At 57.9% G+C, this 57671-nt stretch carries 52 protein-coding genes and 1 riboswitch (1 of these 53 running past the window's edge); of the genes, 22 read left to right on the top strand and 30 right to left on the bottom strand.

The genetic code is table 11. From position 1 onward, the window contains the following. Positions 1-115 carry the 3' end of an MFS transporter gene (locus CW267_RS07075; protein WP_008807889.1) on the top strand. 1151 nt of this gene lie to the left of the window's left edge, so only the last 115 of its 1266 coding nucleotides appear in the window; its start codon lies off the left edge, out of view; it ends in the stop codon at positions 113-115. 37 nt (positions 116-152) lie between these two features. On the opposite strand, the gene rhaM is transcribed toward CW267_RS07075, so the two are convergent. The 9 genes from rhaM to rhaB form a co-directional block, all read right to left on the bottom strand. Then, on the bottom strand, positions 153-467 hold the full coding sequence (rhaM, locus tag CW267_RS07070) for an L-rhamnose mutarotase (RefSeq protein WP_002882870.1): 315 nt from the start codon (positions 465-467) through the stop codon (positions 153-155). Then, on the bottom strand, positions 464-1612 hold the full coding sequence (gene fucO, locus CW267_RS07065; protein WP_022064610.1) for a lactaldehyde reductase: 1149 nt from the start codon (positions 1610-1612) through the stop codon (positions 464-466). The genes rhaM and fucO overlap by 4 nt, the downstream gene beginning before the upstream one ends. A gap of 157 nt (positions 1613-1769) precedes the next feature. Then, the gene (locus tag CW267_RS07060; protein WP_046622715.1) at positions 1770-2774 is read right to left on the bottom strand and encodes an ABC transporter permease; all 1005 of its coding nucleotides are present in this window, start codon (positions 2772-2774) and stop codon (positions 1770-1772) included. Further along, the gene (locus CW267_RS07055; RefSeq protein ID WP_165454530.1) at positions 2771-3778 is read right to left on the bottom strand and encodes an ABC transporter permease; all 1008 of its coding nucleotides are present in this window, start codon (positions 3776-3778) and stop codon (positions 2771-2773) included. Before CW267_RS07055 ends, CW267_RS07060 begins: the two co-directional genes overlap by 4 nt. Then, positions 3775-5286, bottom strand: coding sequence for a sugar ABC transporter ATP-binding protein (locus tag CW267_RS07050; RefSeq protein ID WP_016162048.1), 1512 nt, complete (start codon positions 5284-5286; stop codon positions 3775-3777). The genes CW267_RS07055 and CW267_RS07050 overlap by 4 nt, the downstream gene beginning before the upstream one ends. A gap of 146 nt (positions 5287-5432) precedes the next feature. Beyond that, entirely contained in the window at positions 5433-6419 is a 987-nt protein-coding gene (gene rhaS / locus CW267_RS07045) for a rhamnose ABC transporter substrate-binding protein (RefSeq protein WP_008807884.1), read from the bottom strand. Positions 6420-6500: 81 nt separating this feature from the next. Then, positions 6501-7331, bottom strand: a complete 831-nt coding sequence (gene rhaD, locus CW267_RS07040; protein WP_008807883.1) for a rhamnulose-1-phosphate aldolase — start codon at positions 7329-7331, stop codon at positions 6501-6503. A gap of 151 nt (positions 7332-7482) precedes the next feature. After that, on the bottom strand, positions 7483-8742 hold the full coding sequence (rhaA, locus tag CW267_RS07035) for an L-rhamnose isomerase (protein WP_012543272.1): 1260 nt from the start codon (positions 8740-8742) through the stop codon (positions 7483-7485). Further along, positions 8739-10205: a rhamnulokinase gene (rhaB, locus tag CW267_RS07030; RefSeq protein ID WP_032756526.1), complete on the bottom strand. Its 1467-nt coding sequence runs from the start codon at positions 10203-10205 to the stop codon at positions 8739-8741. Before rhaB ends, rhaA begins: the two co-directional genes overlap by 4 nt. A gap of 310 nt (positions 10206-10515) precedes the next feature. On the opposite strand from rhaB, the gene rhaS (CW267_RS07020) reads away from it, so the two are divergent. Together rhaS (CW267_RS07020) and rhaR are read left to right on the top strand one after the other, a co-directional pair. Continuing rightward, on the top strand, positions 10516-11352 hold the full coding sequence (gene rhaS / locus CW267_RS07020) for an HTH-type transcriptional activator RhaS (protein WP_008807880.1): 837 nt from the start codon (positions 10516-10518) through the stop codon (positions 11350-11352). A 73-nt stretch (positions 11353-11425) separates the two neighbouring features. Next, a complete protein-coding gene (gene rhaR / locus CW267_RS07015; RefSeq protein WP_008807878.1) occupies positions 11426-12271 on the top strand; it encodes an HTH-type transcriptional activator RhaR in 846 nt (281 codons plus the stop codon). Between the two features lie 32 nt (positions 12272-12303). Here rhaR and rhaT read toward each other — a convergent pair whose 3' ends face one another. After that, entirely contained in the window at positions 12304-13338 is a 1035-nt protein-coding gene (gene rhaT / locus CW267_RS07010) for an L-rhamnose/proton symporter RhaT (RefSeq protein ID WP_012969219.1), read from the bottom strand. A gap of 289 nt (positions 13339-13627) precedes the next feature. Here rhaT and sodA point away from each other — a divergent pair, with 289 nt between their 5' ends. Both sodA and yiiM read left to right on the top strand, forming a co-directional pair. Then, positions 13628-14248 (top strand): superoxide dismutase [Mn], encoded by a 621-nt coding sequence (sodA, locus tag CW267_RS07005; protein ID WP_004203668.1) that lies wholly within the window; start codon positions 13628-13630, stop codon positions 14246-14248. A 72-nt stretch (positions 14249-14320) separates the two neighbouring features. Beyond that, positions 14321-14995, top strand: a complete 675-nt coding sequence (yiiM, locus tag CW267_RS07000; protein ID WP_008807875.1) for a 6-hydroxyaminopurine reductase — start codon at positions 14321-14323, stop codon at positions 14993-14995. A 63-nt stretch (positions 14996-15058) separates the two neighbouring features. Here the strand turns inward: yiiM and cpxA are convergent, their stop codons facing one another. Both cpxA and cpxR read right to left on the bottom strand, forming a co-directional pair. Continuing rightward, the gene (cpxA, locus tag CW267_RS06995) at positions 15059-16432 is read right to left on the bottom strand and encodes an envelope stress sensor histidine kinase CpxA (protein ID WP_008807874.1); all 1374 of its coding nucleotides are present in this window, start codon (positions 16430-16432) and stop codon (positions 15059-15061) included. Beyond that, entirely contained in the window at positions 16429-17127 is a 699-nt protein-coding gene (gene cpxR, locus CW267_RS06990; protein ID WP_002882901.1) for an envelope stress response regulator transcription factor CpxR, read from the bottom strand. Before cpxR ends, cpxA begins: the two co-directional genes overlap by 4 nt. 149 nt (positions 17128-17276) lie before the next feature. Between cpxR and cpxP the strand changes: the two genes are divergently transcribed. The 3 genes from cpxP to pfkA all read left to right on the top strand — a co-directional run bounded on the left by cpxP (position 17277) and on the right by pfkA (position 20000). Next, positions 17277-17780 carry a cell-envelope stress modulator CpxP gene (gene cpxP / locus CW267_RS06985; RefSeq protein ID WP_004178004.1) on the top strand — a complete coding sequence of 168 codons (504 nt, stop codon included), beginning with the start codon at positions 17277-17279 and terminating at the stop codon, positions 17778-17780. Between the two features lie 158 nt (positions 17781-17938). After that, entirely contained in the window at positions 17939-18841 is a 903-nt protein-coding gene (gene fieF / locus CW267_RS06980; RefSeq protein ID WP_008807873.1) for a CDF family cation-efflux transporter FieF, read from the top strand. Between the two features lie 196 nt (positions 18842-19037). After that, positions 19038-20000, top strand: a complete 963-nt coding sequence (gene pfkA / locus CW267_RS06975) for a 6-phosphofructokinase (protein ID WP_002882911.1) — start codon at positions 19038-19040, stop codon at positions 19998-20000. A gap of 61 nt (positions 20001-20061) precedes the next feature. On the opposite strand, the gene rraA is transcribed toward pfkA, so the two are convergent. The 7 genes from rraA to priA form a co-directional block, all read right to left on the bottom strand. Next, the gene (gene rraA, locus CW267_RS06970; RefSeq protein ID WP_002882913.1) at positions 20062-20547 is read right to left on the bottom strand and encodes a ribonuclease E activity regulator RraA; all 486 of its coding nucleotides are present in this window, start codon (positions 20545-20547) and stop codon (positions 20062-20064) included. A gap of 92 nt (positions 20548-20639) precedes the next feature. Continuing rightward, positions 20640-21560: a 1,4-dihydroxy-2-naphthoate polyprenyltransferase gene (gene menA / locus CW267_RS06965; RefSeq protein ID WP_012543268.1), complete on the bottom strand. Its 921-nt coding sequence runs from the start codon at positions 21558-21560 to the stop codon at positions 20640-20642. Positions 21561-21629: 69 nt separating this feature from the next. Beyond that, a complete protein-coding gene (hslU, locus tag CW267_RS06960) occupies positions 21630-22964 on the bottom strand; it encodes an HslU--HslV peptidase ATPase subunit (protein WP_008807871.1) in 1335 nt (444 codons plus the stop codon). A 9-nt stretch (positions 22965-22973) separates the two neighbouring features. Continuing rightward, positions 22974-23504: an ATP-dependent protease subunit HslV gene (gene hslV, locus CW267_RS06955; protein WP_002882918.1), complete on the bottom strand. Its 531-nt coding sequence runs from the start codon at positions 23502-23504 to the stop codon at positions 22974-22976. Between the two features lie 91 nt (positions 23505-23595). Next, a complete protein-coding gene (gene ftsN / locus CW267_RS06950) occupies positions 23596-24558 on the bottom strand; it encodes a cell division protein FtsN (protein ID WP_071599441.1) in 963 nt (320 codons plus the stop codon). Between the two features lie 93 nt (positions 24559-24651). After that, entirely contained in the window at positions 24652-25680 is a 1029-nt protein-coding gene (gene cytR, locus CW267_RS06945) for a DNA-binding transcriptional regulator CytR (RefSeq protein ID WP_002882921.1), read from the bottom strand. A 150-nt stretch (positions 25681-25830) separates the two neighbouring features. Next, entirely contained in the window at positions 25831-28026 is a 2196-nt protein-coding gene (priA, locus tag CW267_RS06940; protein ID WP_016162052.1) for a primosomal protein N', read from the bottom strand. Between the two features lie 252 nt (positions 28027-28278). On the opposite strand from priA, the gene rpmE reads away from it, so the two are divergent. Continuing rightward, positions 28279-28491 (top strand): 50S ribosomal protein L31, encoded by a 213-nt coding sequence (gene rpmE, locus CW267_RS06935; RefSeq protein ID WP_008807868.1) that lies wholly within the window; start codon positions 28279-28281, stop codon positions 28489-28491. 102 nt (positions 28492-28593) lie between these two features. Here the strand turns inward: rpmE and metJ are convergent, their stop codons facing one another. Continuing rightward, complete coding sequence (gene metJ / locus CW267_RS06930; RefSeq protein WP_004107547.1) at positions 28594-28911, bottom strand: met regulon transcriptional regulator MetJ; 318 nt, start codon at positions 28909-28911, stop codon at positions 28594-28596. A gap of 267 nt (positions 28912-29178) precedes the next feature. On the opposite strand from metJ, the gene metB reads away from it, so the two are divergent. Then, positions 29179-30339 (top strand): cystathionine gamma-synthase, encoded by a 1161-nt coding sequence (gene metB, locus CW267_RS06925; protein WP_008807867.1) that lies wholly within the window; start codon positions 29179-29181, stop codon positions 30337-30339. Positions 30340-30341: 2 nt separating this feature from the next. Continuing rightward, the gene (locus CW267_RS06920; protein ID WP_008807866.1) at positions 30342-32774 is read left to right on the top strand and encodes a bifunctional aspartate kinase/homoserine dehydrogenase II; all 2433 of its coding nucleotides are present in this window, start codon (positions 30342-30344) and stop codon (positions 32772-32774) included. Positions 32775-32812: 38 nt separating this feature from the next. Here the strand turns inward: CW267_RS06920 and CW267_RS06915 are convergent, their stop codons facing one another. Beyond that, positions 32813-33184 carry a carboxymuconolactone decarboxylase family protein gene (locus CW267_RS06915; protein ID WP_032439077.1) on the bottom strand — a complete coding sequence of 124 codons (372 nt, stop codon included), beginning with the start codon at positions 33182-33184 and terminating at the stop codon, positions 32813-32815. Between the two features lie 91 nt (positions 33185-33275). Between CW267_RS06915 and CW267_RS06910 the strand changes: the two genes are divergently transcribed. Beyond that, the gene (locus tag CW267_RS06910) at positions 33276-34184 is read left to right on the top strand and encodes a LysR family transcriptional regulator (RefSeq protein WP_100781509.1); all 909 of its coding nucleotides are present in this window, start codon (positions 33276-33278) and stop codon (positions 34182-34184) included. Between the two features lie 2 nt (positions 34185-34186). Here the strand turns inward: CW267_RS06910 and CW267_RS06905 are convergent, their stop codons facing one another. Both CW267_RS06905 and CW267_RS06900 read right to left on the bottom strand, forming a co-directional pair. Further along, entirely contained in the window at positions 34187-35203 is a 1017-nt protein-coding gene (locus tag CW267_RS06905) for a substrate-binding domain-containing protein (protein ID WP_032731553.1), read from the bottom strand. Positions 35204-35294: 91 nt separating this feature from the next. Then, a complete protein-coding gene (locus CW267_RS06900) occupies positions 35295-36794 on the bottom strand; it encodes a PTS transporter subunit EIIC (RefSeq protein ID WP_047667236.1) in 1500 nt (499 codons plus the stop codon). 356 nt (positions 36795-37150) lie between these two features. On the opposite strand from CW267_RS06900, the gene metF reads away from it, so the two are divergent. Then, positions 37151-38038, top strand: a complete 888-nt coding sequence (gene metF / locus CW267_RS06895) for a methylenetetrahydrofolate reductase (RefSeq protein WP_002882952.1) — start codon at positions 37151-37153, stop codon at positions 38036-38038. Positions 38039-38128: 90 nt separating this feature from the next. Here metF and gldA read toward each other — a convergent pair whose 3' ends face one another. The 3 genes from gldA to CW267_RS06880 form a co-directional block, all read right to left on the bottom strand. Continuing rightward, complete coding sequence (gene gldA / locus CW267_RS06890) at positions 38129-39232, bottom strand: bifunctional L-1,2-propanediol dehydrogenase/glycerol dehydrogenase (protein ID WP_012969213.1); 1104 nt, start codon at positions 39230-39232, stop codon at positions 38129-38131. A 54-nt stretch (positions 39233-39286) separates the two neighbouring features. Next, a complete protein-coding gene (gene fsa / locus CW267_RS06885) occupies positions 39287-39949 on the bottom strand; it encodes a fructose-6-phosphate aldolase (RefSeq protein WP_100781508.1) in 663 nt (220 codons plus the stop codon). A gap of 204 nt (positions 39950-40153) precedes the next feature. Continuing rightward, positions 40154-41140 carry an AraC family transcriptional regulator gene (locus CW267_RS06880; protein ID WP_022064623.1) on the bottom strand — a complete coding sequence of 329 codons (987 nt, stop codon included), beginning with the start codon at positions 41138-41140 and terminating at the stop codon, positions 40154-40156. Positions 41141-41164: 24 nt separating this feature from the next. Between CW267_RS06880 and zinT the strand changes: the two genes are divergently transcribed. Continuing rightward, positions 41165-41815: a metal-binding protein ZinT gene (gene zinT / locus CW267_RS06875; RefSeq protein ID WP_044643258.1), complete on the top strand. Its 651-nt coding sequence runs from the start codon at positions 41165-41167 to the stop codon at positions 41813-41815. A 48-nt stretch (positions 41816-41863) separates the two neighbouring features. Here the strand turns inward: zinT and ppc are convergent, their stop codons facing one another. Both ppc and argE read right to left on the bottom strand, forming a co-directional pair. Then, on the bottom strand, positions 41864-44515 hold the full coding sequence (gene ppc / locus CW267_RS06870; protein WP_008807858.1) for a phosphoenolpyruvate carboxylase: 2652 nt from the start codon (positions 44513-44515) through the stop codon (positions 41864-41866). A gap of 258 nt (positions 44516-44773) precedes the next feature. After that, positions 44774-45925 (bottom strand): acetylornithine deacetylase, encoded by a 1152-nt coding sequence (gene argE, locus CW267_RS06865; RefSeq protein WP_012969211.1) that lies wholly within the window; start codon positions 45923-45925, stop codon positions 44774-44776. 113 nt (positions 45926-46038) lie between these two features. Between argE and argC the strand changes: the two genes are divergently transcribed. The 4 genes from argC (at position 46039) to oxyR (ending at position 50474) form a co-directional block, all read left to right on the top strand. Continuing rightward, complete coding sequence (gene argC, locus CW267_RS06860) at positions 46039-47043, top strand: N-acetyl-gamma-glutamyl-phosphate reductase (protein WP_022064625.1); 1005 nt, start codon at positions 46039-46041, stop codon at positions 47041-47043. Between the two features lie 6 nt (positions 47044-47049). After that, positions 47050-47826: an acetylglutamate kinase gene (gene argB, locus CW267_RS06855; protein WP_086070891.1), complete on the top strand. Its 777-nt coding sequence runs from the start codon at positions 47050-47052 to the stop codon at positions 47824-47826. Between the two features lie 98 nt (positions 47827-47924). Further along, on the top strand, positions 47925-49298 hold the full coding sequence (gene argH / locus CW267_RS06845) for an argininosuccinate lyase (RefSeq protein WP_023340882.1): 1374 nt from the start codon (positions 47925-47927) through the stop codon (positions 49296-49298). Between the two features lie 258 nt (positions 49299-49556). Next, the gene (oxyR, locus tag CW267_RS06835) at positions 49557-50474 is read left to right on the top strand and encodes a DNA-binding transcriptional regulator OxyR (protein WP_008807853.1); all 918 of its coding nucleotides are present in this window, start codon (positions 49557-49559) and stop codon (positions 50472-50474) included. Here oxyR and sthA read toward each other — a convergent pair. Beyond that, positions 50457-51857 carry a Si-specific NAD(P)(+) transhydrogenase gene (sthA, locus tag CW267_RS06830; RefSeq protein WP_008807852.1) on the bottom strand — a complete coding sequence of 467 codons (1401 nt, stop codon included), beginning with the start codon at positions 51855-51857 and terminating at the stop codon, positions 50457-50459. The genes oxyR and sthA overlap by 18 nt on opposite strands. A gap of 196 nt (positions 51858-52053) precedes the next feature. On the opposite strand from sthA, the gene fabR reads away from it, so the two are divergent. Beyond that, the gene (gene fabR / locus CW267_RS06825) at positions 52054-52689 is read left to right on the top strand and encodes an HTH-type transcriptional repressor FabR (protein ID WP_004151856.1); all 636 of its coding nucleotides are present in this window, start codon (positions 52054-52056) and stop codon (positions 52687-52689) included. Positions 52690-52704: 15 nt separating this feature from the next. Next, positions 52705-53064, top strand: a complete 360-nt coding sequence (locus tag CW267_RS06820) for a YijD family membrane protein (RefSeq protein WP_008807851.1) — start codon at positions 52705-52707, stop codon at positions 53062-53064. 54 nt (positions 53065-53118) lie between these two features. Here CW267_RS06820 and trmA read toward each other — a convergent pair whose 3' ends face one another. Further along, on the bottom strand, positions 53119-54219 hold the full coding sequence (trmA, locus tag CW267_RS06815) for a tRNA (uridine(54)-C5)-methyltransferase TrmA (protein ID WP_004203692.1): 1101 nt from the start codon (positions 54217-54219) through the stop codon (positions 53119-53121). Positions 54220-54333: 114 nt separating this feature from the next. Then, a riboswitch (cobalamin riboswitch) is annotated at positions 54334-54521 on the top strand. Between the two features lie 64 nt (positions 54522-54585). Here trmA and btuB point away from each other — a divergent pair. Together btuB and murI are read left to right on the top strand one after the other, a co-directional pair. Further along, on the top strand, positions 54586-56424 hold the full coding sequence (btuB, locus tag CW267_RS06810; RefSeq protein ID WP_012969208.1) for a TonB-dependent vitamin B12 receptor BtuB: 1839 nt from the start codon (positions 54586-54588) through the stop codon (positions 56422-56424). Continuing rightward, on the top strand, positions 56369-57220 hold the full coding sequence (gene murI / locus CW267_RS06805) for a glutamate racemase (protein ID WP_008807849.1): 852 nt from the start codon (positions 56369-56371) through the stop codon (positions 57218-57220). Before btuB ends, murI begins: the two co-directional genes overlap by 56 nt. Positions 57221-57671: the final 451 nt, after the last annotated feature.

Genomic DNA, 57671 nt, shown 5'->3' with positions numbered 1-57671 from the left:
GGATACCTATATGATCCTCGGCGGTATTGCCCTGACGGTTACCTTAATCTCAGCGTTTACGTTAGCGGGTAAGGCGAAAACCGAGCCGCTTCGGGATAATGCGATGACCGTTTAATCGACCGGCCTCCCGTCTGGAGGGAGGCCGGTTATTTTCACGCCAGATAAAACACTTCTTTGAGCTCCGCGCTCAGCGGGCTGTTGTCCGGGTTGCTGGGCATCACCTCGCGCATGTATTTCCACCAGCGCTGGCACACTTCCGTGCTGGCGACCGCCTCCCAGCGGGCTTCCGACTCAATCTCCACCGTCGCGAACAGCAGATGGCGTTCTTTATCGAGATAAATGGCGTAATGGTGCGCGCCGTGGTCCTTCAGCACTGCCTCCAGTTCTGGCCAGATGGGGTTATGGCGGCGCTGGTACTCCTCGTGCGCGTCGGGGTTCACCTGCATGACGAAGGCTTTACGGATCATAAGGCCTCCAGATAGAGCTCGCGAACCTCATCGCGGCTGGCGGAGCGCGGGTTACACGGCGCGCACGGGTCGGCCAGCGCTTTATCCAGCCAGCCTTCGATATCGGCTTTGCTGACGCCAAGCTGGCTGAAACCCTGGGGGATCCCTACGCGTTTGCTCAGCGCGCGGATGGCGTTGATGGCCTCCATGCTGGCAGCCTCATCGTTCATGCCGCGGGTATCGACGCCCATCGCCTGCGCCACGCGGGCGAAGCGCGCCACCGCGTTCGGGCGGTTAAAGTTTTCGATGATCGGCAGCAGGATGGCGTTGCACACCCCGTGCGGCAGGTTGTGGGTGGCGCCAGGCTGATGGGCCAGGGCGTGTACCAGCCCGAGACCGGCGCTATTGAACGCCATGCCCGCCAGGTATTGGCCAAACGCCATCTGCTCGCGGGCCTGCAGATCGTGACCATCGTCTACCGCTTTCGGCAGCCACAGGTTGATCAGGCGAATGGCCTCGAGGGCGTTGGCGTCGGTCAGGGGATGGGCGCCAACGGAGACAAAGGCCTCGATGGCGTGGGTCAGGGCATCCATGCCGGTGGCGGCGGTAACGGCTGGCGGGATGTCGAGCATCACGCTGGCGTCGTCGACGGCGATATCCGGGATCAGGTTCGGGTCGATAATCACCTCTTTTACCTGCCGCTCGCTATCGATAATCACGGCGTTGCTGGTCATCTCCGCCGCCGTGCCGGCGGTGGTGTTGATGGCCACCAGCGGCACGCCAGCGTTTTTCACTTTGCCGACGCCGGAGTAGGCTGTGGAGGGACCAGGGTTGGCGGTGAGGATTTTTATCGCCTTGGCGGTATCAATCGGGCTACCGCCGCCGAAGGCGATCAGGTAATCGCAGCGGGCCGCCTGGTAAGCCGCGTAGCCTTGCTGCACCAGCGCTTCGGTGGGGTTGGGGAACACCTCGTCAAATAGCTGATAAGCCATCTGCTGTTCATCCAGCGCGGAAAACAGACTGTCCAGCAGGCCCAGCTTCACCAGTTGACCGTCGGTGACGATCAGCGCCTTGCCCCACTGCTTACCGGCCACCAGTTTAACCATATCACCGATAGCGCCTGCGCCGTGGAGGCTGATTTTAGGTAGTGCCAACATAAAACTCATGATAATTCTCCTTAATGTTGATTTTGGAAAATCCGTTTCCCCTCACCCCAGCCCTCTCCCGCAGGGAGAGGGGGAAAACCGGTCCCGGACTACAGGCTGCCTGCGTGCGCCGGGCAGTCCCCTCTCCCTTGGGGAGAGGGCCAGGGTGAGGGGGAAATTAACATCGTCTTCGCTGCATCATCCGCCGGGTCATAATCGGCAGGGAGATCACCACGATCAGCATGGCGCCGATAATCACCGACATCACGATGCCGGGGACGTTCAGCAGGCTCAGGCCGAAGGTCACCAGCCCCATCAGAAAGGCGGCAATGATCACCCCGGGCATGCTGCCGGAGCCGCCGAGAATATTGACGCCGCCGAGCACCGCCATGGTGACAACCGCCAGCTCCCAGCCCATCGCCAGGGTAGGGCGGGTACTGCCGAGCCGTGAGGTCAGCAGGACCGCCGCCAGCCCGGCCATCAGCCCGACCAGCGCGAACAGCACCAGGTTATGACGCTTAACATTGATCCCCGAAAACCAGGCGCCGGTCGGGTTATTGCCGATGGCGTAGGTCCGGCGACCAAAGTTGGTTTTATGCAGCAGGAAGGTGAAGGCGGCCGCGAGGAGGATAAACAGCGCAAACTCAAAAGAGAGCGCCCCCCACACGTAGCCCTGGCCGAACCAGGCGAAGCTCTCCGGATAGTGATTGAGCGCCTGATCGCCCAGCAGGATATAGGTGATGCCGCGATACAGGCTCATGGTGCCGATGGTGATCACAATGGACGACAGGTTAAAGCGAGTCACCAGCAAGCCGTTGAACAGGCCGCACAGCAGACCTACGCCCAGGCCGATGACTACCAGCAGCGGCGTGTCCACCCCCGCTGCCGCGCAGAAGCCCATCACCGTTGAGCTGAGCGCCATCGTCGAGGCCACCGACAGATCGATTTCCCGGGCGATAATCAGCATCGCCATCGGCAGGACGACGATCGCCTTCTCGGTAAAGGTAAAGGTCGCGTCCGAGAGGTTCCAGATATTGAGGAAGTACGGGGAAGCCACCGCGTTGCCGATAAATACCGCCAGGGTGACCGCCAGTAAAAACCCTTCCCAGCACAGCATGCGGCGCAGCGGCGACGGCGCGGCCGGGGCGTTTTTCATCTCTTCAGATACCATCATCTTGCTCATGATTTCACCGCCTGTTTCTGTCGGGCTAACGCCGCGTTGCGCAGGATTAACCGCCCGTGACCGCGATTGCCGCGCTCGTTGAGCAGCACCGCCATGACGATCACCGCCCCGGAGATCGCCATTTGCCAGAAGGGCGAGATGCCGATCACCGGCAGGGCATTATTGATGACCCCGAGGAACAGCGCGCCGCACAGGCAGCCCAGCACCCGTCCGCTTCCGCCCATGGTGCTGATACCGCCGATCACGCAGGCCGCTATCACCTGCAGTTCAAAGCCGTTCGCCACGTCGACATAGGCGACAGCGAAACGCGAGATCCACAGATAGCCGCAGAAGCCGGCCAGCGCGCCGGAGAGACAGAAGCTGACGAACTGCATTTTTCCGGCGTTAATGCCGGTGTAGTACGCCGCCGTCGCGTTGCCACCCGCGGTGTACAAGGCCCGGCCGGTGCGGCTGTAGCGCAGGAAATACCCTACCAGCAGCAGCGCGGCGATGGCGCACCAGCTCAGCAGCGGCAGCCCCAGGAGCGTGCTGCGCGGCAGACTGAGAAAATCAGCGCTCATCTGATGTGAGTTAACCCAGCCGCCGTCAGTCAGCAGGAAGATAATGCCGCGATAAATGCTCATGGTGCCCAGGGTCACCACGATGGCGGGAATGCCGAGGCGCCAGACCAGCAGGCCGTTAATCATCCCCATCAGCAGGCCCAGCAGGGTTGCCAGCGCCAGCAGCGCCACCACCGGAATACCCGGATAGTGGGCGTTAAGCAGGGCAACGATCATCCCGGTCAGCGCCAGGTTGGCGGCCATCGACAGGTCGATGCCTTTGGTGAGCAACACCATCATCTGGCCGAGGGCGAGGATGATAAGGATGGCGGTATCGTTAAACATCTCCACCAGATTGCCCGGTGAAACGAACGACGGCGCCCGGCTGCCGATGGCGCCGATCATCAAAATGATGACCACCGCCAGCAGCGCTTCGCGATGTTTAAGCCATGCGTGTCCCATCATGCCGCCTCCTGGCCGATGCCGCTGGCGGCGCTAACGATGGTTTCCGCTGTCGCTTCCCCGGCCTGGTATTCGGCGACCATCAGCCCTTCGTGCATCACGATAATCCGGTCGGCCATGCCCATCACTTCCGGCAGCTCTGACGACACCATAATCACCGCCAGTCCCTGGCTGACCAGCTCGGACATAAACTGATGCACGGCGGCTTTTGAGCCGATATCGATGCCTTTGGTCGGCTCGTCGAGGATAATCACCTCGGGGTGGGTCGCCAGCCATTTGCCGATCACCACTTTCTGCTGATTGCCGCCAGAGAGGGTCTCCACCGGCTGCCGCCAGCTGAAGGCTTTAACCTGCAGGCGCGAGGCGTACTCGTCCGCCAGCCGCCATTCCCGGGCGTCGTTCAGGACGCCGTTAGGATTGAGCTTGCTGAGCTGCGGCAGACTGATGTTCTGGGCGATGGGCAGGGCGATGATCGCCCCCTGTTTCTGCCGCTCTTCCGGCACGCAGACGATGCCCGCGCGGATGGCGTCGGCGGGCTGGCGAAAGCGCATGGGGCTGCCGTTCAGGCGGATCTCGCCGGAGGAGGGACGCGAGACACCGGAGAGCGCCTGCATCAGCTCGGTGCGTCCGGCGCCCACCAGGCCGTAAAAGCCGAGAATTTCGCCCTTGCGCAGGCGGAAGCTGATATGGGCAAACTCGGTAGGATGACAGAGATCGGTCACCTCCAGCACCGTTTCTCCGGGCGTGCAGTCGATTTTCGGGTAGGTTTGGGTGATCGCCCGGCCCACCATCATCGACACCATTCGCTCTTCGGTGATGTCGCTTATCGCCCCGGAGCTGACGTACACCCCATCGCGCAGGATGGTGTAATAATCGGCCAGCTCGAAAATTTCATCGAACTTATGCGAGATAAACAGGATCGCTTTGCCGTCCTGCTTCAGACGCTCAACGATGTGATAAAACTCCAGGATTTCATGCTGGGAGAGGGCGGCGGTCGGCTCATCGAGGATCACCACCTGGGCGTCGAAAGCCAGCGCCCGGGCAATCGCCACCATGTGCCGCTGGGCGATGCTGAGGGTTTTCAGCGTGGCCCGCGGGTCGATCTGGACTTCCAGCCGGGTGAGGATCTCGCTGGCTCTGCGGTGCATCGCCGGCCAGTCGAGCGTTTTTAACAGTCCCTTATACAGATACTGGCCGACGAAAATATTTTCACTGACCGAGAGTTCGTCAAACAGCACGGTTTCCTGGTGAATGGCGGTGATCCCTACCTTATGCGCCGATTCCGGCGTTGGCAGATGAATAGGGATCGCTTTATAGAGGATCTCGCCCTCTTCGGGCTGATAAATACCGGTCATCACTTTGACCAGCGTGGATTTCCCCGCGCCGTTTTCGCCGATTAAGGCGGTCACTTTGCCGGGCCAGAGATCAAGCTGCACGTTCTCAAGGGCGCGCACACCGGGAAAAATCTTGGTGATCCCCTTCAGCGACAGCAGTGGCGTTGATGCTGACATGATAGTTCTCCACAAAAATCACCCCTCACCCTAACCCTCTCCCCAAAGGGGCGTGGGAACGGTCCGGCGTCCGCTGGCCACATCGTGCAGAGGACCAGCCTTTCCCCCTCTCCCTCCGGGAGAGGGCCGGGGTGAGGGAACAAGGGTTAGAAAATTTTCGAGAACTTATCGATGTTGCTCGCATCGTAGACGAACGGCTCGGCCATCGCGCCATTCCCCTCAGCATCCAGCTTCACTTTGCCCAGCTTGCCCATACTGGCTTCGGTTTTGGTCGCCGTGCCTTTGACTAAATCGTCGGCCAGATAGGTGGCGGCGTAGCCCAGGTCAATCGGGTTCCAGATGGCGAAGCTTTTGCTGGCGCCGGACTTGATCGCGCCGGCCATTTCCGACGGCAGCCCCAGCCCGGTGACATAGACTTTGCCGATTTTGCCCTGATCCTTCACCGCCTGCGCGGCGGCAACAATGCCCACCGACGACGGCGAAACAATGACTTTCAGGTCCGGATATGATTTCAGCAGGCCCACCGCTTCGCGGTAGCTTTTATCCGACAGATCGTCCCCGTAGGCGACGGTGACCAGCTGTACGGACGGATACTGCGGCAGCACCTTTTTCATCTCCTCAATCCAGATGTTCTGGTTAGTGGAGGTTGGGGTGGCGCTTAACACGGCCACCTCGCCTTTCTCAACGTTCAGCGCCTTCAGCGCATCGGCGGCGAGCTTGACGTTGGTTTCGCCAATTAAGGCGTTATTCGAGGGGTTAAGATGGATCTGGCGGCCTGCCGGCGCCACGCCGGAGTCCCACGAGACCACCTTGATGCCGCGCTGCATCGCTTTTTTCAGCACCGGCACCACCGCGTCCGGATCGTTGGCGGAAATGGCGATCGCATCCACCCCCTGGGCGATCAACCCGTTCAGCACGTCGATCTGCGCTTCGGCGGTGGTAGTGGTCGGGCCGGTGTAGATCACTTTGACATCACCTAACTCTTTGGCTGCCTGTTGGGCGCCAACGTTGGCGGCTTCGAAGAAGCCATTTCCCAGCGATTTCGCCACAAGGGCGATTTTAACTTCGGCTAAGGCGGAACCGGACAACGCCAGGGCGGCAACGGTGAGGATCAAGCTTGTCTTTGTTTTCATTGCTTTTACTCCACATGAGTTAGTTTTGTAGGGTTTGCAGGTGATATTTCGCCCCGTCTCGGTGAGCGGGGCGCGATGTTGTTATGGATAAAGATCTAAAGCGGACTGCAGCGGCTGCACGTTGAAGCGTTTGCCAAGGGCGATAAGCTCTTCGCGGGTGATGGTCTGCTTCATCCCGCCCATGGACAAGACTTTCACCAGCACTTCGGCGGACTTCTCGGCGGTGTCGATCAGGCCGAAGGTCTCATCCAGCGTGGGGCCGCTGCCGAAGACGCCGTGGAATGGCCACAGCACCAGCGAGTGTTTTTGCATGGTTTCGGCGGTCGCCTGGCCGATTTCATCGGTGCCCGGCACCATCCACGGCAGAATGCCGACGCCGTCCGGGAAGACCACCAGACATTCGGTGCTACCTTCCCACAGCTTGCGGGTGAACAGATCGCTGTGGTTCTCCAGAACATAGGTCAGGGCGATCAGGTTGGTGGCATGGCAGTGCATGATCACCCGGTCTTTGCCGCCGGTCAGTTTGATGCGCTCGCTATGCGACAGGAAGTGTGCCGGCAGCTCGGAGGTCGGTACGGCATCCTCGGTGAGGCCCCACAGGATATGGTATCCCGCGCCATCGCTGTCGACCTTTACCACGCCGAGGTTAGCGGCCGGGTCGAGCTGGACGTTACGGAAGAATTTGCCGGAGCCGGTGACGATAAATGGCTGGTTGGCCAGGATTGGCATCGGCTGGCTGAGGGCGATGTAGCGCGGTTTGGCGTGGAAATCCGCCGCGTAAGGTTCGATATCCGCTTCATCCAGACGCAGCGTCAGGTTGCCGCCGTTGCGTTCGTCCCAGCCTTTCAGCCAGGCGTCGGAGGTGGCTTTGATCATGCCCTGGACGAACCAGGCGTCGATAATGGTCTGCATAGTCTTGTCTTTCCTGTTGATTCGGTGGGGGTAGCCCCTCACCCTAACCCTCTCCCCACAGGGGAGAGGGAACTGTTCGGTGCGCTCTGGCAACATCGCGCAGTTCGTAGCCCGGGTAAGGCATCAGCCGCGACCCGGGGAAGCCCGTGCATTACCCGCGCTGGCTCAGAACCGCATTCTCATAAGCCCGTACGTTGTCCAGCCACTGACTGCCCGCCGGCGTGTCGTGACGCTGACAGTACATCTCCCAGATAGCCTGCCACGGCAGCGATTTTTGCTCTTCGAGCAGCGCCAGGCGGGCGGTGTAATCGCCGTCGTTCTCCAACTGACGAAGCTGAGCAGTTGGTTCCAGCAGGGCGCGCAGCAGCGCTTTTTTCATATTCCGGGTACCAATCACCCAGGCTGCGATGCGGTTGATGGAGGCATCGAAGAAGTCGAGGCCGATGTGCACGCGGTCAAACAGGTTGTGGCGAATGATTTCGCTGGCGATGGCCTGGGTCTCATCATCCAGCAGCACCACGTGGTCGCTGTCCCAACGTACCGGGCGGCTGACGTGCAGCAGCAGGCGCGGGATGTAGAGCATGGCGGCAGAGATTTTGTCGGAGATCACTTCCGTCGGGTGGAAGTGGCCGGCATCCAGGCACAGCGCGGTCTGGCGGCTGGTGGCGTAGCCCATATAGAACTCGTTGGAGCCGACGGTGTAGCTTTCGGCGCCGATGCCGAACAGCTTGCTCTCCACGGCGTCAATATGGTGCGCCGGGTCGAGCTTCTCGCTGATCACTTCATCAAGGGCATTCAGCAACCGCTGGCGCGGCGCGAAGCGGTCAACGGTAATATCTTTCATGCCGTCCGGCACCCAGATATTCATCACCGATGGGGTACCCAGCTGTTCGCCAAAATAAGCGGATACGCGACGGCTGGCTTTGCAGTGGTCGATCCAGAACTGGCGGATCTCATCGTTGGCGTGCGACAGGGTAAAGCCGTCGGCGCTCAGCGGATGCGAGAAGCAGGAGGGGTTGAAATCCAGCCCCAGTTTGTTGGCTTTCGCCCACGTAACCCAGTTTTTAAAGTGCTCCGGCTTAATCTCATTGCGCGCTACCGGTGCGTCGGATTCCAGGTAAATAGCATGCAGGTTGAGACGCTTTGGTCCCGGGATCAGGCTCAGCGCCTGCTCAAGGTCGGCGCGTAGCTCTTCAGCATTGCGCGCTTTGCCCGGGTAGTTGCCGGTCGCCTGGATGCCGCCGGTCAGGCTTCCCGCCGGGTTTTCGAAACCGGCGACGTCGTCACCCTGCCAGCAGTGCATGGAGACGGGCAGACGGTCCAGCTGGCGCAGGGCCTCCTCGACATCCACGCCGACGGCGGCGTAGCGCTGCTTAGCAATTTCCCAGGCTTGTTCAAGTTGAGTGGTCATGCGCAAAGCTCCTTGGTCTGTTGTGGCTGAAACTGCGCCACGAAACGGGCAATTTCACTATCAGGATTGGGGGTAAAAGCGGTGAGCGCCGCGTTGTCGCGCACCACTTGACGAAACTCATCGACATTGGCCAGCTCGTCGAGGGTCATTAACTGGATGCCGATATTGCCGAGGGTGGAGGCTTCTATCGGGCCGGCCACGACGGCGATCCCGCAGGCGTCAGCGCACAGCTGGTTAAGCAGCGCGTTCTGGCAGCCGCCGCCGACGATATGCAGCTGGCTGAAGGGCTGGCCGCGCAGCGCCGCCAGCTCGTTAAGCACCCGGGCGTAGAGCAGCGCCAGGCTGTCGAAAATGCAGCGCGCCAGCTCGGCATCGCTTTCAGGAACCGGCTGCCCGGCATCGCGACAGGCGGCCTGGATCTCGGCGCTCATACTGGCCGGGTTGATAAAGCGGTCATCGTTGCAGTCAATCATGAAGCGGCACGCCGGTAGCGCGGCGGTGCGGGCGATCAGCCCCTGCAGGTCGCTGACGTTTTGCTCTTTCAGCACCCGCTGCAGCAGCCACAGGCCCATGATATTTTTCAGCACCCGATAGCGGCCTTCCGCTCCGCCTTCGTTGGTGATATTGGCCTGCAGCGCCGCGTCGCAGTTGTATGGGGTCAGGCTTTCAAACCCCATCAGCGACCAGGTGCCGGAGGAGAGATAGGCGGCATCACGGTCGGCCAGCGGAGAGGCGATCACCGCGCTGGCGGTGTCGTGGCTGGCGACAGCGACCACCGGAATACGGTTGCCCTGCGGGCAGATCCAGTGACCAATCACATTGCCGGGGTGGGTCGGCGTTCCGAACCACGCCAACGGCGCGCCGGTCCAGTTCAGCAGCGTCTCATCCCAGCTATCGCTATTGATGTTAACCAGCTGGGTGGTGGTGGCGTTGGTATATTCCCAGTTCAGATTGCCGGTCAGGCGGAAGCTGAAATAGTCGGGGATCAGCAGGGCATGCGCGGCCTGACTGACCAGCTCCGGCTGCTGCTCCACCAGGGCGCGCAGCTGGTAAAGGGTGTTAAACGGCAGAAACTGAATACCACTGCGGCGATAGATCTCCGCCCGGCCCAGTTGTTCTTCAGCGTGACGTAGCAGGCCCTGGGTGCGGTCGTCGCGATAGGAGATCGGCAGTCCGACGCGCTGGCCCTGCTTATCCAGCAGGACATAATCCACCCCCCAGGTATCGATGCCGATACTGTCGATCAGGATGCCCTGCTCACACACTTTCTCCAGCCCGCGACGGATCTCGCCTTCAAGGCTATCCACATCCCAGCAGTCGAAGCCATCCACCTTCTGCAGGCTGTTGGTGAAGCGATGAATTTCCCGCAGGGTCAGGGCGCGTGGCCCGGACTGATAGCTGGCGAGCATCACCCGCCCGCTGGAGGCGCCTAAATCGACGGCGACACAATGACGAATACTCATGGAAAGACCCTTCTTAAAATCATTGTCCGCAGTCTAAAAAAGGACGCTTACTGACACCTTCTCGCTACGGACAGTCAAAACTGGCCGCTGGCAAGAAAGCAAAGGTGACCGTGAGGGAAATCACAATTTGCGGTTTTAGGGGGTGGCGAGGGGGATGTGATGGCGTCCGCAGTTCCGTATCTTTCCGGCTGATTCTTGAAAAAGCGGCAGGATTTACGAATTTCATGGTCAAAAATTGAAGGCCGGATAGCCAACCCTTCATTACTATCAGCCGGTGACTGATAATTTTTCTCATTACGAGGGTGGCATCATGACCATATTGCACAGTACGGATTTCTTTAAGGCCGGGATCTCGACGGTGGCTATTGAACCCCGCCTCCCTCAGTCGGCCTTTCCGGAACATCACCATGATTTCCATGAAATTGTCATCGTGGAGCAGGGCACGGGTATTCACGTCTTCAATGGTCAGCCCTATACCATCGGCGGCGGTTCGGTCTGCTTTATTCGCGATCACGACCGGCATCTGTACGAGCATACGGATAACCTGTGTCTGACCAACGTGCTCTATCGCGCGCCGGATGCGTTTCGTTTTCTCGCCGGGGTCAGCCAACTGCTGCCCCAGGAGCAGGAGGGGAACTACCCATCGCACTGGCGGGTGAACCAGACGGTCCTGCAGCAGGTTCGGCATATCGTGGCGCAGATGGAGGCCATGGGGAGCGAAACGGATACCCATGCCGTCGCCAGCCGTGAGATCCTGTTTATGCAGCTGCTGGTGCTGTTGCGTAAAAGCAGTCTTGCGGAAGAGGCTACCAACAATGATGCGCGGCTGAATCAGCTGCTGGCCTGGCTGGAAGATCATTTTGCCCAGGAGATCTGCTGGGAGGAGGTGGCGGCGCAGTTTTCGCTGTCGCTGCGTACCCTGCACCGCCAGCTGAAGCAGCAGACCGGCCTGACGCCGCAGCGCTATCTTAATCGGGTGCGCCTGATGAAGGCCCGGCATCTGCTGCGCCACAGCGATGAAAGCGTGACTGATATCGCTTTTCGCTGCGGCTTCGGCGACAGTAACCACTTTTCGACGCTTTTTCGCCGCGAATTTGACTGGTCGCCGCGCGATATCCGCCAGGGCCGCGACGCCATTCTTCAGTAACGCGAGAAGAGTCAACGTATTGCGGGCTAAAAACGCGAATAATGCGCCCTTATCCGCGTTTGGAGTGTGAGCCGTGGCCGGTCTGATTCTACGTAAAGAGGAGTTTTTCCCTTCCGCCACGCAGGCAGTGGCGGTGGCTGACCGCTACCCGCAAAATGTTTTTGCCGAGCATACCCACGAGTTCTGCGAGCTGGTGCTGGTGTGGCGCGGCAACGGGCTGCACGTCCTTAACGATCGCCCCTGGCGCATTACCCGCGGCGATCTGTTCTATATTCGCGCCGAAGATAAACACTCCTATGCTTCGGTTAATGATTTAGTCCTGCAGAACATCATCTATTGCCCGGAGCGGCTGCAGCTCAATTTTGACTGGGCGGGGACGATCCCTGGCCTCTTTGGCACGCCGTGGAAGCCCCACTGGCGCATGGGCAGCACAGGTATGGCGCAGGCGCGCCAGGTGATTAGCCAGCTTGAGCATGAGTGCGCCCGGCGCGACGCGCAGGGAAATGCGATGGCCGAACTGCTTTTTGCCCAGCTGGCGCTGACGTTGCAGCGCCATCGCTACGCGACGGATGATCCCGCGGCGACGCAGCGCGAAGCGCTGCTGGACAAACTGCTGGCCGCGCTGGCGGCCAGCCTCAGCCGCCCCTTTGTTCTGGAGCGTTTCTGCGAGCAGGAGGGCGGCAGCGAGCGGGCGCTTCGCCAGCAGTTTCGCCAGCAAACCGGGATGACCATCAATCACTATTTACGCCAGCTGCGGATCTGCCATGCGCAGTATCTGCTGCAGCATACCGAGCGCTTAATCGGCGATATCGCCATGCAGTGCGGCTTTGAGGACAGTAACTACTTTTCGGTGGTTTTTAGCCGGGAAATCGGCATGTCGCCGGGGCAGTGGCGGCAGCGCAGTCGCGCCGCCGCCTGAAGACCGTCGTTGTCTGGCTGATGACCCGGTGGTTAACTGGCCATTCCCAGGCCGACGATATTGGCGGCGATGATGATCACCACGCAGCCGAGGCTCAGGACGCTCACCGGACGACGACCGGCGTTGTTCCACTCCTTCAGCACCAGACCCACCAGACCGCCGCACAGCACGTAGAAACTCATGTGCAGCATCCAGCTCATATAGTCATACTGCGCCGGAATGCTGGCGTGGCCCCAGGCATAGAAGAAGAACTGGAGATACCACATCAGGCCGCCGAGGGCGGAGAGCAGAAGGTTGCTGATGATGAGCGGTTTGGCCAGCGAGAAATCGGCTTTGACTGACAGGTTCTTCACTTTCGCCAGACGAATAAAGCAGAAGCCGAGGTTGACCAGCGCCCCGCCGCCCATAATGACTACGTAGCTTGGCAGCGCCGCGTACAGCGGGTCGACGCCGAGCGCTGCGGCGGCGTCATGCATCGGTTTGGCGGCGTTCATCGCGAACGACATCCCTGCGGAGAAGATGCCGCACATCACCGCCAGCAGAAGTCCTTTCTTCAGATTGAACTCTTCGGCTTTGATGCCCATTTTGCGCTCTTTCAGCTGGCCTGCGCGGGTGACGATGCCGACGCCAATCACCGCCACCAGCACGCCGAGCAGCGTCATTTGACCGCCCTGGGTGTGCATCAGCACTGCAAACTGACCGTTAATAATCGGCGTCATCAGCGTGCCGACAATCAGCGTGATGCCAATGGCGATGCCAATCCCCATCGACATGCCAAGATAGCGCATGGTCAGGCCATAGTTGATATTACCGATGCCCCACATAGCGCCGAACAGGAAGACCGGCAGCAGCGTGGAGGCGTTAAAGGAGCGGTAGTAGGCCCAGAAGTCGGGTAACAGCGTGGCGCTGATGGCCCAGGGCAGGATCAGCCAGGAGACGATCCCTCCAACCGACCACATGGTTTCCCACGACCAGTGTTTTACTTTTTTGAACGGGGCATAGAAACAGGCGGCACTGGCGGCCCCTATCAAATGCCAAAAAATACCCATCGTAATCGCGTGGTTCATTGATTTTATCCTCATCTTTTTTTATCGGAGACGGCGGCTTCCGATGTGATGAGTGTAAAAATTAGCCGCTTTGGCCGCCTTCAAGCCGTTGCCACAGGATGGCGAACCCTGGCAACCATGGGCTTAATTAGTTGTTCTACATCACAAAATGACGGGTATTTCTTCTGGTTATATCCATATGAAAAATACGGCATTGATAAGCATTTTCAATACCATTTAATTAACTATAATGGACAAACTGCTTACGCGGCGTTAACACTTGAGCCGCTCGACAATAATGGAGATGATTATGAGCTATACCCTGCCATCCCTGCCGTACGCTTACGATGCTCTGGAACCGCACTTCGACAAGCAGACGATGGAGATCCATCACACTAAACACCATCAGACCTACGTGAACAATGCCAACGCCGCGCTGGAAAGCCTGCCGGAGTTCGCTAACCTGTCCGCTGAAGAGCTGATCACCAAGCTGGATCAACTGCCGGCTGACAAAAAAACCGTACTGCGTAACAACGCGGGCGGCCACGCTAACCACAGCCTGTTCTGGAAAGGCCTGAAAACCGGCACCACCCTGCAGGGCGACCTGAAAGCGGCTATCGAGCGCGATTTCGGCTCTGTAGACAATTTCAAAGCGGAATTCGAAAAAGCCGCTGCGACCCGTTTCGGCTCCGGCTGGGCGTGGCTGGTACTGAAAGGTGACAAACTGGCCGTTGTCTCCACCGCCAACCAGGATTCCCCGCTGATGGGCGAAGCCATTTCCGGCGCTTCCGGCTTCCCGATCCTGGGTCTGGACGTGTGGGAACACGCTTACTACCTGAAATTCCAGAACCGTCGCCCGGACTACATCAAAGCCTTCTGGGACGTAGTGAACTGGGACGAAGCTGCAGCGCGTTTTGCCGCTAAAAAATAAGGTTGCATTGCGCTAAGAGAGAAGCGAGTCTGATGACTCGCTTTTTTTATATCTGTAGCAAGGAGAGCAGCCATGCATTATCCGGTGAATGTCTTTGTCGGCAAAATCAGGGACTACGCGGGCAGTCGCCCCAGCGCGATCGGCAAAATCCAGGTCGATGGCGAATTGCAGCTCGGCGATCTCGGCCTCGATGGGGATGAGCAGGCGGAGAAGAAAATACACGGCGGGCCGGACCGCGCGCTGTGCCACTATCCGCGCGAACACTATGCCGACTGGATGCGTGAATTCCCCCAGCAGGCCGAGCGCTTCTGCGCGCCGGCGTTCGGCGAAAACCTCTCCACCACCGGGCTTACCGAGCAAAATGTTTATATCGGCGATATCTTTCGCTGGGGCGAGGCGCTGATCCAGGTCACCCAGCCGCGATCGCCGTGCTTCAAGCTCAACTTTCATTTTGCGATCGGTGATATGGCGCAGCTGGTGCAAAACAGCGGGAAGACCGGCTGGTTGTATCGGGTGATTGCCGGGGGGCAAGTCTCCAGCGATGCGCCCCTAGAACTGGTTTCCCGGCTGAGCGATGTCAGTGTCCATGAGGCCGGGGCGATTGCCTGGCAGATGCCGTTTGATGATGATCAGTATCATCGTTTATTGTCGGCTGCGGGCCTGTCGGTGAGCTGGAGCAGAACGCTGCAGAAACGACGTTTAAGCGGTAAGATCGAGGATAGTTCGCGGAGATTGTGGGGGAAATAATTCCCCCACATTGAGTATTTTCGGGGATGCTCCCGGCTTAGCGCAGCGCAAGCCGGGACAGAGTCAGGTGCGCTTATACAGCGGCAGCCAAAGGGTTAAGCGCAAACCACCCAGCGGGCTGTCGTCGGCCTTCACCCAACCGCGGTGTTGCTGAATAGCGGTTTCGACAATCGCCAGCCCCAGGCCGGTGCCGCCGGACTCGCGGTCGCGCGCCTCGTCGGTCCGGTAGAATGGCCGGAAAATCTGTTCGCGATCCTCCGGGCTGACGCCCGGGCCGTCGTCGTCGACGTTAACCGTAATCCCGTCTTTATCCACCGAGAAGCTGACGGAAATCTTCGTGTGTGAGTAGCGCAGGGCGTTGCGGACGATATTCTCCAGCGCGCTTTCCAGCGCATTAGGGTTACCGTACAGCGGCCAGGGGCCCGGCGGATACTCAACGGTGAAAGATTTACCCATCTGCTCGGCTTCAAACGCCGCGTTGTCCAGCACTTCGCCCCACAGCTGATTGGCTTTCACCGTCTCGCTGACCAGGGCATTTTTGGCCTGATTGCGCGACATCACCAGCAGGTCGTTGATCATGCTGTCCAGCCGGTGCGCCTCGGTTTCGATGCGCTCCAGCTCCTTGCTCTCACCGCTGCGGCGACGCAGCAGGGCGGTGCCCAACTGCAGGCGCGTAAGTGGTGTGCGCAGCTCATGCGAGATATCAGACAGCAGCCGCTGCTGGCTGGTCATCATCCGCTCCAGCGCGGTGACCATCTGGTTAAAGCTGGCGCCAGCGGCTAAGAACTCCTGCGGCCCGGCTTCCAGCTCCGGATGCTGGCGCAGGTTGCCCTGGGCGACTTCGTCGGCGGCGTTTTTCAGCTTACGCGCCGGTTTCGCCAGGCTCCACGCCAGCCACAGCAGCAGCGGGGCGCTGACCAGCATCGTGACGATAAGCAGCAGCAATGGTCGATCAAACAGCAGGTTGATAAAGTCGGATTGTGAGGTGCTGGCGGGACGAATCAGATAGAGCTGATAGTTATCCTCACCGTCCCTGACGGAAAACGGGCCCACCATTTCCAGGCGGCCATAGCGTTTTTTCTGCGGATGATCGGCATTATCGGCCTGGCCGATAAAGTTACGAATGATCTGCATCTCGTTGCGTTCTGCGCCGATCACGCGGCCTTCGCTGGTCACCAGCAGCAGGCGTTGTCCCGGCGGCGCCCATTTATCGATGGCGCGAAACAGACGGCGCCACCACATCAGGTCGTTTGGCGGATCGTTGGCCAGCTCGGCCTCGACGTGCTGCTCGATCATGATGCCCTGACGCTGCTCGCTTTCCAGCAGCTCGGTCATCTGCCGGGAATCCAGTTTGGGCAACATCAGCACCAGCATCAACACCAGCGCCAGCGTGAGCCAGAAGATGGCGAAGATGCGTGCAGTCAAACTTCCAATCATGAAGCGGAAACCATCAGATACCCGCGGCCACGCAGCGTTTTAAACCACGGATGGCCATCTTTGCGCTCCGGCAGCTTACGCCGCAGGTTGGAAATATGCATATCGATGGCGCGGTCGAACGGCGTCAGGCGCTTGCCTAACACTTCCTGGCTTAAATGTTCACGCGACACCACCTGGCCGAGATGTTGCGCTAACAGATAGAGCAGGGTGAATTCGGTACCGGTGAGCTCCAGCGTCTGGCCATCGAAATTGGCTTCCTGACGGCCCGGATTGAGGCTTAAGGCATCCACTTCCAGCGTTGGCGATCCGGCTTCGGTCGTCTGCTGCTGCTCGCTCCAGTGGGAACGGCGCAGAATCGCGCGTATACGGGCCACCAGTTCACGATCGTTGAACGGCTTAGGCAAATAGTCATCCGCGCCCAGCTCAAGGCCGAGAACGCGATCCAGCTCGCTCCCGCGCGCTGTTAGCATGATAACCGGGGTCTGGTGTGTCTGACGCAGCTCTTTCAGCGTATCAATACCGTTTTTCTTCGGCATCATTACGTCGAGGAGCAATAAATCAACGCTGTCGTCCAGAAGGGCCAGCGCCTGTTCCCCATCATGGGCCACCAGCACGTTAAAACCTTCCATATCGAGCAGCTCTTTTAACAGGGAGGTGAGCTCCCGGTCATCATCAACTAACAGGATTTTATTCATCTTTTAAATACCTCCGAGGCAGAAATTACGTCATCAAGGCCCGCTAATCCATGACTTTACGTTGTTTTACACCCCCTGACGCATGTTTGCAGCCTGAATCGTAGACTGTCTCTCGTTGAATCGCGACACAAACGTTTTGGGAGTATGTGATGCGCAATGTTATCGCTGCCGTCATGGCCTCAACGCTGGCGCTAAGTGCATATAGCCAGGCCGCTGAAGTCGTTACCAGCGTTAACTGGCTCCCCGGAGACGAAGGGGGACAGCGCGGTAGCCAGAGCCATATGTTTGACGGCATAAGTTTAACCGAGCAGCAACGTCAGCAGTTACGGGATCTTATGCAACGGGCACGCCACGACAGGCTCCCCGTTAATGTTAGCGAAATGGAGACAATGCATCGCCTTGTCACCGCAGAAAATTTTGATGAAAACGCTGTGCGCGCTCAGGCAGAAAAGATGGCGCAGGAACAGGTTGCTCGCCAGGTCGAGATGGCTAAGGTCCGCAACCAGATGTATCACCTGCTTACGCCAGAGCAGCAAGCGGTTTTAAATGCTAAGCACCAGCAACGTATGGATCAGTTGCGTGAGGTTGCAAGGATGCAGAAAGGCTCAGCCATGATGCTTTCGAGTAGTAGCAACACCCTGCAACCCCAGTAACAAACCCTGTTTTCCTTGCCATAGACACCATCCCTGTCTTCCCCCACATGATGTGGGGGTTTTTTTTGCCCTTTTTTCGGCAAATCAACTTCTTCGCGTATCCCGTGAGCGTCACAAGTTCAGGTTATACTAAGCGCATTGCAGGAGAAGGAGCCTATATGAATCAATCTTATGGCCGGTTGGTCAGCCGCGCCGCTATCGCCGCGACGGCCATGGCCTCCGCGTTACTTTTGATCAAAATTTTTGCGTGGTGGTATACCGGTTCAGTCAGTATTCTGGCTGCGCTGGTGGATTCGCTGGTGGATATTGCCGCCTCGCTGACCAACCTGCTGGTGGTTCGCTATTCGCTGCAACCTGCTGATGAAGAACATACCTTTGGCCATGGTAAAGCGGAATCGCTGGCGGCGCTGGCACAAAGCATGTTTATTTCCGGCTCGGCGTTGTTTCTGTTTCTCACCGGCATCCAGCACCTGGTGCGTCCGGAGCCGCTGCAGGCCGCTGGCGTCGGTGTCGTCGTCACGTTGATCGCCCTGTTCAGCACGCTGGCGCTGGTGACCTTTCAGCGCTGGGTGGTGCGAAAAACCCAGAGCCAGGCGGTGCGGGCGGATATGCTTCATTATCAGTCTGATGTTATGATGAACGGCGCTATTCTGGTGGCGCTGGGCCTTTCCTGGTACGGCTGGCATCGCGCCGATGCGTTGTTTGCCTTAGGAATTGGCATCTATATTTTATATAGCGCGCTGCGGATGGGCTATGAGGCGGTTCAGTCACTACTCGACCGCGCCTTGCCTGACGAGGAGCGTCAGGACATTATCACCATCGTGACCGCATGGCCCGGCATCCGCGGGGCGCACGATCTACGAACGCGGCAGTCAGGGCCGACCCGCTTTATTCAGATTCATTTGGAAATGGAAGATAACCTCCCGCTGGTGCAAGCCCACGTGATTGCAGACCAGGTGGAGCAGGCGATTCTGCGCCGTTTCCCGGGTTCCGATGTCATTATCCATCAGGATCCCAGTTCTGTGGTGCCAGCGGCGCAGCAGGGCTTTTTTGAGCGTTAGGTTATAGTCTGTAAACTCGATGTAAAAATGTGGGGCAGATCGGCATTTTTTGTATAAATTACCGCCGTTTGGTCTGACCTGAATCAATTCAGCTTGAGGCGTTTGATATACTATTGTCATTAGCGTCGTGCACTCCTGGTGAGGGAGCGCTTCAGGCAACAGAATTATTTTTTGCTTCCTAAGTTCAGAGGTAGTCATGATTAAGAAAATCGGTGTGTTGACAAGTGGCGGTGATGCGCCGGGCATGAACGCAGCAATTCGTGGCGTTGTGCGCGCGGCATTAACGGAAGGTCTGGAAGTTTTTGGAATCTATGACGGTTACCTCGGATTGTATGAAGACCGTATGGTTCAGCTCGACCGTTACAGCGTTTCCGACATGATCAACCGCGGCGGCACCTTCCTGGGCTCCGCTCGCTTCCCGGAATTCCGCGAAGAACACATTCGCGCTGTGGCTATCGAAAACATGAAGAAGCGCGGCCTGGATGCGCTGGTGGTTATCGGTGGTGACGGATCCTATATGGGGGCAATGCGCCTGACCGAGATGGGCTTCCCGTGCATCGGTCTGCCGGGCACCATCGACAACGATATCAAAGGCACTGACTACACCATCGGCTTTTTCACCGCCCTGAGCACCGTGGTGGAAGCGATTGACCGTCTGCGCGACACCTCTTCTTCACACCAGCGCATCTCCGTGGTGGAAGTGATGGGCCGTTACTGCGGCGACCTGACCCTGGCGGCGGCGATTGCCGGCGGCTGTGAGTTCATCATGGTGCCGGAAGTGGAATACACCCGTGACGATCTGGTGGCCGAAATCAAAGCCGGTATCGCGAAAGGTAAGAAACACGCTATCGTGGCGATCACCGAGCACATGTGCGACGTTGACGAGCTGGCAAGCTACATCGAGAAAGAAACCGGCCGTGAAACTCGCGCCACCGTCCTCGGCCACATTCAACGCGGCGGTTCCCCGGTTCCTTACGACCGCATCCTGGCTTCCCGCATGGGCGCCTATGCAATTGAGCTGCTGCTGCAAGGCCATGGCGGCCGTTGCGTCGGCATCCAGAACGAGAAGCTGGTGCACCACGACATCATCGATGCCATCGAGAACATGAAGCGTCCGTTCAAGAACGACTGGCTGGATTGCGCGAAGAAACTGTACTAAGTTGCGCGTCGGATAAACAAAAGGCCTTCTCATGGAGAAGGCCTTTTTTATGGCGGAGGGTTTATTCGATATCCAGCGGGTCTTCCGACAGGATCATCCCGGTGTTATCGGCATACAGATGGTCGCCGGAGAAGAAGGTCACCCCGCCGAAATTGACGCGCACGTCGCTTTCGCCGATGCCTTCGCCAGCCGCGCCGACCGGAATAGCCGCCAGCGCCTGGATGCCGATGTCCAGTTCCTCAAGGTCGTCAACCTGGCGCACCGCGCCATAGACCACTAACCCTTCCCATTCATTCTGTACGGCCAGACGCGCCAGGTCGGCGTCAATTAACGCGCGTCGTACTGAGCCGCCGCCGTCGATCAGGAGAATATGACCACGGCCGTTCTGCTCGAGCAGATCATAGAGCAACCCGTTATCCTCGAAACATTTTACCGTAATGATTTGTCCACCAAACGACGACCGTCCTCCAAAGTTAGAGAACAGCGGTTCCACGACGTTGACATCTTCCTGGTAGATGTCACAAAGCTCGGAAGTATCGTATTTCATAGGCTTAACGTTCAGTTGCTGCGAGAGTTTTTAGTATATCCCGCGAATCCCATTGTTGGCAAAATCATCAATTGTTAATTGATATTTGTCAGTTAAGCCATCAGCTTACTGGCAATAATTCCGATAACAAACAGCAGGTTGGTCAGTAAGGCCCCTTTGACCGTCTTTTCGAGCATTGGCCGCATCGCCAGCGGATCGGATTCGCGCAGGACGTAGCGCGCCTGTTTCACCAGCAGCGGCGTGGCGAGAATAAACAGCCAGCCCCAGGCTGAATGCAGCGCCAGCAGGTTAAATAGCGCCAGACACAGCAGGGCGCCGAGCAGCAGGCAGGCATGATAGCGGCGGGCATTGACCGGGCCCAGGCGCACGGCGAGGGTGTTTTTTCCGTTCTGGCGATCGCTATCAATATCGCGCAGATTATTGATGTTCAGCACGGCGGTTGCCAGCAGACCGCAGGCCGTCGCTGGCAGAAAAATGGCCGCTTCCACATTATGGGCTTGCAGATACCAGCTGCCGAGGACGCTCAGCCAGCCGAAGAAAACGAGTACTGAGATATCACCCAGACCAATATATCCATAGGGGCGGGTGCCCACCGTGTAGGTGATGGCGGCCACGATAGACAGGCCTCCCAGGGCGAGGAAGCCGATGAAGTCGCCGACGCTCTGCCAGGCGGCGCACAGCAGCGCCAGACCAAACAGACAGATCAGCGCGACGGTGACGATGAGAGCGCGCTTCATCTGCTGGGGGGTAATCACCCCTTTCTGCATGCCGCGCAGCGGCCCGATGCGATCGGGTTTATCGCTCCCTTTGACTGCGTCGCCATAGTCATTCGCCAGGTTAGAAAGAATTTGCAGCAAGCCAGCGGTGATCAGCGCCAGCAGAGCAACCCAGGGATCAAAATGGCCCTGCTGCCAGGCAAGGGTGGTGCCAACAATAATCGCGGCAAACGCCAGCGGTAACGTTTTAGGACGCAGGCTTTCCAGCCATGCCCGAGAACGGCTGATATCAGTCATAGTTATTTTAGCCAATAAAAATGGGGGCTATAGCCCCCATCAACAGTGATGAAAATGCATTGCACCGGATTATAGGATAAAACGGCTCAGATCTTCATCTGCCACCAGAACATCCAGGTGTTTACTCACATATTCGGCATCGATAATGACGGTCTGGCCGTTCATCTCGCTGGCATCATAGGAAATATCTTCCACCAGACGCTCCAGCACGGTGTGCAGGCGACGCGCACCGATGTTCTCGGTGGTTTCGTTTACCTGCCACGCGGCCTGGGCGATACGCTTGATACCGTCTTCGGTGAATTCGATATTCACCCCTTCGGTCGCCATCAGCGCTTTGTACTGCACGGTGATGGAGGCATTCGGCTCGGTCAGGATGCGCTCGAAGTCATGGGTGGTCAGCGCTTTCAGCTCAACGCGGATCGGCAGACGCCCCTGCAGTTCAGGGATCAGATCGGACGGACTGGCCACCTGGAACGCGCCGGAGGCGATAAACAGAATGTGGTCGGTCTTAACCATCCCGTGCTTGGTGGAGACGGTGCAGCCTTCAACCAGCGGCAGCAGGTCGCGCTGTACGCCTTCGCGAGACACGTCCGGGCCGGAGGAGTTGCCGCCGCGCTTACAGATTTTGTCGATTTCGTCGATAAAGACGATACCGTGCTGTTCTACAGCGTCGATGGCTTCCTGCTTCAGCTCTTCCGGGTTGACCAGCTTGGCCGCTTCTTCTTCAATCAGCAGCTTCATCGCGTCTTTGATTTTCAGCTTACGCGGTTTCTGCTTCTGACCGCCGAGGTTCTGGAACATGGACTGCAGCTGGCTGGTCATCTCTTCCATGCCCGGAGGGGACATGATTTCAACGCCCATCGGCGCCGCAGCGAGATCGATTTCAATCTCTTTATCGTCCAGCTGGCCTTCACGCAGTTTCTTGCGGAACGCCTGGCGCGCAGCAGAGGGTTCCTGCGGCTGTTCAGCCTGGCCCCAGTTGTTTTTCGCCGGTGGGATCAGCACGTCAAGCACGCGCTCTTCCGCCAGCTCTTCCGCGCGGTAACGGTTTTTATCGATGGACTGCATGCGAACCATTTTGATCGCCGCATCGGTCAGATCGCGGATGATCGAGTCCACTTCTTTACCAACATAGCCCACTTCGGTGAACTTGGTCGCTTCAACTTTAATAAACGGCGCGTTGGCCAGTTTCGCCAGACGACGGGCAATCTCGGTTTTACCGACGCCGGTTGGGCCGATCATCAGAATGTTTTTCGGCGTGACTTCATGACGCAGCTCTTCGTTAAGCTGCATCCGGCGCCAGCGGTTACGCAGGGCGATAGCAACAGAACGCTTGGCGGCGTCCTGGCCGATAATGTGTTTGTCCAGTTCGCTGACAATTTCGCGTGGGGTCATTTCAGACATGGGAGATCCTTACGCTTTAGAAGGTAATTCTTCGATGGTGTGGAAATGGTTGGTATAGATGCAGATATCACCTGCAATATCCAACGCTTTCTCGGCGATGTCGCGCGCGCCCATATCGGTGTTTTCCAACAGCGCGCGGGCCGCGGCCTGGGCGTAAGGACCGCCGGAGCCGATAGCAATCAAATCGTTTTCTGGCTGTACCACGTCGCCGTTACCGGTGATGATAAGCGACGCGTTTTCGTCCGCGACGGCCAGCAGCGCTTCCAGCTTGCGCAACATCCGATCGGTTCGCCAGTCTTTGGCCAGCTCAACGGCGGCCTTCACCAGATGGCCCTGGTGCATTTCCAGTTTACGTTCAAACAGTTCGAACAGCGTGAAGGCGTCAGCGGTGCCGCCAGCAAAACCGGCAATCACTTTGTCGTTATACAGACGACGCACTTTCTTCACGTTGCCCTTCATCACGGTGTTGCCCAGCGTGGCCTGGCCATCACCGGCAATAACAACATGGCCGTTACGGCGAACACTTACAATTGTAGTCACGAGCAGACCCCTTGGTTGCAAAAGCGGAACAGGGGCCCCGCGCTGTCCGCGGGGCCGAATGCAATTATAGATGGGGGGGATTTTGAGGGTTTCAACCCCTGGCGGCGAGACGAATGCAGTTCGCGTGTCCGGCCATCTTCAGACGGGTGATCATCTCGTTGGCGCTTTCTTTGCCTTTCAGCGGGCCAATGACTACGCGGTTCCAGCCGTTGTTGGTGGTGATATGTGAAGCAAACCCTTCAAAAGCCAGCTGAGCGCGGACGGTTTCGGCCTGCTCGGCGCCTTTAAAGGAGCCGCACTGGATCATCCAGCTACGATCGTCTTTCTTCTCGGCGGCTTTCGGCGCTTCCTCCACGCGGGTTACCGGCGCGGCGGCCTGCGTACGTGGCTGCGTGGTATTGGTATGCGCCGGCGTCTGCAGCAGATCCTGGTACGGCTGCTGGTTCGACGCGGTCTGCTTCGGCTGTTGCTGTTGCACCGGCTTCGGCTGCTGGACGCGCGGCTGCTGCTGCACGGCCTGCGGCTGAGTTTGCGCCCACTGCTGCTGTTGCGCCTGCTGTTGCTGCTGTGCTAAACGCTGACGCTGCAGCGTCTGCTGGCGCTGTGCCGGGGTTTGTTCGTTCCACGGCACTTCGGTCAGCTGGGTCGGCTGCTGGCGCATATCGGCCTGCATCTGGGCGAGCAGCTGGCGCTGCTCGTCGGTCAGCTGTTCCGGTTTCATCACCTCGCCACCGGCGGTCGGTTCGGTCGGCGCGCGGACGCCAGGCTGGCGGCTTTCCAGCTCTTTGATATAGCGCCAGCGCTCTTCCGGTTTTGGCGGCAAGCCGTTACCGGCGGCCTGGCGATTTTGCATCGCTTCCGCTTCTTCTTTCTTATGGTGCGTAATGAAATAAAGTCCACCGATAAAGGCCACCAGCACCGCCGCCGCGATCGCCACCATCGCCGGTGAAATCGCCGGAAGGCTGCTTTGCTTATTCCTTGAGCTTCGGGTAGTGCTCTTTTTGCGCCGCGAAGAAGCCGGTTGGCTGCGGCGTACATAATCTCGTTGTGCCACTATCGTTTCGCTGTCTTATATTTGTTCGTCAGCCCGCCATGTTACTTAAGCGGCGGGCCTTTGACCAGAAGAGCAGGCCCGAAAGCCTGATGGTTATCGTCTGATTTTTTGCGTACTGCCGCGAACGATCAGTTCGCAATCGAGCAGACGTGAGCCGCTGTTCACATTATGACCCTGCATTTGCTCAAGTAATAGCAGCATTCCTTCACGGCCGATATCAAAACGCGGCTGTGAAACGGTAGTCAACGGCGGATCGCAAAATTCAGACAACGCGATGTTATCGAAGCCGACAATCGACAGGTCGTCCGGCACCTTCAGGCCGCGGCGTTTCGCCAGCGACAAGGCGCCCAGCGCCATCACATCACTATGGCAGAAGACCGCGGTGGGCGGCACAGGTTGCGCCAGCAGTTGTTCCAGCGCATTGGCGCCGGCTTCGAAAGTAAAGTTGCCGCGAGCGATATAGTGCGGATCGACGGTGATGCCACTGCGACGCAGCGCCTGCACGTAACCCTGCAGACGATAATGGCACAGCGGCATATCTTCCGGGCCAGCGATACAGCCAATACGCTGGTGTCCCAGTTCGTGGAGATAGTTCACCGCGTTAAAGGCCGCCGTCAGGTTATCGATGTGGACGGTGGGCAGCTCCAGCTCCGGCGCGAATTCGTTCGACATGACCATCGGCGGCAAATTGCGCTGCTCTTCCACGCTGGCGTCGAATGGCAGGCGCGAGCTGAGCAGCACCATACCGTCGATCTGCTTGGTGATAATAAGGTCGATAAAGGTTTTTTCTTTCTGGTTCTGGTGGGCGCAATCGCCGATTAACACCAGATAACCGTGCTCGGCGGCCGTGACTTCAATTCCGCGGATGACTTCACTAAAAAAGGGATCGCAGATATCCGGCACGATCACGAGGATCGTCCGCGATTCGTTGCGCTTCATATTTCGCCCGAGCGACTGCGGTAAATAGCCGACTTCCAGCGCCGCCTGCTCGACCCGGTTACGGGTGGCTTGCGACACCTTATCAGGGTTCATCAACGCTCGGGACACGGTTGCCGTGGAAACGTTTGCCTTGAGGGCGACGTCTTTCATGGTGGCGGCAACCACTTGTTTTTTGGGCTTCACCTGGTTTCTCCTCGCTGAATGGCGCTGACATTTCCCTTGCGCGCTAACTGCTGCATCATTTTTATCAGATAGTCGCGGCAGTGAGTTACAGAATTTTCATGAAAAACGTGATGCTTGTTGAATTTTTCGATCCGGCTCGCAAGAGAAGCCTTACCCTTCAATAGGATCGACATCCAGCACCCATTTCACTTTTCTCGCCTCCGGTAGCGTATTGATTAACGCCAGCGTACCGCTAACGATGTGCTGCAGGCGCACCCGCGAAGGGTGCTGCAGTAATATTTGCCAGCGCCAGCGGCCGCCGCGCTTCGGCGCCAGCGCCGGAACCGGACCGAGCACCCACAGTTTATCGTCGGCCAGCGGGCTGGCCTGCAAGAGATTACGTAACTGCTGTAAAAAAAGCGGCGCCTGCTGGTTGTTATGGTCTTCAGCACGTATCAACACGTGACTGGTCCACGGCGGTAGCTGCATCGTCTGGCGTTCGGCCAGCGCCTGCTCGGCAAAGGCGTCGTAGCCTTTATACAGCAGGGTCTGCAGCAGAGGATGCTCCGGATGGTGGGTTTGCAGGATCACTTCGCCCTGTTTTCCTGCCCGGCCCGCTCGTCCGGAGACCTGGGTATAGAGCTGAGCGAAACGCTCTGCGGAGCGGAAATCAGCGGAAAATAGCGCCCCGTCGACGTCCAGCAGGGAGACGAGGGTCACGTCCGGAAAGTGGTGGCCTTTGGCCAGCATTTGGGTGCCGATCAAAATGCGCGCGCCGCCGCGGTGGACTGCGGCGAGATGTTCCTCAAGCGCCCCTTTACGGCTGGTGGTATCGCGGTCGATACGCGAGATAGGCACGCCAGGGAACAGCGGCGTCAGGGACTGCTCCAGTTGCTCGGTGCCGATACCCACCGGCACCAGATGTGTGGAACCGCAGGAAGGGCACTGGCGCGGGACAGGGCGCTGACTGTCGCAATGGTGGCAGCGCAGATGGTGCTGCGCCTGGTGCAACGTATAGTAGCTGTCGCAGCGCGGGCACTCCGCGATCCAGCCGCAGTCGTGGCACAGCAGCGCCGGCGCAAAGCCGCGGCGGTTAAGAAACAGGATCACCTGGTTATCCGCCTGCAGATGCTGGCGCATGCGGTTGATCAGCGCGGGTGACAGACCCGCCTGCAGCACCTGTCCTTTCAGGTCGAGCACGTGCTGCTGGGCTGGACGCGCGTTGCCCGCGCGTTTGCTTAAGGTTAACTGCCGATATTTGCCCTGGCGGACGTTGTGCAGGGTCTCCAGCGCCGGCGTCGCCGAGCCGAGAATAATCGGGATCTGTTCGCTGTGAGCGCGCCATACCGCCAGGTCGCGGGCGTGGTAGCGCCAGCCTTCCTGCTGTTTGTAGGAGCTGTCATGCTCTTCGTCGATGACGATGACGCCGAGATCTTTAAACGGCGTAAACAGCGAGGAGCGAGTGCCTATCACAATGGCCGCTTCGCCGTTTTTCGCCTTCAGCCAGGCCGAGAGACGTTCGCTGTCATTGAGTCCGGAGTGCAGCACTTCCACCGGCGCATTAAAGCGCTGGCGAAAACGGGCGATAGTTTGCGGCGTCAGGCCGATCTCCGGCACCATCACCAGCGCCTGGCGCCCCTGCGCCAGTACATTCTCCAGCACGCTCAAGTAGACTTCCGTTTTCCCTGAGCCTGTGATGCCTGCCAGTAGCCAGGCGGAGAAGCGATCGGCAGCGCTGTGGATCGCCCCGACGGCGGTGGCCTGTTCGGTATTCAGACGCAGGCGCTCGCCGGCAACCGAATACGTGCTGCGCCAGTCGGTGAGGACGGGCGCTTCACAGGCCAGCTCCGCCAGCCCTTTGCCACGCAGCGCCTGCAGCGCCGCTTCATTAAATTCCAGTTCGCTAACCTGATGACGCCAGATCTTTCCCTGGCGCAGCGCCGCCAGCGCCTGCTGCTGCTTTGGGGAGCGTTTCAGACCGTTGAGGTCGACAGCCTGCCCCTGCTCGGTGGCGAACCAGTACCACAGCGGCGTCGCGCTGGCGGGTTTGCCCTGGCGCAGCAGAATGGGCAGCGCATGGAACAGCACATCGCCAATCGGATGATGGTAATACTCAGCCGCCCACATCAGCAGTCGCCAGACGGTGCCAGAGAAGACCGGCTCGTCGTCCAGCGCTTCGGCGACCGGTTTGAGTTCATCCAGCGGCAGCTCGCTGCGCTCGCTCACCGCCGCGACAATGCCGATCCGCTCCTGTTTGCCGAACGGCACCCGCACCCGACAGCCCGCTTTGACCGTCATGCCATCAGGCAGCAGATAGTCAAAGGTGCGCGGTAGCGGAACGGGTAGGGCAACGTGGGCGACGGGCATGTCATCTTCCTGACTTGAAATCTGGCGGGATAGTATACACATTACGATAAGGCGGCGCGGATCAGTTTGCATATGCTGGTCAAATTCTGTATGATTCGCCGCCTTCAATGCACTTTATACCGCATTGGAGATTGACCATTACCGTACGCTTCGCGCTGTCAGCAGCGTGGAAGACGACGGGAAATTATTAATATCGCGTGGTGTCTGGCGTTAGGGCTGGAAGAGCGACGCGGCCTTAACTGAGGTTCTCCCATGAAAAAAGGTATTCACCCAAAATACGAAGAAATTACTGCTACCTGTTCTTGCGGTAATGTCATGAAAATCCGTTCCACCGTTGGTCACGACCTGAACCTCGACGTGTGCGGTAAATGCCACCCGTTCTTCACCGGCAAACAGCGTGATGTTGCTACCGGTGGCCGTGTTGACCGCTTCAACAAGCGCTTCAGCATCCCGGGCAGCAAGTAAGTTGCCAGAAGAAGCCGCCTCAGGGCGGCTTTTTTGTGCCTCTCGCCAGCCTGGGCGGGACACAAAAAAGGGCGGAAAATTGCTTCCGCCCTTTTTATCAACTCAGTATTCCCACGTATCCGGGTCGATCCCCAGTTCACGCATAATCTCTTTCGCCGCTTCCGGGATCTCATCGCTGCGCTCTTTACGCAGGTCTTCATCGTTAGGCAACGGTTGTCCGGTAAAGGCATGCAGGAACGCTTCGCACAGCAGCTCGCTGTTGGTCGCGTGACGCAGGTTGTTCACCTGACGACGCGTGCGTTCATCGGTGAGGATTTTTAACACCTTCAGAGGAATGGAAACCGTAATTTTCTTTACTTGCTCACTCTTCTTACCGTGCTCAGCGTATGGGCTGATATATTCGCCGCTCCATTCAGCCATGAGATACCTTAATCCTCTGTTTATTAGTGAAGGGCCAGAATATTCCGCCCGGGCTATAATTGCGCGTAGTTTACCGTATGAGCGCGCTTTCTAACATGAGATAAGCCGCTACCGACGTGCGCTAATGCATATAATTTTAACGGCTATTTGCACTTTGCTCAATCTATACGCAAAGAAGTTTAGATGTCCAGATGTATTGACGTCTATTGTGACAATGTTTACTCTGGAGCCTGACTTTTCACCGATTCAGCCCAGGAACTTCCCAACATGACGCGTAAACAGGCCACCATCGCAGTGCGTAGCGGTTTAAATGACGACGAGCAGTACGGTTGCGTTGTCCCGCCGATCCACCTTTCCAGTACCTATAACTTCACCGGCTTTAATGAACCTCGCGCCCACGACTACTCCCGCCGCGGCAACCCGACGCGTGATGTGGTGCAGCGCGCCTTAGCGGAGCTGGAAGGTGGCGCCGGCGCGGTGCTGACCAATACCGGTATGTCGGCGATCCTGCTGGTGACGACGGTGTTCCTTAAGCCGGGCGATCTGCTGGTGGCGCCGCACGACTGCTACGGCGGCAGCTACCGTCTGTTCGACAGCCTGGCGAAGCGCGGCTGTTATCGCGTCCAGTTCGTCGATCAAAATGATGAGCAGGCGCTGCGGGCGGCATTGGCGGAAAAACCGAAGCTGGTGCTGGTCGAAAGCCCAAGTAATCCATTGCTGCGGGTGGTGGATATTGCGAAAATCTGTGGTCTGGCGCGTGAGGCAGGCGCGGTGAGCGTGGTGGACAACACCTTCCTGAGCCCGGCGCTGCAAAACCCGCTGGCGCTGGGTGCCGATCTGGTGTTGCATTCCTGTACTAAATACCTGAATGGCCACTCCGATGTGGTGGCCGGGGTGGTGATTGCCAACGATCCGGCGACTGTCACCGAACTGGCATGGTGGGCGAATAATATTGGCGTCACCGGCGGCGCCTTCGACAGCTATTTGTTGCTGCGCGGTCTGCGGACGCTGTCTCCGCGTATGGAAGTGGCGCAGCGTAATGCCCTGGCGATTGTTGAGTATCTGAAAACCCAGCCGCTGGTGAAAAAGCTGTATCATCCGTCGCTGCCGGAAAACCAGGGGCATGAAATTGCGGCGCGTCAGCAAAAAGGTTTTGGCGCAATGTTAAGCTTCGAGCTGGACGGTGACGAGCAGACGCTGCGCCGTTTCCTGAGCGGGCTGTCGCTGTTTACACTGGCGGAATCGCTGGGGGGCGTTGAAAGCCTGATTTCCCATGCGGCAACGATGACGCATGCCGGCATGGCGCCTGAAGCGCGTGCCGCCGCCGGAATTTCAGAAACGCTTCTGCGTATTTCAACCGGTATTGAAGATGGTGAAGATTTAATTGCCGACCTGGAAAATGGCTTCCGGGCAGCAAACGAGGAATAAAAATGAGTGTGATTGCGCAGGCAGGGGCGAAGGGTCGTCAGCTGCACAAATTTGGTGGGAGTAGTTTAGCGGATGCGAAATGTTACCTGCGCGTCGCGGGGATCATGAAGGAATATTCGCAGGCGGGCGACATGATGGTTGTCTCCGCCGCTGGCAGCACCACCAACCAGCTGATCAGCTGGCTTAAACTTAGCCAGAGCGATCGCCTTGCTGCGCATCAGGTTCAGCAGTCGCTTCGCCGTTATCAGACCGAGCTGATTGGCGGTCTGGTGGAGCCGGCGGCCGCTGACACGTTAATTGCCGCCTTCATCCATGACCTTGAGCGTCTGGCAGGGCTGCTTGATGGCGGGGTTACCGAAGCGGTTTATGCGGAAGTAGTCGGCCATGGTGAAGTCTGGTCCGCACGCCTGATGGCGGCGGTCCTTAACCAACTGGGTATGGAAGCGGCCTGGCTGGATGCTCGCGCTTTCCTGCGTGCGGAACGCGCCGCGCAGCCGCAGGTGGATGAAGGATTATCTTATCCACTGCTGCAACAGCTGATGGCGCAACATCCGAATAAGCGTCTGGTGGTGACCGGCTTTATCTCCCGCAACCAGGCCGGGGAAACCGTCCTGCTGGGCCGTAACGGGTCTGACTACTCCGCCACGCAGATCGGCGCGCTGGCGGGCGCCTCTCGCGTCACCATCTGGAGTGATGTCGCCGGGGTGTACAGCGCGGATCCGCGTAAGGTCAAAGATGCCTGTCTGCTGCCGCTGCTGCGTCTGGATGAAGCCAGCGAGCTGGCGCGTCTGGCCGCTCCAGTGCTCCACGCCCGCACGCTGCAGCCGGTGTCCGCCAGCGATATCGATCTGCAGTTACGTTGCAGCTATACGCCGGAACAGGGTTCTACGCGCATTGAGCGCGTGCTGGCTTCGGGTACTGGCGCGCGGATTGTCACCAGCCATGATGACGTCTGTCTGGTGGAGTTCCAGGTGCCGGCCAGCCATGATTTCAAACTGGCGCATAAAGAGCTGGACGCCCTGCTCAAACGCGCCCAGCTGCGCCCGTTAGCCGTTGGCGTCCATGCCGACCGTAAGCTGCTGCAGTTCTGCTATACCTCCGAGGTCGCCGACAGCGCGCTGAAGCTGCTCGATGAAGCGGGTCTGCCGGGCGAGCTGCGTCTGCGTCAGAAGCTGGCGCTGGTGGCGATGGTGGGCGCGGGTGTCACCCGTAACCCACTGCACTGCCATCGTTTCTGGCAGCAACTGAAAGGGCAACCGGTGGAGTTCACCTGGCAGTCCGAAGAGGGGATCAGTCTGGTAGCCGTGTTGCGCGCCGGACCAACGGAAAGCCTGATCCAGGGGCTGCATCAGACCTTGTTTCGTGCAGAGAAGCGTATTGGCCTGATGCTGTTCGGCAAGGGGAACATTGGCTCCCGCTGGCTGGAGCTGTTTGCCCGCGAACAAACCACCTTGTCGGCGCGTACTGGCTTCGAGTTTGTTCTCGCCGGCGTAGTCGACAGTAAACGCAGCCTGCTGAACTACGACGGGCTGGATGCCAGCCGGGCGCTGGCCTTCTTCAACGATGAAGCGGTGGAACAGGATGAAGAGTCGCTGTTCCTGTGGATGCGCGCGCATCCGTACGATGATTTAGTGGTACTGGACGTCACCGCCAGCGAACAGCTGGCCGACCAGTACCTTGATTTCGCCAGCCATGGTTTCCATGTGATCAGCGCCAACAAGCTGGCGGGCGCCAGCAGCAGTGATAAATATCGCCAGATCCACGACGCGTTTGAGAAGACGGGTCGTCACTGGCTGTATAACGCTACCGTTGGCGCGGGTTTGCCGGTGAACCATACGGTGCGCGATCTGATCGACAGCGGCGATACCATCCTCGGCCTGAGCGGTATCTTCTCGGGAACGCTCTCCTGGCTGTTCCTGCAGTTTGATGGCACCGTGCCGTTCACCGACCTGGTGGACCAGGCCTGGCAGCAGGGGCTGACCGAGCCGGATCCGCGCGTCGATCTGTCCGGTAAGGATGTGATGCGTAAGCTGGTGATCCTCGCGCGGGAAGCGGGTTATGACATCGAACCGGATCAGGTCCGTGTGGAATCACTGGTCCCTGCACACTGCGAAGAGGGGTCGGTCGATCACTTCTTTGAAAATGGCGAAGAGCTGAACGAGCAAATGCTGCAGCGCCTGGAGGCGGCCCGCGAAATGGGGCTGGTGCTCCGCTACGTGGCGCGCTTTGATGCTAACGGCAAAGCACGCGTCGGCGTGGAAGCGGTACGTGAAGAGCACCCGCTGGCGGCGCTGCTGCCGTGCGATAACGTGTTCGCCATCGAAAGCCGCTGGTATCGCGATAACCCGCTGGTGATCCGCGGACCCGGCGCCGGGCGCGATGTGACCGCCGGGGCGATCCAGTCGGATATTAACCGTCTGGCGCAGCTGCTGTAGTTCCGAGAAAAAGACCAGGCGCTGCCTGGTCTTTTTTGTTAGTGCGTCGCAAAAACCGCTTTAGCGGCAAACAGGCCGTTGAGCGCCGCCGGGAATCCGGCGTAGACCGCCATCTGCATGATCACTTCCGTAATCTCCTCTTGTGTCAGGCCGACATTTAATCCTGCGGCAATGTGTACTTTCAGCTGTGGCGCGGCGTTACCCAGCGCGGTGAGCGCGGCAATAGTGGCGATTTCCCGGCTGCGTAAATCGAGCCCCGGCCGGGCGTAAATATCGCCGAAGGGGAACTCAATCAGATAGCGGGCGAAATCGGGGGCGATATCCTGCAGGCTGTCGACGACGGCTTCCCCGCCGTGGCCATCCACCCGCTGCAGCATTTCCTGACCGGTGATATAACGTTCGCTGGACATCATTTTTTCCTCTCTGTGATGAAGCGTTGAGAGGAAGGGTAGGGAAGTGTGCCGGACTTGAGTAATACCCTTTTCGTGATACCTTTTCAGTATGACAACTTCGCGATTACATTCCCTGGATATTCGCCTGCTGCGCGCCTTTGCCGTGGTGGCGGAGGAAAATAACATCAGCCGGGCGGCGCAGCGGTTATTTATCTCGCAGCCGCCGCTGACCCGCCATATCCGCCATCTGGAAGCGCAGCTGGGGGTGACGCTGTTTCAGCGCCACAGCAAAGGCTTGATCCTGACCGACGCGGGAAGAGAGGTGCTGGAGATGATTCGACCTCTGCTGGTGCTCCAGGAACGCACGCTGGCGGCATTGAGCCAGCTCTCCGCTCACTCGCCGCAGCCCTTGCGTCTGGGATTGACCACCGCCTTTGAACAGGGCATTTTCGCCGCCGTTGAATCTGCGCTGAGCGATCATACCCGCACGTTGCATATTACCCGCCACGCCTCACCGGCACTGACTCAGCAGGTACGCAAAGGCAAACTCGATGCGGCGCTGGTCGCGCTGCCGCTGAATACTGAAGGGCTGCACCTGCATCCTTTGCCATATCAGGAGCCGCTCATCGCGGCATTGCCTGTCTCCTGGCCGGAAGCCGCCAGACCAGCGTTAACGCTACGCGCGCTCAATCATCGGCCGCTGTTCTGGTTTAAACGCGAGCGCAATCCCGATTTCTTTGACTACACGCGACGTATTTTCGACCGGGCTGGTTATACCCCCGCTTACGTGGAAGAGCCTGCCGAACATGATGTGCTGCTGGCGCGTATTGCGCGTGGCGAAGGCATGATCCTCCTGCCGGCGTCCTTTTCCGCGATCCAGCGTCAGGGGGTGGTGTTCTGTCCTGTCGCTGAAGGCGACAGCATGCCGTTAAGCCTTGGCGTGGTCTATGCGCCTCACCAGGCAGAATCCGTGCAGCAATGGCTTCCTCTGCTGGATGACCATCTGACGACGCGCTAGCCTCAGGCTGACTCTCGAGCCACCAGCTGTCCGGAAAGGGTAATGCGCTGGGTCGGCAGGGCAGGTTCTTTGATCTTGCGGATAATGAGCGAGGCAACCTGACGTCCTGTCTCTTCGCTGGCGGAAGAGACGTAAGTGAAGGATGGCGAGGTTAAATTCACGTGCATCATGTCTTCGAAACCCACCAGCGCCACCTGCTGAGTGAGAAAGACATCTTTTCCCACCGTGCGTCCAACCTGATGAATGCCGCTGAGGCAGCCAATCATTGCATCAGGCGAGTGGCACAGCAGGGCGGTAATGGCATTATTTTTTTCCAGCAGCTGGCGGGTGGCGATACTGGCGGCCTGGGTGTTGTCGCTGCAGGCGGGGGCAAATTCTTCCCGCACCGTCATGCCGTTCTTCTCCAGTGTGCTGAATAAGCCAAGCAGCCGCTGCTGACGGATCAGGTCGTTATCCTGTCCGCCGATGTAGGCAATGTAGCGATGGCCGCGCTCAATCAGATAACGGGTGGCGATGCTGGCGGCCTGGCGGTTATCGCGGACCACCTGATCATGGTGGCCGGTGAGCAGCGTTTGCGAGACCGCGACCAGCGGCAGCGGACATGCCTGTAAGGCCTCGGGCAACGCATTGCTGGTGGTGTCGGCATCAAGATATATCACGCCGGCGACGCCCTGCTGTTTAAACGACAGCAGGCAGCGGGCCAGATAGTCATGATCGTCGCGCGGCTGGCCGAGAATGACCATATAGCCCTGCTTTTCGAGCTCCTGGACGATATTCGCCATCACCTTGATGGAAAAGCTGTCGTTGAAGTCGCGCAGGATCAGGCCGATCAGGTTGGTGGTGTTGGCGCGGAGATTAGCGGCGGCAACGTTATGCACATAGCCAAGTTCCTGGATGGCCGCGTTGACTTTTTCGATGGTCGCGTCGGAGATCTTCCCTTTCTGACGTAATACCAGCGAGACCGTCGAAACGGAGACGCCGGCCAGTTTCGCCACATCTATAATGCTGACTTTCTTCAAAATCGCTCCATGACAACGCGTGTATAACCGTCAGATCGCAGACATAGGCTTACCCACGGCAAGCCTATTTCCACACCATAACACCTTCTTGTTATTTGCCAATCATCCCCGACATGGTTTGTGCGATAAATTGCGCTCTGGCGCCAAAAATAATCTGGATGCCGTTATCGCCGACGAAGACCACCCCGCGCGCGCCGATGCCGTTGAGGCCATCTTTATCAACCGCATCGCGCTCAGCCACTTCCAGGCGCAGGCGGGTGATGCAGGCCCCGACGGAATCGATATTTTGTGAACCGCCGAGAAGATTGACGATCTCGGTCGCCAGCTCCGCATCGGTTTTATCGTCGGCAGTGACCGTGATATCGGTGCGGCCCGGCGTTTTCACATCGAAACGGCGGATAACGAAGCGGAAGGTGAAATAATAAATCAGCCCCATCGGCACGCCAACAATCACCGCGTTGAGGAAGTGGGTTTGATAGCCGTTGAGCGACGGCAGAATACCGAAGGAGATATAGTCGATAAGCCCTGCGGAGAAAGATTTAGCGATATGCGCATGCAGGAGATACATCGTCATGTACGAGAGCCCCGCCATGATGGCGTTGAAGATGTACAGGATCGGCGCCACGAAGATAAAGGTAAATTCTACGGGCTCGGTAATGCCGGTCAGGAAACAGGTCAGCGCGGCGGAGAACAGAATACCGGCCGCGATTTTTTTATTCTTAGTATGCGCTTCGTGATACATCGCCAGACAGGCGGCCGGCAGCGCGAACAGCATCAGCGGGAATTCCCCCTGCATAAATTTACCGGCGTTTTGGTAGCTGTCGGAGCTAAAGGATTTCACCCCTTCTTCCAGCATCTTAAACCAGATGGTCTGGTCGCCGTGGATCACCTGGCCTGCCTGGGTGGTGTAATCGCCGAAAGAGTACCAGAAGGACGGATACCAGATGTGGTGCAGCCCCAGCGGGATCAGCGCCCGTTCAACGAGGCCGAAAATAAAGGTCGATGCGGCCTGGTTGTCGCCATTCACCACCATCGACAGTGAGTCGATACCGGCCTGGATATGTTGCCAGACATAAGGCAACAGCAGGCCGAGAATAAACGAGAGAAACGCCGTGGCGATCGCCACGAAGCGCTTACCGGAGAAGAAACCGAGGAATTCAGGCAACTGCATCGCATGGAAGCGGTTATAGCACCACGACGCGAGAATACCGCAGATAAGCCCGCCGAAAACCCCCATCTGCAGCGTCGGGATGCCAACGACCATGGCGTATTTTCCGCCCTGAGAGGCCATCTCCGGGGTAATGCCGAGCACAGTGCTGATGGTGATGTTGGTGATAAAGACGGAAACGGCTGCCGACAGCGCAGCGATGCCCGATTCTGATGCCAGCCCCACAGCGGAACCAATCGCGAACAGCATTGGCAGGTTATCAAAAATGATGCCGCCGGCGTTCATCATTAGCGGCATATGGAATTTATCCCCGAAGGCCAACAGTAAGCCGGCGGCCGGGAGAAGCGAAATCGGCAGCATCAAGGCGCGGCCGATCATCGACAGTTTTGATAATGATTTTATGAACCCTGACCACAGACTCATGGTGATATCCCCGAATAGATTTTATAAGCATTATTGCGTAAGTAGAACGTTCTAGTAGAACGTTCTACTTAATGTGAACCAAGCTATAAGCGGCTGCAATCACAATCGCTCTGGCAATCATGGGGAGATGTTGGTTTTTTGAACTGCTTCAAATTTCATCGGGTCGAATTCTTCCTGCACGGCATCAGTTCTGGTCGGAAGATGAATTTTTTTCATTTTAGAGGCCTATTCCTCACTCTTTACGCAGATTTTTCTATTGACGCCCGCGCGCTTTTCCGTCATTTTTACATCTGGACGTCTAAACGTATAGAAGTTCGCAATATAACAGCCATTACATGCGATTGATGAGGTAAGGTATGAGCTTTTTTCACGCCAATCAGCGGGAAGCCCTGAATCAGAGCCTGGCGGAAGTCCAGGGCCAGATTAATGTGTCTTTTGAATTCTTTCCGCCGCGCACCAGTGAAATGGAGCAAACCCTGTGGAAATCCATCGATCGCCTGAGCAGTCTGAAACCGAAGTTTGTTTCGGTAACCTATGGCGCGAACTCTGGCGAGCGCGATCGCACGCACAGCATCATCAAAGGCATTAAAGAGCGAACCGGTCTGGAAGCCGCGCCGCACCTGACCTGTATCGATGCCTCTCGTGATGAGCTGCGTACTATCGCTCAGGATTACTGGAACAACGGTATTCGCCATATCGTCGCCCTGCGCGGCGACCTGCCGCCGGGCAGCGGTAAACCGGATATGTATGCCGCCGATCTGGTGACGCTGCTGAAAGAGGTGGGCGATTTCGATATCTCTGTCGCCGCGTATCCGGAAGTGCATCCGGAAGCGAAAAGCGCACAGGCGGATTTGCTGAACCTGAAGCGTAAAGTCGAGGCGGGCGCCAACCGCGCGATCACCCAGTTCTTCTTCGATGTGGAAAGCTACCTGCGTTTTCGCGATCGCTGCGTTTCGGCGGGCATCGACGTGGAAATCATTCCGGGTATCCTGCCGGTCTCCAACTTTAAACAGGCGAAAAAGTTTGCGGATATGACCAACGTCCGTATCCCGGTGTGGATGTCGAAAATGTTCGAAGGGCTGGATAACGACGCCGAAACCCGTCAGCTGGTGGGGGCGAATATCGCCATGGACATGGTGAAGATTTTAAGCCGGGAAGGGGTAAAAGACTTCCACTTCTACACCCTGAACCGCGCCGAGATGAGCTACGCCATCTGCCATACGCTGGGCGTGCGTCCGGCCTGAGTGCTTGCCGTTTCGCGCAGCCGGTGGGCGACGCGTCCGGCAGATAAACATAAAAAAACACCCGGCTGATACCGGGTGTTTTGCTCTGGTTTATTCCCATTCCTGCAGGAAGCGCTGGCCGTATTGGTCGGCCACCAACAGCGCGGCGTAGACCTGGTCTGAATCGACGCCGCCCGGCATATTGTGAATGGTTTCGCCTTCAGCGCAGGCGGCTTCCGCCACCAGGCGCATTTTGGTCGGGATATCACCTTTGATATCCAGCTGCGCCAGGGTGATCGGCAGCCCAACGCTGTGGCACAGCGCGGCGACGGTCTCTATTTCGTCCACCGGCGCATTTTCCAGCACCAGCTGCGTCAGGGTACCGAACGCCACTTTTTCCCCGTGATAATAGTGGTGGGCGTCAGGGATGGCCGTCATGCCGTTGTGAATCGCGTGCGCCGCCGCCAGGCCGCCGCTTTCAAAGCCGACGCCGCTCAGGTAGGTGTTGGCTTCCACCACTCGCTCCAGCGCCGGGGTGACCACGTGCTGTTCGGCGGCCAGCATCGCTTTTTCACCCTCTTCAAGTAAGGTGTTGTAGCACAGCTCGGCCAGCGCCAGCGCCGCCTGAGTGCATTTCCCACCCGCCATGGTGGTGGCGCCGCTACGGGAGCAGGCGCGGGCTTCGAACCAGGTGGCCAGCGCATCGCCAATCCCGGCGGCCAGCAGGCGAGCTGGCGCACCGGCAACAATCTGCGTATCGACAATGACCATGTTGGGGTTGTGTGGCAGCATCAGGTAGCTGTCGAACTCCCCTTCGTCGGTGTAAATCACCGACAGCGCGCTACACGGCGCATCGGTGGAGGCGATGGTGGGGGCGATCGCCACCGGCACCTTCATAAAATGGGCCAGCGCTTTCGCGGTATCCAGCGTTTTACCACCGCCGATCCCCAGCACGGCGGTGCACTTCGCGCTGCCGGCGATATCGCGCAGGCGATTGATTTCATTATGCGAACACTCACCGCCAAACGGCGCTATTTCGGCCGCCAGGCCAGCGTCGGCCAGGCTTTTACGCAGCATCTCTTCCGCAAACCCCAGTACGAACTTATCGCCGACTACCAGCCAGCGTTCGGCCAGCGGCTTCAGATAGTCGCCGAGGCGCTTGATGGCGCCTGCGCCCTGAATGTATTTGCCTGGTGATTGAATAATGCGATCCATTTCGATTCCTCCTCGATGACCGTGCTGCCGCCCGCAGGCGACTCGCAGGTCCGGTTACAGGTTCAGCGTGCCAAAGGCGTTATTCCAGTCCTGTTCAAACTTCTCTATGGCTGACTCTACCGCAGGGGTGCCGAGCATTTGTTGCGCTACATCTAATGGAAGGGTGATGGCTTCGCAACCGGCCAGCAGGCAATCCAGCGCCTGACGGGGCGTTTTGAAGCTCGCCGCCAGCACTTTGCTCTCGGGCGCATGCATTTCCAGCAGAGATTGCAGCTCCTGCACCATGCGGATACCGTCCCCGCCCTGGGCGTCAACGCGGTTAACGTAAGGCGCGACGTACTTTGCGCCGGCCAGTGCGGCCAGCAGGCCTTGCGAAGCGCTGTAGACGGCGGTGCCAAGAGTCGGGATGCCTTCCTTCTTCAGCATTTTGATAGCGGCGAGGCCTTCGGCGGTCACCGGGATTTTGACCACGATGCCCGGCACGGCGTTGCTCAGGCGTTTAGCTTCTTCCACCATGCCCAGCACATCGCGGCTCATGGTCTGCGCGAAGAGGGTGCCCTCCGGACCGATGGCTTTCTGCAGGCGTGGGAGCACGTCCCATACCGGGGTTTTACCGGCGGCGATAATGCTCGGGTTGGTGGTTACCCCGGCCAGCGGGTAAATGCGGGCCAGGCGTTCCACTTCGGCGACGTTGGCGGTATCCAGATAGAGTTCCATCGTGTTTTCCTCAATGCTTAATTCGATATTGTCGTTGAGGTAAGCATACGGCTTTCGTTCGAAGGACCGCCAGATGACAAATTTGCCAAAAACTGGATAAATGTACGCATCACGATTAAGGATGATTTAGATCACATTTATCGGCGATGGTGGGTTGTACAGCAATAAAGGCGCGCACAAAAGTCAGGTTTAACACACAAAAATCTAGTTTTGGGCCGGAGACGATATCTCCGTCAACTGGCTATGGTACTGACGGCGATATTCAGACGGCGAGCGCTCCGTAGTTTTGCGGAACAGGCGGCAGAAATAATTGCTGTCGGCGAAGCCGCAGGCGTGGGCGATATCTTTCACTTTCATATCGTGGCCCTTCAGCAGCATACGGGCCTGTTCAAGACGAATATGGTTCAGATATTCATTGAAGCCCATTGGCCCGCATTTCTGGAACAGGTGAGAAAGATAGTTGGGGGAGAGATAGAACGCCTGGGCCACCGATTCCCGGCTCAGCGGCTCCGCGTAATGGACGTCCATGTACTGGCGGATCGCCTCAAACAGCGCCTGGCTGCGCGAGGAGGTTTGCGCCTGGCTGCCGAGAAGGTCATGGCAGTGGCTGAGCAGGCTGACGACAATGCTGCGGGCGGTTCGCTGCTCCTGCGGCTGCATCCGGAGCTCATTGAGCGCCTGCAGCAGAAATGAACCGACGCGCGGCCCGCGGCGCAGCGCCTGCCGCTTTTCGACAACGGTTATCGCCTTGCCATTCCAGTGCTGCAGCGAGCACTCCAGCCGCTGCTTATCGAACAGGAGACTTAACAGCAGGCAGGGCGCCTGCCACTGGGGGCAGTTCCAGCTATCGCCAGGGATATAGAGCACGTCGTTCGCCTCAAGAGGGCTGGCGTTTTTGCCGAGTGCCCGGTCGGGCAACTGCCCATTGAGGATGATGTTCAGACGGGGAAAATCAACCTGCACTACCGGCTCAGCAGGCGAGCGCATCTCGCCGGCAAAATAGACCCGGCCGATACCATTCTGTTTTTTTAGGAATGAATCAATAAGTTGATTGATATCGTTGTCCATCATTCTTCCGTTCAGCGCATCACCTCTTTCATCATACCGGACATTTTTCCAGCGGTAAAAGCGCTTGCCAGTCACGCTTGCTTCCCAGATAAGATATGTTATATCGTAACAATTTGTCGCCATTGATAGCAAACTCAGGAGAGAGTAATGACCAGAAAGATCCCCCTGCTGGCCTTTGGATTCGGCATGGCGTTAGCCAGCGCCCAGGCGTTTGCCCACGGCAATCATAACCATGGCCCGGCGTTAACCGACATCGAGCGTCAGGCCAGCGAAGGCATTTTTGCCGATAAAAATGTGCAGGACCGCGCGCTGAGCGACTGGGAGGGCGTCTGGCAGTCGGTAAACCCGTATCTGCTCAATGGCGACCTCGATCCGGTGCTGGAGCAGAAGGCGAAAAAGCCCGGCGGCAAGAGCGTCGAGGAGTATCGCGCTTATTATAAGAAGGGCTACGCCACCGATGTGGAGCAGATTGGCATTGAAAATGATGTGATTGAGTTCCACGTTGGCGATGTCGTCAACAGCTGCAAATACCGCTATTCAGGCTACAAAATTCTGCATTACGCCTCCGGCAAGAAGGGCGTACGTTACCTGTTTGAGTGCCAGCAGGGCGATGCCAACGCGCCGAAATTTGTGCAGTTCAGCGACCATATTATTGGCCCGCGTAAATCGCAGCATTTCCATATTTTCATGGGCAATGAATCACAGGAGGCGTTGCTGAAAGAGATGGATAACTGGCCGACCTATTATCCATATGCGCTGCATAAAGAGCAGATCGTTGATGAGATGCTGCACCACTAGAACAGGTGAAAATCCCCCGACCGGGCGGCCGGGGGAGAGAGGCTTCGATTAGCCGGTGTTACGCATACCGGCGGCAACGCCGGCGATGGTGACCATCAGCGCTTGTTCAACGCGCGGATCCGGGTCCTTGCCTGCTTCTTCGGCCTGGCGTGAACGGTGCAGCAGTTCCGCCTGCAGGACGTTCAGCGGGTCGGTATAGATATTACGCAGCTGGATAGACTCGGCGATCCACGGCAGGTCGGCCATCAGATGGGAGTCATTGGCGATGGCCAACACGACGTTGATGTCGGCAGCCAGCAGCTTACGCAGCTCGGTACCCAGCGCCCACAGCTCCGGCTTCACCAGGCGCTGATCGTAGTACTCCGCCAGCCACAGGTCGGCCTTCGAGTAAACCATTTCCAGCATGCCAAGGCGGGTGGAGAAGAACGGCCAGTCGCGACACATCGCTTCCAGTTCACTCTGTTTTCCACCTTCGACCACCTTCTGCAGCGCGGCGCCAGCGCCCAGCCAGGCCGGTAGCATCAGGCGGTTCTGGGTCCAGGCGAAGATCCACGGAATGGCGCGCAGCGACTCGACGCCGCCGGTCGGGCGACGTTTTGCCGGACGCGAACCCAGCGGCAGTTTGCCCAGCTCCTGCTCCGGAGTCGCAGAGCGGAAGTAAGGCACGAAATCTTTGTTTTCACGTACGTAGCCGCGATACATCTTGCAGGAGACGTCGGACAGCTCAGCCATGATGTCGCGCCATTCGGCTTTCGGTTCCGGCGGCGGCAGCAGGTTGGCTTCCAGAATGGCGCTGGTATACAGCGACAGACTGCTGATGGTCACTTCCGGCAGGCCGTACTTAAAGCGGATCATCTCGCCCTGCTCGGTGACGCGCAGGCCGCCTTTCAGGCTTCCCGGCGGCTGCGAGAGCAGCGCCGCGTGGGCTGGCGCGCCGCCGCGGCCGATGGAACCGCCGCGTCCGTGGAACAGCGTCAGTTCGATACCGGCTTTCTCACAGGTTTTGATCAGCGCGTCCTGCGCCTGGTACTGCGCCCAGGAGGCGGCCATCACGCCAGCATCTTTGGCGGAGTCAGAATAGCCAATCATGACCATCTGCTTGCCCTGGATAAAGCCGCGGTACCAGTCGATATTCAGCAGCTGAGTCATGACATCGTTGGCGTTGTTCAGGTCGTCCAGCGTTTCGAACAGCGGGGCCACCGGCAGAGCAAAACCAATCCCGGCCTCTTTCAGCAGCAGATGAACCGCCAGCACGTCGGACGGCGTTTTGGCCATCGAGATCACGTAGGCGGCGATCGATCCGCGCGGCGCCTCGGCGATCACTTTGCAGGTATCGAGGACTTCACGGGTCTCTTCGCTTGGCTCCCACTGACGCGGCAGCAACGGACGTTTGGAGTTCAGTTCGCGGATCAGGAAAGCCTGTTTGTCGGCTTCTGACCAGCTTTCGTAATCGCCGATCCCGAGGTAACGGGTCATTTCGCCCAGCGCTTCGGTATGGCGAGTGCTTTCCTGACGGATATCAATACGCACCAGTGGTACGCCGAAAGACTTCACGCGGCGCAGGGTGTCGAGCAGTTCGCCGTTGGCGATAATGCCCATGCCGCAGGCCTGCAGCGATTTATAGCAGGCGTACAGCGGTTCCCACAGCTGCTCGTTCTGAGTGATCAGTCCCGCCGGTTTCGGCAGCTTCTGACCTTTCAGGCGCGCTTCCAGCCAGGCCTGAGTCTCCATCAGCTGAGTGCGCAGTTTCTTCATCAGATAACGGTACGGTTCCTGAGCACCCTCGGCGCCAGCCAGCGCGCGAAGTTCGTCGGTACACTCCACCATCGACAGCTCGGAGATCAGCACCTGCACGTCTTTGAGGAACAGATCGGTGGCTTTCCAGCGGCTGAGCAGCAGCACGTGGCGGGTGATGTCGGCGGTCACGTTCGGGTTGCCGTCGCGGTCGCCGCCCATCCACGAGGTGAAACGCACCGGGACGAAGTCCACCGGCAGCTGATAGCCAAGGTTGGCTTCCAGCTGTTCGTTCAGCTCGCGCAGATAGTTAGGCACCCCTTCCCACAGGCTGTTTTCCACCACCGCGAAGCCCCATTTGGCTTCGTCGACCGGAGACGGGCGGTATTTACGGATCTCGTCAGTATGCCAGGACTGGGCGATCAGCTGGCGCAGACGGCGCATCAGCTGATGGTGTTCGTAGTCGGCGATGTCTTTATTGTCCAGTTGCTTGAGGCAGCTGTTCACTTCCACCATTTTATGGATCAGCGTCCGGCGGGTGATCTCGGTCGGGTGGGCGGTTAATACCAGCTCCAGAGACAGAGATTCCACCGCTTTTTTGATGGTGTCTTCGTTGAGATTGGGTTGGTCTTTGAGCTTTCTCAGGGTACGCGCAATGACTTCCGGATTGCTGGCCGCTTCGCCATTTGGCGAAATGCTGTGGTACTGCTCAGCGGTGTTCGCCAGATTCAGAAACTGGCTGAAGGCACGGGCAACCGGCAGCAGTTCGTCGTTAGACAAATTCTGCAGCGTGGTCAGCAGCTCCTGGCGGTTAGCTTCGTTGCCGGCGCGTGAAGATTTGGACAACTTACGGATAGTTTCGACACGATCAAGAATATTTTCTCCCAATGCATCCTTGATGGTATCGCCCAGCACCTTGCCGAGCATACTGACATTACTACGCAATGCGGAATATTGTTCGTTCATGTTACCCCAGACACCCCATCTCATTTTATTTTGTTATATCCGCTGCGCTGGAACGTGAGCAACGGATAAGCAACCCGTCTTTTATAAAGCCACGTAAATACCCCCACGTCAATTACTGCGAAATCGCTTCAGCAAACGAGTAAATCGCCGTAATTTGCGAAATTTAATTCAGGGGGCGCTGGATAAGCATCGCTTATGGAAATGTGACGATCGTCACCGTTCCGCCCCGGGAGAACGGGGCGGAAAAAGAGGGCGATTTTAGTGCCAGCAGAAGTGGTGGACGACCTGGCTAATCAGCTCCCGGGTCGGCTTGATAAAGCGCGTCTCCAGATACTCGTCAGGCTGATGGGCCTGGTTGATGGAGCCTGGGCCAAGAACCAGCGTCGGACATAGCGTCTGGATAAACGGCGCTTCGGTGCAGTAGTTCACCACGTCGGTCTGCGCGCCGAGCAGTTTCTCAACCACCTGTACCAGCTTATGGTCCGGCGGGCATTCGTAGCCGGGGATCGGCGGGTGCAGCTCTGAGACCGTCAGGCGGCCCGGCCAGCGCTCACTGACGGGCGCCAGCGCCTCGCCCAACAGACCATTAAGATCGTTGAGGGTCATCCCCGGCAGCGGGCGGATATCCATATGCAGTTCACAGCAGGCGCAGATGCGGTTTGAGGCATCGCCGCCATGGATAGCGCCCAGGTTGAGGGTTGGGTAAGGGACCGTGAACGCCTCGAAGTGGTAGCGCTCTTTTAGCAGATCGCGCAGCTGCATAATGCGGCCGATGGCGTCGTGCATAAGCTCAATCGCGTTAACTCCGCGTGCCGGATCGCTGGAGTGGCCGGACTGGCCCTGAATACGGATCGCGTTGGACATATGTCCTTTGTGGGCGCGGATCGGCTGCAGGGAGGTGGGCTCGCCGATGATGGCGCAGTCCGGGCGCAGCTGGGTGGTTTCGGCAAAATAGCGCGCGCCGGCCATGCTGGTCTCTTCGTCGGCGGTGGCCAGAATATACAGCGGTTTTTTCAGCGTGGTGACGTCGACATCGCGCAGGGCGTCGAGAATAAAGGCGAAGAAGCCTTTCATGTCAGCCGTGCCGAGGCCGTAGAGCTTGTTATCGTGTTCGGTGAGGGTGAACGGATCCCGCGTCCAGCGGCCATCATCGAATGGCACGGTATCGGTATGCCCGGCGAGCAGCAGGCCGCCGGCGCCGTGTCCGGTGCTGGCCAGCAGGTTGAATTTATGGCGCGTATCCGGCACCGGCTGTATCTCAACATTGAAGCCGAGATCGCGGAACCAGCCTGCCAGCAAATTGATTAAAGACTCATTGCTTTGATCGAGAGCCTCTTCGGTCGCGCTGATGGACGGTGTGGCGATCAACGCGCGGTAAATCTCGATAAAGGGCGGTAAATTGTTTTTCATTGTTGACACACCTTGGGTCGTGATAGTATCAATATTCATGCATTTATTGTGAATAAAAATACAATATCGTTGAGCGTAAGAAAACCCATCGAATGTAAGGAGATGCGCTTCCAATGTTAAATACGCTGATTGTGGGTGCCAGTGGTTATGCCGGCGCAGAGCTGGTGACCTATATCAATCGTCATCCGCATATGAACATAACCGCTTTGACGGTCTCCGCGCAAAGCAATGATGCGGGAAAATTAATTTCCGACCTGCATCCGCAGCTCAAAGGCATTGTCGATATGCCGCTGCAGCCGATGTCCGATATCAGCGAATTCAGCGCTGGCGTGGACGTGGTGTTTCTCGCCACCGCGCACGAAGTGAGTCACGACCTGGCGCCGCAGTTCCTTGCCGCCGGCTGCGTGGTGTTCGATCTTTCCGGTGCCTTCCGCGTTAACGATGGGGCGTTCTACGAAAAATATTACGGTTTCACTCATCAACATCCCGACCTGCTCAAACAGGCGGTGTATGGTCTGGCGGAGTGGAGCGCGGATGCGCTTAAAGAAGCGCAGTTAATCGCGGTGCCTGGCTGCTATCCGACGGCGGCGCAGCTGTCGCTGAAGCCGCTGATTGAGGCCAATCTGCTGGATCTGAACCAGTGGCCGGTGATCAACGCCACCAGCGGGGTGAGCGGCGCGGGTCGTAAAGCCGCGATCGGCAATAGCTTCTGTGAAGTGAGCCTGCAGCCATACGGCATATTTAACCATCGCCATCAGCCGGAGATTGCCAGCCACCTCGGGGCAAAGGTGATTTTTACCCCGCACCTGGGTAATTTTAAGCGCGGCATCCTTGAAACCATTACCTGCCGCCTGAAGCCGGGCGTCGGCCACGCGCAGATCGCAGCGGTTTACCAGCAGGCTTACGCCGATAAACCGCTGGTACGTTTATATGATAAAGGCGTACCCGCATTAAAAAGCGTCGAGGGTCTGCCATTCTGTGATATCGGTTTTGCCGTGCAGGACGACCATCTCATCGTCGTCGCGGCTGAAGATAACCTGCTGAAAGGCGCCGCAGCGCAGGCAGTGCAGTGCGCGAATATTCGTTTCGGCTTCGCTGAGACGCAGTCTCTTATTTAAGGTGTGATGATGAACCCATTAATTATCAAACTCGGCGGCGTATTACTCGATAGCGAAGAGGCGCTGGAGCGCCTGTTTACCGCGCTGGTTAACTACCGTGAAGCGCACCAGCGCCCGCTGATTATCGTCCATGGCGGCGGCTGCGTGGTGGATGAGCTGATGAAGCAGCTTAATCTGCCGGTGAAAAAGAAAAATGGCCTGCGGGTTACGCCTGCCGATCAGATTGACATCATTACCGGCGCGCTGGCGGGAACCGCCAACAAAACGCTGCTGGCATGGGCGAAAAAACATGGTATTTCCTCGGTAGGCCTGTTCCTCGGCGATGGCGATAGCGTGAAGGTCACGCAGCTGGATGCCGAGCTGGGCCATGTCGGGCTGGCGCAGCCGGGCTCCCCGGCGCTGATCAACACCCTGCTGGCGGGCGGTTACCTGCCGGTGGTGAGCTCTATCGGGGTGACCGATGAAGGCCAGCTGATGAACGTCAATGCTGACCAGGCGGCGACAGCGCTGGCGGCCACCCTGGGGGCGGATCTGATCCTGCTGTCTGATGTCAGCGGTATCCTCGACGGTAAAGGACAGCGCATTGCCGAGATGACCGCCGAGAAAGCGGAGCAGCTGATCGAGCAGGGCATTATCACTGACGGCATGATTGTTAAAGTGAATGCGGCCCTTGACGCCGCACGTGCCCTGGGCCGTCCGGTGGATATCGCCTCCTGGCGTCACGCCGAGCAGCTGCCAGCGTTATTTAACGGCACGCCGATCGGCACACGTATTCTGGCTTAAGATTTCATGCCCGGCGGCGCGTCGTCTGCCGGACTTACAGACTGTAGGCCGGGCGGCACAATGTCGCCGGCAGAACTAACGAATAAAGGAAGCATGTTATGGCACTTTGGGGCGGGCGTTTTACACAGGCAGCAGATCAACGGTTCAAACAGTTCAACGACTCGTTGCGCTTCGACTATCGTCTGGCGGAGCAGGATATCGTTGGCTCTGTCGCCTGGTCGAAAGCGCTGGTAACGGTCGGCGTTCTGAGTGCCGCTGAACAGCAGCAGCTGGAAGAAGCGCTGAACGTGCTGCTGGAAGAGGTGCGCGCCAATCCGCAGCAAATCCTCGCCAGCGATGCCGAAGATATTCACAGCTGGGTGGAAGGCAAGCTGATCGATAAAGTGGGCCAGTTGGGCAAGAAACTGCACACCGGGCGCAGCCGTAACGACCAGGTCGCCACCGATCTTAAACTATGGTGCAAAGATACCGTTGTCGAACTGCTGTCGGCGAACCGCCAGCTGCAGAGCGCGCTGGTGGAGACTGCCCAGCATAACCAGGACGCGGTGATGCCGGGGTACACTCACCTGCAGCGTGCCCAGCCGGTGACGTTCGCACACTGGTGTCTGGCCTACGTTGAAATGCTGGCGCGTGACGAAAGCCGCCTGCAGGACGCGCTGAAGCGCCTCGACGTTAGCCCGCTGGGCTGCGGCGCGCTGGCGGGGACGGCGTATGAAATCGACCGCGAGCAGCTGGCCGGCTGGCTGGGCTTTGCCTCTGCCACACGCAACAGCCTCGACAGCGTTTCCGATCGCGACCATGTGCTGGAGCTGCTTTCCGATGCGTCTATCGGCATGGTGCATCTGTCGCGCTTTGCTGAAGATCTGATTTTCTTTAACTCCGGCGAGGCGAACTTCGTCGAACTTTCTGATCGCGTAACCTCCGGCTCCTCGTTGATGCCGCAGAAGAAAAACCCGGACGCGCTGGAATTAATTCGTGGTAAATGCGGCCGCGTGCAGGGCGCGTTGACCGGCATGATGATGACGCTGAAAGGCCTGCCGCTGGCCTACAACAAAGACATGCAGGAAGATAAAGAGGGGCTTTTCGACGCCCTGGATACCTGGCTCGACTGTCTGCATATGGCGACCCTGGTGCTGGATGGCATCCAGGTGAAACGCCCGCGCTGTGCGGAAGCGGCGCAGCAGGGCTATGCCAACGCCACAGAACTGGCAGATTATCTGGTGGCGAAAGGCGTTCCGTTCCGTGAAGCGCACCATATTGTTGGTGAGGCGGTAGTGGAAGCCATTGCGCAAGGGAAACCGCTGGAAGCGCTGCCCCTGGCCGATCTGCAGAAATTCAGTCCGGTCATCGCAGACGATGTTTATCCGATTCTGTCTCTGCAGTCCTGCCTCGATAAACGCGCAGCGAAAGGCGGCGTTTCGCCGCAGCAGGTGGCGCAGGCTATCAGCGACGCAAAAGCGCGCCTGAGCTAATTCTCTGGCATCCGCCTCTCTGAACCCGGCCGAGCCTGATGACGCCGGGTTTTTTATGCAAAAAAAAGCGGACACAAGGTCCGCAAAAGTTCACGTTGGCTTTAGTTGTTCGGGTAGAGAAACAGTGTGACGGGCCAATGATTTTCACAGGTATACCGTCTCTATGGGCGTATTATTGAACAGAAAGCTTGATAGGGATAATCGTTCGTTGCTATGCTATCTATCGCCATGGACTATCGTGGCGATGGAGGATGAATAATGAATATTCGCGATCTTGAATACCTGGTAGCGCTCGCCGAACACCGCCACTTCCGGCGGGCGGCTGACTCATGCCACGTGAGCCAACCGACGCTCAGCGGACAGATCCGCAAGCTCGAGGATGAACTTGGCGTCATGCTGCTGGAGCGCACCAGCCGTAAGGTTCTGTTTACCCAGGCGGGGCTGTTGCTGGTGGATCAGGCGCGTACCGTGTTACGCGAAGTAAAAGTGCTCAAGGAGATGGCAAGCCAACAAGGGGAAACCATGTCCGGGCCGCTGCACATCGGCTTGATCCCGACAATTGGCCCGTATCTGCTGCCGCAAATCATTCCGATGCTGCACCAAACCTTTCCGAAGCTGGAAATGTACCTGCACGAAGCGCAGACCCATCAGCTGCTGGCCCAGCTCGACAGCGGTAAGCTCGACTGCGCCATTCTGGCGCTGGTCAAAGAGAGCGAGGCCTTTATCGAGGTGCCGCTGTTTGATGAGCCGATGATGCTGGCTATCTATGAGGATCACCCGTGGGCGAACCGCGACCGCGTGCCGATGTCGGATCTGGCTGGTGAAAAGCTGCTGATGCTGGAGGATGGCCACTGTCTGCGCGATCAGGCGATGGGCTTTTGCTTTGAAGCGGGAGCGGATGAAGATACCCACTTCCGGGCGACCAGTCTGGAAACGCTACGCAATATGGTGGCGGCAGGCAGCGGCATTACCTTGCTGCCTGCGCTGGCGGTACCGCAGGAAAGAAAACGCGATGGCGTGGTCTATCTGCCGTGCATTAAGCCAGAGCCAAGACGAACCATCGGCCTGGTTTACCGTCCCGGCTCCCCGCTGCGCAGCCGCTATGAACATCTGGCGGAGGCCATCCGCGGTACGATGGATGGCCATTTCGACAAGGCGTTAAAACAGGCGGTTTAAGCCGTTCAGCGCGGCAACCCGATACGCTTCCGCCATGGTCGGGTAGTTAAAGGTGGTGTTGACGAAGTACTCAATGGTGTTACCACCACCTTTCTGCTCCATGATCGCCTGGCCGATATGAATGATTTCGGCTGCGCGTTCGCCAAAGCAGTGAATGCCGAGGATCTCCTTGGTCTCTCGATGGAACAGGATCTTCAGGGTTCCCACGCTCATGCCAACGATTTGCGCCCGTGCCAGGTGTTTAAACTGGGCGCGACCCACCTCATACGGCACTTTCATTGCCGTCAGCTGCTGCTCGGTTTTCCCGACGGAGCTGATTTCCGGAATGGTGTAGATCCCGGTTGGGATATCTTCAATCAGATGCGCTGAGGCTTCGCCTTTCACCAGCGCCTGGGCGGCAATGCGCCCTTGATCGTAAGCGGCAGAAGCCAGGCTTGGATAGCCGATGACATCGCCAACCGCATAAATGTGCGGGAGGGCGGTCTGGTACATGCTGTTGACCTTCAGCTGGCCGCGGCTGTCAGTCTGCAGACCGATGTTTTCCAGCGCCAGGGTGTCGGTATTGCCGGTGCGGCCGTTGGCGTACAGCAGGCAATCGGCCTTCAGCTTTTTGCCGGACTTCAGGTGCATGATCACGCCGTCATCCACCCCCTCAATTTTCTCATACTCCTCATTGTGACGAATGACCACGCCGCTGTTCCAGAAGTGATAAGAGAGCGAGTCTGACATCTCCTGATCGAGGAAGGCCAGCAGACGATCGCGGGTGTTGATCAGATCGACCTTCACCTCCATGCCGCGGAAGATCGAGGCGTATTCGCAACCGATCACCCCGGCGCCGTAAATGATCACGTGGCGCGGCTCATGCTGCAGGCTGAGAATCGAATCGCTGTCATAGATGCGTGGGTGGTGGAAATCGACATCGGCCGGATGGTAGGGACGTGACCCGCAGGCGATAACGAATTTCTCCGCGGTCACCGTCTCGACCGTGCCGTCATGGCATTCCAGCGCCAGAGTATGTTCATCAACGAAGTGCGCGTTGCCCTGCAGGATTTCACAGTGGTTGCGCTCATAGAATCCCTGGCGCATATGAGTCTGCTGGTTGATGACGCTGTCGGCATGGTTGAGGATGTCGGCGAAAGAAGAGCGAAGAAGGCGGGAGTGGTCGCTGTAGAGGGGGTTTTGGTTAAACTCGATAATACGGCTGACGGCATGGCGGAGGGCTTTCGACGGGATGGTGCCCCAGTGGGTGCAACCGCCGCCGACATTATGGTAGCGCTCAATGACGGCAACGCGTACTCCCTGTTTCACCAGTCCCATGGCGGCGCCTTCGCCGCCAGGACCGGAACCAATCACTATTGCATCATAATCCCAAGAGTGTGACATGGCATTACTCACCTGTTTTATACATAAAATAAACACGATGATAACATTCGCTGCGCTTTAACCCAATTATCGTTGTGCTTTTTTGCGGCATAAAAGCAGAAACGGCTCGTAAACAATCATTCACAATCCAGTGCAAACCGATTAGTTTTAATCTCTGGTATAGTGCCAGCAGGGCTATTGGAAGGATTCATACATCGTGATGGGCGTAAGAGCACAACAAAAAGAAAAAACCCGCCGTTCGCTGGTGGAAGCAGCATTCAGCCAACTTAGCGCTGAGCGGAGTTTCGCCAGCCTGAGCTTGCGCGAAGTGGCGCGGGAAGCTGGGATCGCGCCGACGTCCTTTTATCGTCATTTTCGCGATGTCGATGAGTTAGGCCTGACGATGGTCGATGAGAGCGGACTGATGCTGCGCCAACTGATGCGCCAGGCGCGCCAGAGAATTGCTAAAGGCGGCAGCGTGATCCGTACCTCGGTCTCCACCTTTATGGAGTTTATCGGTAACAACCCGAACGCCTTCCGCTTGCTGTTGCGAGAGCGCTCGGGAACCTCTGCGGCGTTTCGCGCCGCCGTCGCGCGCGAGATCCAGCACTTTATCGCGGAACTCGCCGACTATTTAGAACTCGAAAACCATATGCCGCGCGCCTTCACCGAAGCGCAGGCTGAAGCTATGGTCACCATCGTCTTTAGCGCTGGCGCGGAAGCGCTGGATGTCGGCCCTGAACAGCGCCGGCAGCTGGAAGAACGGTTGGTGCTGCAGCTCAGAATGATCTCGAAAGGCGCGTATTACTGGTATCGCCGTGAACAAGAAAAAATGTCACATCATTCCGAATAACGTGAAGGACGAGCAATGAAACACTCAGTTCAAGATAAAGGTACGCTGCTGCTGGCGCTGATTGCCGGGTTATCCATTAATGGCGCCTTTGCGGCGCTGTTCAGTTCGATAGTTCCGTTTTCCGTCTTCCCGATTTTATCCCTGCTGCTGACGATCTACTGTCTGCATCAGCGCTATCAGAATCGCAGTATGCCCGTTGGGCTTCCGGGCCTGGCCGCCGCCTTTTTTATTCTCGGGGTACTGTTGTACAGCACCGTCGTGCGTGCGGAGTACCCGGATATCGGCTCTAACTTCTTCCCGGCCGTTCTGTCCGTCGCGATGGTCTTCTGGATCGGCTACAAGATGCGTAACCGCAAAAATACGGCAGCCGAGTAAGCCGCCAGTGGTGTAAAAAAAACCGGCAATATGACATTGCCGGTTTTTTTGGGCCTATTTCCGGGTCAGCAGAACGCCGCATTCCATATGATGGGTGTACGGGAACTGGTCGAACAGCGCCAGCCGGGTGACGTTGTGCGTCTGGCTTAACGTCTCCAGATTGCGGCACAGCGTTTCCGGGTTGCACGAAATGTACAGAATGCGCGGATAGGCCTGCACCATTTTTTCCGTTTCGCTGTCCAGTCCGCTGCGCGGCGGATCGACGAAAATGGTCTCGCACTGATAGCTCTGCAGATCGATACCCTGCAGCCGGTTGAACTCCCGCACGCCATTCATCGCCTGAGTAAACTCTTCCGCCGCCATGCGGATAATCTGCACGTTGTCGATATGGTTAGCGGCGATGTTGTACTGCGCCGCAGCCACCGACGGTTTGGCGATTTCGGTGGCCAGCACGCGATCAAAATTACGCGCCAGCGCCAGCGAGAAGTTACCGTTGCCGCAGTACAATTCCAGCAGGTCACCGGTCGCCCCTTTGGTGACATCCAGCGCCCACTCCAGCATCTGAATGTTCATGGCCGCGTTCGGCTGGGTAAAGCTGTTTTCCACCTGACGGTAGATCATCTCTCGCCCGCCAACTGGCAGACGTTCATCTATATAGTCCTGATCGAGCTCGATTTTGGTTTTGGTCGCCCGTCCAATCAGATGCACATTGAGTCCCTGGGCTCGCAGGGCGTCACGCAGCGCCTCCGCTTGCTCACGCCAGGCATCATCCAGCTTTTTATGATACAGCAGCGAAACGACCGCCTGGTTGCTGAGGGTGGTCAGATAGTCAATCTGGAACAGCTTATGGCGCAGCACGGGATTGTTGCGCACGCCCTCCAGCATGGCGGTCATCAACTGATTGATAAGCGCGCTGGCGGCCGGAAAGCTGTCAACGCGAATCCGCGACCGGGTCTGCTGATCGAAAATAATATGGTACAGATCGTCGCCATCGTGCCACAGACGGAACTCGGCGCGCATCCGGTAGTGGCTGACCGGCGAACGAAACACTTCCGGAACCGGCGCGGCAAAAGGCGCCATCATGGTTTGCAAACGGACGACTTTTTCTGCCAGCTGCGCTTCGTATTGTTCGGTAGGAAGGTGTTCGGGGGTCATGATGCATCCTGAATAAAATAAGTACGCGGGGATTGTAGGGAAAGCGCCGGGGATGTCCAGCTTCGAATGTGGCGGGAAATATAATTAGCAGTCTGGACATCTATATGATTCTAATTGTAGCATTCGCCTACCGGTCCTGTGAGTTAAAAGGGAACCCAGTGGAAATCTGGGGCTGACGCGCAGCGGTAAGGAAGGTGAGAAATGAGCGCACTCGGTGCAGACACTGCGGCTAGCCGTGGGAAGTCATTATTTCTTGAAACAGCCTCCAAGCCCGAAGACCTGCCGGAATACGTCGCACTGGGTTTTATCGTCGCGAGCAACTGATAAAACCAGCGGCATCCTTTTTCTGTTTCGGATGCTTTTACAATGATTAAAAAAGCTTCGCTGATGACGGCTTTATCCGTCACGGCATTTTCCGGCTGGGCGCAGGATAGCAATTCAGATACGTTAGTGGTGACAGCAAACCGTTTTCAACAGCCGGTCAATACCGTGCTGGCGCCGACCGACATTGTGACGCGCGATGATATCGACCGCTGGCAGTCCAAAGATTTAAACGATGTCATGCGTCGTCTTCCTGGGGTCGATATTGCCCGCAACGGCGGCATGGGGCAGAGCGCTTCGCTGTATGTTCGGGGGACGGAGGCTCGTCACGTGCTGGTGCTGATCGACGGTGTGCCGATGGCGCGTCCGGGGATCTCCAATGGCGTAGATATCAGTCAGATCCCTATCTCGCTGGTCCAGCGGGTGGAATACATCCGTGGCCCGCGCTCCGCAGTCTACGGCTCCGGAGCGATCGGTGGGGTGGTGAACATTATCACCATGACCGACGCTGAGCGTTCGCAAATTAACGCCGGCGCGGGGACGAACGGCTACCAGTCCTATGACGGCGCCTTTAACAAGCGGTTTGGCGATACGCTGGTTACCGCTGCCGGCGCCTATCAGACCACCAAAGGATTTAACGTTCAGCCAAACTCCTCTTATAGTGGCGACAGCGATCGCGACGGCTACCGCAATAAAATGCTGTGGGGCGGGGTACAGCATCAGTTCGATGACAACTTCTCAGGTTTCTTCCGCGGCTATGGTTATTCCGCCAACGCTGACTATGACCAGGGCAACTGGGGCTACGCAGGCGGAAACGATGAAGATCAGTCTTATACTCAGTCCTGGGATACCGGTCTGCACTACCACTCCGGGATTTACTCCTCTCAGTTGATTGCTAACTATCAGCGCATCAAAGATTACAACTACAGCAGCGACGCTGGCCGCTATGCCGCGGGCACCACCCTGGATGATATGGAACAGCGCTATATCCAGTGGGGAAATAATGTTGTGGTAGGCCATGGGGCAGTGAGCGGCGGCGTTGACTGGAAACAAGAGAAGCTGAAATCCAGCGGAACGACCAGTACCGACGTGTATAAGCGTGACACCACCGGTCTTTATCTGACTGGGCAGCAGCAGATTGATAGCGTGACGCTGGAAGCTTCCGGCCGTGAGGATCATGACGAGCAGTTTGGCTGGCACGGAACCTGGCAGACGGCGGCAGGCTGGGAGTTTATCGACGGTTATCGGACAACGCTCTCGTACGGTACAGGATTCCTCGCCCCCTCCCTTGGGCAGCAGTATGGCGCAGAGCGTTTTGGCATCGCCTCTAACCCGAACCTGAAACCCGAGGAGTCGAAGCAATGGGAAGCGGGCCTCGAAGGGTTAACGGGGCCGCTCGACTGGCGCCTCTCCGCGTATCGCTATGAGATTCAGAACCTCATCGATTACGACAACAACGCCTATTACAACGTCAAGTCTGCGACGATCAAGGGGCTGGAGTGGACGGGGAATGTCACCACCGGGCCGGTGGAGCATCATCTGACGCTGCAGTATGTTGACCCTCGCGATGACGAAACCAACAAGATCCTCTATCGCCGGGCGAAGCAGCAGGTGAAATACGAGCTGAACGGTCAGGTCTACGATCTGGGGTGGGATGTGACGTATCACTACATCGGCAAGCGTTACGATTATGACTACGACAACTCGCGTACCGTCAATATGGGTGGGTTGAGCCTCTGGGATGTCGGTTTATCGTATCCCGTCACCTCACACCTGACAGTTCGTGGTAAAATAGCCAATCTGTTCGATAAAGATTACGAGACAGTTTATGGCTACCAATCTGCAGGACGGGAATACACCTTGTCTGGCAGCTACACCTTCTGATCCACGTCCCACCGTGCTGGTGTTTGATTCCGGCGTCGGTGGGTTGTCGGTTTATAATGAGATTCGGCAGCTGCTGCCGAATCTGCATTACATCTATGCTTTTGATAACGTCGCTTTCCCGTACGGTGAGAAGAGCGAGGAGTTTATCGTTGAGCGCGTTGTGGAAATCGTGACTGCCGTTCAGCAACGCTATCCACTGGCGCTGGCGGTCATCGCCTGTAACACCGCCAGTACCGTCTCACTGCCTGCCCTGCGTGAAAAGTTCGCTTTCCCCGTCGTTGGCGTGGTGCCGGCGATCAAGCCCGCCGCCCGCTTAACGGCGAACGGTATTGTTGGCCTGCTGGCGACGCGCGGTACCGTTAAGCGTCCTTATACCCGTGAGCTGATTGACCGCTTTGCCAATGAATGTCGGATTGAGATGCTGGGGTCGGCGGAGCTGGTGGAGCTGGCGGAAGCGAAGCTGCATGGCGAGCCTGTGCCGTTAGAAGAGCTGCGCCGTATCCTGCGCCCGTGGCTGCGGATGCAGGAGCCGCCGGATACGGTGGTGCTGGGCTGCACCCACTTTCCTCTTTTACAGGAGGAGCTGCAGCGCGTTCTGCCGGAGGGCACGCGGCTTATCGATTCTGGCGCGGCGATTGCCCGCCGCACCGCCTGGCTGTTAGAGCATGAAGCGCCGGATGCGAAGTCCAGTGACGAGAATAAAGCATTCTGCATGGCGCTGACGGCAGAAACAGAACAACTTTTACCCGTTCTGCATCGCTATGGTTTCCCAACGCTGGAAAAATTACCGCTTTAAGGGCGTTTTGCACAAAAAAGAGACGGTTGAATAATTTTTTGAAAACAGGGCTTGTCAACGTCTCAGAACTCCCTATAATGCGCCTCCACTGACACGGAACAACGGCAAGCAAGCCGCCGGGTCAACAGGGTTTCGGCGATGAAGTTCAGCGCTGAAAACCGACAGAGAAAAGCAAAATAAGCGCTTGACTCTGCATGAGGAAAACGTATTATACGGGACCTCGCAACGGTGAGCTGAAAGCCGCGTTGCAACTGCTCTTTAACAATTTATCAGACAATCTGTGTGGGCACTCAAAGTGACATGGATTCTTAACGTCCTCGGACGAAAAATGAATACCAAGTCTCTGAGTGAACATACGTAATTCATTACGAAGTTTAATTCACGAGCATCAAACTTAAATTGAAGAGTTTGATCATGGCTCAGATTGAACGCTGGCGGCAGGCCTAACACA

Source organism: Klebsiella sp. X1-16S-Nf21 (genome assembly GCF_002837615.1).
GTDB lineage: Bacteria > Pseudomonadota > Gammaproteobacteria > Enterobacterales > Enterobacteriaceae > Klebsiella > Klebsiella variicola.
This window is presented reverse-complemented; position numbering and strand designations above follow the sequence as displayed.

Excerpts from the sequence above, each read along its gene's own strand:
- argH (WP_023340882.1), top strand. The coding sequence starts at position 47,925 with ATGGCACTTTGGGGCGGGCGTTTTACACAGGCAGCAGATCAACGGTTC.
- CW267_RS06910 (WP_100781509.1), top strand. The coding sequence starts at position 33,276 with ATGACAACTTCGCGATTACATTCCCTGGATATTCGCCTGCTGCGCGCC.
- yiiM (WP_008807875.1), top strand. The coding sequence starts at position 14,321 with ATGCATTATCCGGTGAATGTCTTTGTCGGCAAAATCAGGGACTACGCG.
- argB (WP_086070891.1), top strand. The coding sequence starts at position 47,050 with ATGATGAACCCATTAATTATCAAACTCGGCGGCGTATTACTCGATAGC.
- rpmE (WP_008807868.1), top strand. The coding sequence starts at position 28,279 with ATGAAAAAAGGTATTCACCCAAAATACGAAGAAATTACTGCTACCTGT.
- CW267_RS07050 (WP_016162048.1), bottom strand. The coding sequence starts at position 5,286 with ATGTCAGCATCAACGCCACTGCTGTCGCTGAAGGGGATCACCAAGATT.
- metJ (WP_004107547.1), bottom strand. The coding sequence starts at position 28,911 with ATGGCTGAATGGAGCGGCGAATATATCAGCCCATACGCTGAGCACGGT.
- sodA (WP_004203668.1), top strand. The coding sequence starts at position 13,628 with ATGAGCTATACCCTGCCATCCCTGCCGTACGCTTACGATGCTCTGGAA.
- CW267_RS06900 (WP_047667236.1), bottom strand. The coding sequence starts at position 36,794 with ATGAGTCTGTGGTCAGGGTTCATAAAATCATTATCAAAACTGTCGATG.
- ppc (WP_008807858.1), bottom strand. The coding sequence starts at position 44,515 with ATGAACGAACAATATTCCGCATTGCGTAGTAATGTCAGTATGCTCGGC.
- CW267_RS06915 (WP_032439077.1), bottom strand. The coding sequence starts at position 33,184 with ATGTCCAGCGAACGTTATATCACCGGTCAGGAAATGCTGCAGCGGGTG.
- CW267_RS07060 (WP_046622715.1), bottom strand. The coding sequence starts at position 2,774 with ATGAGCAAGATGATGGTATCTGAAGAGATGAAAAACGCCCCGGCCGCG.
- hslU (WP_008807871.1), bottom strand. The coding sequence starts at position 22,964 with ATGTCTGAAATGACCCCACGCGAAATTGTCAGCGAACTGGACAAACAC.
- metF (WP_002882952.1), top strand. The coding sequence starts at position 37,151 with ATGAGCTTTTTTCACGCCAATCAGCGGGAAGCCCTGAATCAGAGCCTG.
- rhaS (WP_008807884.1), bottom strand. The coding sequence starts at position 6,419 with ATGAAAACAAAGACAAGCTTGATCCTCACCGTTGCCGCCCTGGCGTTG.
- CW267_RS06880 (WP_022064623.1), bottom strand. The coding sequence starts at position 41,140 with ATGGCGACAAATTGTTACGATATAACATATCTTATCTGGGAAGCAAGC.
- cpxA (WP_008807874.1), bottom strand. The coding sequence starts at position 16,432 with ATGATTGGAAGTTTGACTGCACGCATCTTCGCCATCTTCTGGCTCACG.
- metB (WP_008807867.1), top strand. The coding sequence starts at position 29,179 with ATGACGCGTAAACAGGCCACCATCGCAGTGCGTAGCGGTTTAAATGAC.
- CW267_RS07055 (WP_165454530.1), bottom strand. The coding sequence starts at position 3,778 with ATGATGGGACACGCATGGCTTAAACATCGCGAAGCGCTGCTGGCGGTG.
- rhaT (WP_012969219.1), bottom strand. The coding sequence starts at position 13,338 with ATGAACCACGCGATTACGATGGGTATTTTTTGGCATTTGATAGGGGCC.
- fucO (WP_022064610.1), bottom strand. The coding sequence starts at position 1,612 with ATGAGTTTTATGTTGGCACTACCTAAAATCAGCCTCCACGGCGCAGGC.
- cpxP (WP_004178004.1), top strand. The coding sequence starts at position 17,277 with ATGCGCAATGTTATCGCTGCCGTCATGGCCTCAACGCTGGCGCTAAGT.
- CW267_RS06920 (WP_008807866.1), top strand. The coding sequence starts at position 30,342 with ATGAGTGTGATTGCGCAGGCAGGGGCGAAGGGTCGTCAGCTGCACAAA.
- rhaB (WP_032756526.1), bottom strand. The coding sequence starts at position 10,205 with ATGAGTATTCGTCATTGTGTCGCCGTCGATTTAGGCGCCTCCAGCGGG.
- gldA (WP_012969213.1), bottom strand. The coding sequence starts at position 39,232 with ATGGATCGCATTATTCAATCACCAGGCAAATACATTCAGGGCGCAGGC.
- zinT (WP_044643258.1), top strand. The coding sequence starts at position 41,165 with ATGACCAGAAAGATCCCCCTGCTGGCCTTTGGATTCGGCATGGCGTTA.
- cpxR (WP_002882901.1), bottom strand. The coding sequence starts at position 17,127 with ATGAATAAAATCCTGTTAGTTGATGATGACCGGGAGCTCACCTCCCTG.
- fieF (WP_008807873.1), top strand. The coding sequence starts at position 17,939 with ATGAATCAATCTTATGGCCGGTTGGTCAGCCGCGCCGCTATCGCCGCG.
- rraA (WP_002882913.1), bottom strand. The coding sequence starts at position 20,547 with ATGAAATACGATACTTCCGAGCTTTGTGACATCTACCAGGAAGATGTC.
- murI (WP_008807849.1), top strand. The coding sequence starts at position 56,369 with ATGGCTACCAATCTGCAGGACGGGAATACACCTTGTCTGGCAGCTACA.
- sthA (WP_008807852.1), bottom strand. The coding sequence starts at position 51,857 with ATGTCACACTCTTGGGATTATGATGCAATAGTGATTGGTTCCGGTCCT.
- rhaA (WP_012543272.1), bottom strand. The coding sequence starts at position 8,742 with ATGACCACTCAACTTGAACAAGCCTGGGAAATTGCTAAGCAGCGCTAC.
- priA (WP_016162052.1), bottom strand. The coding sequence starts at position 28,026 with ATGCCCGTCGCCCACGTTGCCCTACCCGTTCCGCTACCGCGCACCTTT.
- pfkA (WP_002882911.1), top strand. The coding sequence starts at position 19,038 with ATGATTAAGAAAATCGGTGTGTTGACAAGTGGCGGTGATGCGCCGGGC.
- fsa (WP_100781508.1), bottom strand. The coding sequence starts at position 39,949 with ATGGAACTCTATCTGGATACCGCCAACGTCGCCGAAGTGGAACGCCTG.
- trmA (WP_004203692.1), bottom strand. The coding sequence starts at position 54,219 with ATGACCCCCGAACACCTTCCTACCGAACAATACGAAGCGCAGCTGGCA.
- argC (WP_022064625.1), top strand. The coding sequence starts at position 46,039 with ATGTTAAATACGCTGATTGTGGGTGCCAGTGGTTATGCCGGCGCAGAG.
- menA (WP_012543268.1), bottom strand. The coding sequence starts at position 21,560 with ATGACTGATATCAGCCGTTCTCGGGCATGGCTGGAAAGCCTGCGTCCT.
- CW267_RS06820 (WP_008807851.1), top strand. The coding sequence starts at position 52,705 with ATGAAACACTCAGTTCAAGATAAAGGTACGCTGCTGCTGGCGCTGATT.
- rhaS (WP_008807880.1), top strand. The coding sequence starts at position 10,516 with ATGACCATATTGCACAGTACGGATTTCTTTAAGGCCGGGATCTCGACG.
- rhaM (WP_002882870.1), bottom strand. The coding sequence starts at position 467 with ATGATCCGTAAAGCCTTCGTCATGCAGGTGAACCCCGACGCGCACGAG.
- btuB (WP_012969208.1), top strand. The coding sequence starts at position 54,586 with ATGATTAAAAAAGCTTCGCTGATGACGGCTTTATCCGTCACGGCATTT.
- oxyR (WP_008807853.1), top strand. The coding sequence starts at position 49,557 with ATGAATATTCGCGATCTTGAATACCTGGTAGCGCTCGCCGAACACCGC.
- argE (WP_012969211.1), bottom strand. The coding sequence starts at position 45,925 with ATGAAAAACAATTTACCGCCCTTTATCGAGATTTACCGCGCGTTGATC.
- rhaD (WP_008807883.1), bottom strand. The coding sequence starts at position 7,331 with ATGCAGACCATTATCGACGCCTGGTTCGTCCAGGGCATGATCAAAGCC.